Source organism: Cupriavidus sp. BIS7 (assembly GCF_000292345.1).
In the GTDB taxonomy this organism is placed as follows: Bacteria; Pseudomonadota; Gammaproteobacteria; order Burkholderiales; family Burkholderiaceae; genus Cupriavidus.
This window is the reverse complement of the sequence record NZ_ALOU01000058.1, coordinates 1-56973: the sequence shown is the minus strand read 5'-3', so window position 1 is coordinate 56973 and position 56973 is coordinate 1. Positions and strand designations below refer to the sequence as shown.

The window sequence follows — 56973 nt, the reverse complement described above, 5'->3', positions numbered from 1 at the left end:
GCCAGGTTGGCCAGCTCGTTCATGAACGAGATACGCGTGGCCAGCATCGAGTTGGCGGCGTACTTCGTGAACTCCGCCGAGCGGACGTCCATGTAGAACGTGCGCTCGTGGTTGCGGTTGAACGGCGAATAGAGCTGACGCATGATCGCCTGCGCGTGGCGGCCCGCGGCGTCGGGCGCACAGCCCAGCACGATGCGGTCCGGACGCATGAAGTCTTCGACAGCGGCGCCTTCCTTGAGGAACTCGGGGTTCGAGACCACCGAAAACTGGAGGTCCTCGAGGCCGCGCGCGGCCAGTTCCTCGCGGATCGCGGCGGCGACGCGATCGCCGGTGCCCACCGGCACGGTCGACTTGTCGACTACGACCTTGAACCCGGTCATATGGCGGCCGATATTGCGCGCGGCAGCCAGCACGTACTTCAGATCGGCAGAGCCGTCTTCGTCAGGCGGGGTGCCCACGGCGATGAACTGCACGTCGGCGTGCTCGACGCTGGCGGCCACGTCGGTGGAGAACGTCAGGCGGCCCGCGGCGCGGTTGCGGTCGATCAGCTCTTTCAGGCCCGGCTCGTAAATCGGCACGCCGCCAGCGTTCAGCAGCGCGATCTTCTTTTCGTCGACATCGAGGCAGAACACGGAATTGCCGAGTTCGGCCAGGCAGGCGCCGGTCACCAGACCGACATAGCCGCTACCGATAATCGTGACTTTCATTGCGGAAGCTCCAGAATGGTAATGATCTTGATCGCCCGGGGCGTTGCGTGATGCGGCTTAGCCCAGCGCTTCGGAGCGGCGCGGCGCATACGTTTCCCAGCGGTTGCAGCCGGGGCATTGCCAGTAGAACAGGCGGGCGCGGAAGCCGCATTCGCGGCACGTATAGCGCGCCAGATTCCGCGTGCGGACCTGCAGCAGATCGCGGATGGCGGCGGTTTCCTGCGCCTGCGCATCGACCACCGCATCGCCGCCGACATCGGCGGTTTCGCCAGACGGATTGCCCGCAGCCTGGTTCTCCTCGGCCTGCGCCTCGAAATACTTGGTCAGGGCCAGCAGCGTCGGCTGGCGTCGCAGCTGTTCGCGCATCAGCGCGGCAGCGGCCACCGGTCCGTTCACTTCCAGTTCGGTACGGTACGCGGTGTCGAGCAGTTCGGCGGCGAGGCTGCCCTTGAGCAGGCCGCGCAGCCATTGCAGCGCCTTGCCCTGCTCGCCCAGCGCACCATATGCCTTGACCACCTTGTCGGCCACGAGCGGCACGTACGCGGCGTCCTGCGTTTCAATCGCAAGCCATTGCCTGAGCGCCCCTTGCATGTCGCCGGCCGCGGCGGCCACGTCGCCCAGCAGAATCGGGGCGCGTACGTTGGCGGAGTTCTCCTGCGTGGCGCGGCGCAGCCACTCGACGGCGTCTTCGGGGCGCTTCTTCTGCAGCGCATCCTGAGCCAGTTCGCAGCAGAACTGGGCGATCTGTACGCGATAGTCCTTCTGCTCAAGCGTCTGCAGCTCACGCGCGGCGTCGATCGCCTTCTGCCATTCCTTTTCGACCTCGTACAGTTCCAGCAGTACGCGCTTGGCCGATGCGGCATAAGGGCCGGACATCAGCCGCCGCAGCGACTCCTCGGCCCGATCGAGCAAGCCGGCACGCAGGAAGTCCTGCCCGAGTTCGTAGAGCGCATGCTCGCGCTCGGGCTCGGGAAGATCTGGACGCGTGGCAAGATTCTGGTGCACGCGGATCGCGCGCTCCGTTTCGCCGCGGCGGCGGAACAGCGCGCCGAGCGCGAAGTGAAGCTCGGTGGTTTCCGGATCAAGGCGTGCGACCTCGACAAAGGCGTCGATGGCCTGGTCCGGCTGTTCATTGAGCAGGAAATTGAGGCCTTTGAAGTACGAGCGCGGCAGGGCGCCCTGCTCGCTGATGAGCTGGCGCAAATCGAAGCGCGCCGCCATCCAGCCAAGGCCAAAGACAAGTGGCAGCGCCAGCAGCCACCAGGTTTCAAACATCATGGGTCAGACTTTCGGACCGACTACGTTATAGGGGACGCCAGGCTTGGCTTCCGGCGGAGGCTCCGCACCCGAGGGCATGGTGCTCCGTGCTTCGCCCAGTGCCCGACGCAACCGCGCGGCCTCCATGCGCTGCCGCATCAACCCCGGTGCAACTGCAGCCAGCGCGGCCAGAATGCCCAGGCCGAACGCCGCCAGCAGGATCAGGATCAGCGGTGCATGCCACACGGCACCAAAAAACAGTTCCAGTGATGCATCGCCAGTGTTGCGCAAGGCCAGCACGAACAACAGGACGAACAGGACAATACGAAGAATCCAGGCGACGAGTTTCATGCGGTCAGAGCCATCGAAATTGGATCGGAATCGTCAGGATATGCGCTTGACGCATCCGGACATCTCCGGCGACGGATTCCCGGCATTGTAGCGGAATCACTTATCACAAACGGTAACCATTGGTCGCATCGCGGCAAATGGAACCGGACCGTCAACCAACGAAAAAGCGCTCCCGGAGGAGCGCTTTCCAACAGACTTGCCAGTAAGGCGAGCGAGCCTACCGGGCCGGTCAGGACCGGACCAGATTGAGCTGACCGTCCTCATGCAGCGCGCCGGCCGAGGCCGAAGGCTGCGAGGCAGGCTGCTGTGCCTGGCCGGGCTTGCCGTGCGGGGCATGACCGTTTCCGTTCATGCCACCGCCCGGCGTAACCGGACGATCAACTCGCTCGCGCAACTCCTTGCCCGCCTTGAAGTGCGGTACCCGTTTCTCGGGCACCAGCACGCGTTCGCCGGACTTGGGGTTGCGGCCCACGCGGGGCGGCCGCTTGTTCAGACCAAAGCTGCCGAAGCCACGGATCTCGATGCGATGGCCATCGGCCAGGGCTTCGGACATCGCGTCGAGAATCGTTTTCACCGAGATGTCCGCATCCCGCAGCAACAACTGCGGAAAGCGGGCAGCCAGTTTTTCGACGAGCTCGGACTTGGTCATGGGCGGTCTCGCAGTGCGGGGCGCTGCTCGATATTACTGGTTGTCCTGGCCGAGCTTGGCCTTCAGCAGTGCGCCGAGGTTGGTCGTGCCAGCCGTGCCGGTGTCAGCCTGGAACTTCTGCATGGCTTCCTGCTGCTCTGCGGAGTCCTTGGCCTTGATCGACAGGTTGATGTTGCGCGACTTGCGGTCGACGTTCACCACCAGGGCGGTGATCTGCTCGCCTTCCTTCAGCACGTTGCGGGCGTCTTCCACGCGGTCTGCGGAGATTTCCGAAGCGCGCAGGTAGCCTTCCACGTCGTCAGCCAGCTGCACCACGGCGCCCTTGGCGTCAACGGCCTTGATCGTGCCATTCACGATCGAGCCCTTGTCGTTGGCCGAGATGAAGTTGTTGAACGGATCGCCCGACAGTTGCTTGATGCCCAGCGAGATGCGTTCCTTGTCGACGTCGATGCCCAGGACGACAGCTTCCACTTCGTCGCCCTTCTTGTACTTGCGCACAGCCTCTTCGCCGGTCTCTTGCCACGACAGGTCGGACAGGTGCACCAGGCCGTCGATGCCGCCAGGCAGACCGATGAACACGCCGAAGTCGGTGATCGACTTGATCTGGCCGGCCAGCTTGTCGCCCTTCTTGTGGTTGCGGCTGAAATCGTCCCACGGATTGGCCTTGCACTGCTTCATGCCCAGGCTGATACGACGCTTGTCTTCGTCGATATCCAGGACCATGACTTCCACTTCGTCGCCCAGCTGGACAACCTTCGACGGAGCCACGTTCTTGTTGGTCCAGTCCATTTCGGACACGTGCACCAGACCTTCGATACCGGCTTCGATCTCGACGAACGCGCCGTAGTCGGTCAGGTTGGTCACCTTGCCGAACAGGCGGGTGCCTTGCGGGTAGCGGCGCGAGATGCCCACCCACGGATCTTCGCCCAGTTGCTTCACGCCCAGCGAGACGCGGTTCTTTTCCTGGTCGAACTTGAGGATCTTGGCGGTGATTTCCTGGCCAACCGACAGCACTTCGCTCGGGTGACGCACACGACGCCATGCCAGGTCGGTGATGTGCAGCAGGCCGTCGATGCCACCGAGGTCCACGAACGCGCCGTAGTCGGTGATGTTCTTGACGATACCGTTGACGATCGCGCCTTCCTTCAGCGTTTCCATCAGCTTCTGACGCTCTTCGCCCAGCGTGGCTTCCACCACGGCGCGACGCGACAGCACGACGTTGTTACGCTTGCGGTCGAGCTTGATGACCTTGAATTCGAGGGTCTTGCCTTCGTACGGCGTGGTGTCCTTGATCGGACGCACGTCGACGAGCGAACCGGGCAGGAAGGCACGGATGCCGTTGACCATCACGGTCAGGCCGCCCTTGACCTTGCCGGTCACGGTACCCGAGATGATTTCGCCGTCTTCCAGCGCCTTCTCGAGGTTCAGCCACGATGCCAGGCGCTTGGCCTTGTCGCGGGAAAGGATGGTGTCGCCATAGCCGTTCTCGAGTGCGTCGATGGCCACGGAGACGTAGTCGCCGGCCTGCACTTCGAGTTCGCCCTGGTCGTTCAGGAACTCCTCCACCGGCACAAATGCCTCGGACTTGAGGCCGGCATTGACGACCACGAAATTGTGGTCGATGCGCACGACTTCAGCGGAGATCACTTCGCCAGCCTTCATATTGGAGCGGGCGATCGATTCCTCGAACAGTGCGGCAAAGGATTCGTTGGTTTGCAGGTCGGACATAAACGTAAATTAGCAATCCGCAGTACGCTGGCCGGGCACGCCTGTCGCGCTCAGTCTGCCAGTGCAGCGGGGTCAAGTTGAACAACCGGTACCGGACGGGTTGGGTTCCGGTACTGGCCCAGATCGGTGCCTCGTGGTTTTAATCACCGCACTGCGGCGAACCACTCCAGCACCTGCGCCACGGCCTCATCCACCGTCATTTCGGAGGTATCGAGCCGTTGCGCGTCTTCCGCGGGACGCAGTGGTGCGGCGGCACGGGTGCGATCCCGCGCGTCGCGCGCCTCAAGGTCACGCAAAAGGTCTTCGATATTAGCAGAAATTCCCTTATCAATCAATTGTTTATAGCGCCTCCGGGCGCGCGCCTCGACACTCGCGGTCAGAAACACCTTCAGGCGGGCATCGGGAAAGATCACCGTACCCATGTCGCGGCCGTCGGCCACCAAGCCCGGCAGCTTGCGAAAGCCGCGCTGAAGTGCCGTAAGCGCATCGCGCACCGACTGATGCACGGCAATGGCCGAGGCGCGGTTGCCGATCGCCTCCTGGCGGATCGCCTGACTGACTTCCTCCCCGGACAGCCAGACCCGGTCCGGGCCGAACTTCACATCTAGGCGTGCGGCCATCTTTGCAAGGGTGTCGACGTCCTGCAAGTCGACATTGGCACGGTCGCTGGCCAAGGCCACGAGGCGATACAGCGCGCCGCTGTCGAGCAGGTGAAAACCAAGGGCATCCGCCACCTTGTGCGCAACGGTGCCTTTGCCGGACGCGGTTGGTCCGTCTATTGTAATGACGTCAACGATAGTCATTGATTATTGCTTACTTAAATACTATTGATTTGGCGCGTCAATTGATAATGATTATCATCAGCTCCATGGTTGCGCGGTCGTCGGTCTTTTCCCTCTCCCGACCCCCACAAAAGCGGCCGCGCAACCTACCTGAATTCTCAAACGCGAGGCAATCTACCATGGCCAAAACCCTGACCTTCGGCATCATGCACCTGGGCATCGCTTTCAGCGTGACCTATGCGCTGACCGGCAGCCTGGCCATCAGTGGCGCAATTACGTTTATCGAACCTGCCGTGAACACGGTGGCCCACTACTTTTTCGACAAGTTCTGGGAACACCGCGAACGCCAGGCCAAAGCGCGCGCGTTAGCGCCCGAAGCAACAGCGGCGGCCCGATACGCCGCCACCTGACTTCCCGCCGCTCACGCAGAGTAATCACTTACCGCACGATTACCGCGCCACTCCGGCAAACACCGAGAAATACTCGGGGAACGTCTTTGCCACGCAACCCGGATCATTGATCCTCACCGGCAACGGGCCGAATGCGGCCAACGAGAAACACATTGCCATCCGATGGTCATCATAGGTGCCAATGCCGTCGGCGGGGGTCTGCCATGCCGACACCGACGCTGGCGGCGTCACTTTCAGGTAGTCCGCCCCCTCTTCGACATCCGCGCCGAGCTTGCGAAGCTCGGTCGCCATGGCCGTGATGCGGTCAGTTTCCTTGACCCGCCAACTGGCGATGTTGGTCAGCGTGGTCGTGCCTTCCGCAAACAGAGCAGCCACGGCAAGCGTCATTGCGGCGTCGGGAATGTGGTTGCAGTCGAGTTCGATGCCATTCAGACGGCCGTCGTCGCGCTCGGTGCCGCGCACCTCGATCCAGTTGTCGCCGGCCATCACGTTGGCGCCCATCCGGTTCAGCGCCTCCGCAAAGCGGACATCGCCCTGGATGCTCGCCATGCCTACGCCTTCCACCCGCACCGGGCCGCCACCGATTGCGCCGGCTGCCAGAAAGTACGATGCACTGGATGCATCGCCTTCGACATAGATCTCGCCCGGCGAGCGGTATTGCGCGCCGGCCGGCAGGATGAAGCGCTCCCAGCCCTGCCGCTCCACCTTGATGCCGAAGCGCGCAAGCAGGTTCAGCGTGATCTCGATATACGGCTTCGAGATCAGTTCGCCGATCACTTCGATCTCGATACGGCCCGAAGGCGCGGAGGCCATGGGGAGCGTCATCAGCAGCGCAGTCAGGAACTGGCTTGACACATCGCCGCGCACACGAATCGGCGCATCGATGCGGATCGTCGCCGGATTGATCTGCAGCGGCGGATAGCCAGGCGTGCCCAGGTAGTCAACCGATGCCCCGACCTGGCGCAGGCCATCGACCAGATCGCCAATGGGCCGTTCGTGCATGCGCGGCACACCGCTCAGCTTGTAGGTGCCGCCCTGCAGCGCCAGCGCCGCCGTCAGCGGACGAATCGCGGTACCGGCATTGCCCATGAACAGGTCTGCCGACTTGTTCGGAAAATTCCCGCCCACGCCGGACACGACGACGCAATCATCCCCCTCACGCCGCCATGCCACGCCGAGCACCTTGAGGGCTTCCAGCATGACGCGGGTATCGTCGGAATCCAGCAGATCGCGCACGCGCGTCTCGCCGGCGGCCAGCGCCGACAGCAACAGCACGCGGTTGGAGATGCTCTTCGAGCCGGGCAGGCGGACCGTGCCGGAAGCACTGGTCAGGGGCCCAAGGGTCAGATGTTCCATGGTTCTCGCAGCATGGCCGCTACGCGCCGCAGCGCGTGGGCGGCTTCAGGGTTCGACGTTGTTGGCGGCCGCGCGCGCGGCGCCCCACTTCTGACGCGTGTCACTGGCGCGCGTGAACAACCGTTCCAGCGCCGCACCATCACCGGCCTTGATCTGTGCCTTCAGGTGGGCGAGTACAGCTTCATAGGTGCTGATCTCACCCAGCAGGGCATCCTTGTTGGCGATGCAGATATCGCGCCACATTTCGGGCGATGACGCCGCGATGCGCGTGAAATCGCGGAATCCACCGCCCGCGAAATCCAGCTTCAGCGCCGCGTCTTCGGCATTGGCAACCTGGGCCACCAGCGCATACGACAGCACGTGAGGCAGGTGACTGACAGAGGCAAATACCGCGTCATGCTGCACGGCAGACATCACGTGGCAATCGGCACCGGCGGCCTCCCACATGGCACGTACCGCCGCCACATCGGCTCGCGCGTTTTCCTGCAGCGGGCACAGCACCACCTTCTTGCCGACATAGAGATCGCCGAGCGCCGCTTCCACGCCATTCAGCTCACGGCCAGCGATAGGATGCGCCGGCACGAACTGGGCTACCTTGTCGCCGAGCGCGGTTTTCGCGGCCATGATGACATCGGACTTGGTGCTGCCGGCGTCGGTCACGATCGTGCCCGGCTGCAGGTGCGGCTCCAGCGCATGCAGCAGTGCGAAGTTCTGCGCGACGGGCGCGCACAGCACCACCAGGCTTGCACCACGCAGGGCATCCTCGAGCGAGGCTGCCTCGTCGATGACGCCAAGCGCCCTGGCCTTCTCCAGCGAGGCCGCCGAGCGGCCTACGCCCACCACCGTCCCCACCACGCCTGCGCGCTTGAGCGACAACGCCAGCGATCCGCCAATCAGGCCGACGCCAACAATCACGACTTTTGAAAAATGCAATGCGCTCACGGTTTCAGACATGCTTGAGGTTCACTTCAGGGCCTGTTCGAGCGCCACGACAAACGCGTCGTTCTCTTCCGGCAGGCCGATCGTCACGCGGAGCCACTGCGGCAAACCGTAGTTGGCCACGGGACGCACGATCACGCCCTGCTCGAGCAGCGCCAGGTTGACGCGTGCGCCGGCACCATCGTCGTTACCGACGCGGACCATGACGAAGTTGCCCGACGACTTGACGTATTCCAGCCCCAGACGCTCGAACGCCGTCACAAGCTGCGCCTTGCCCTGACGATTCAGTTCGGCGCTGCGCTGCAGGAAGCCGGCATCGTCGAGCGCCGCTACCGCAGCCGCCTGCGCAAGGCTGTTGACATTGAACGGCTGGCGCACGCGGTTCAGCAGGTCGGTAAGCGGGGGCTGCGCCACGCCATAGCCAACGCGCAAGCCCGCCAGCCCATACGCCTTCGAGAACGTGCGCGACACCATCAGGTTCGGATACTTGCGCACCCAGGCGATCGACTCGTACTGCTGGTCGGCATCGAGATATTCGTTGTAGGCCTCGTCAAGGACCACCACCACATGGGACGGCACCTTGGCCAGGAATGCCTCGATCTCTGCGGCGGACACGAACGTACCGGTCGGGTTGTTCGGGTTGGCGATGAATACAAGCTTGGTGTCGGGAGCGATCGCCGCGGCCATCGCTTCCAGATCATGGCCGTAATTGCGCGCCTTCACCTCGATCGCGCGTGCGCCCACTTCCTGCGTGGCGAGTGCGTAGACCGCAAACGAGTACTCGGCGTAGACAATCGACTCGCCATTGCGCACCAGCGCATGCGCGGCCAGCTCGAGGATGTCGTTGCTCCCGTTGCCAAGCGTCAGCCATTCGGCGGGTACGTCAAACTTTTCCGACAGCTTTGCCTTCAGTTCGAAGCCATTGCTGTCCGGATAGCGGCCCAGTTCCTCCATCGCGGCGGCAATGGCCGCCTTCGCCGATGCCGGCATGCCGAGCGGATTCTCGTTCGACGCCAGCTTGACGATGCGCGATTCATCGAGGCCGAACTCGCGCGCAACCTCGGAAATCGGCTTGCCTGCGATATACGGCGAAATCTTGCGCACGTAGGACGGACCAAAAAAGTCAGCCGCGTTGCCCTGCTCTGCCATGTTTGTCTCCTCGCTGACGTTATTTGCTGGACGGGTACGAGCCAAGCACCTTCAGGTATGCGGCGTTGCGGCGCAGCTCTTCGATTGCGCGCGCGACCGCCGGCTCGTGCTGGTGGCCTTCCACATCCACGTAGAAGTAGTACTCCCACGCACCACTGCGCGCGGGACGCGACTCAAACCGGCACATCGATACGCCATTCTCGGCCAGCGGGGCCAGCAGCTGATACACGGCGCCTGCCTTGTTCGGCACGGACAGGATCAGTGACGTTTGATCGCTGCCGGACGGCTCGGTCTCGTAGCGGCCAATCACGGCAAAGCGCGTGCGATTGTGCGGATCGTCCTGGATATGCGAGCGGATGATATGCAGGTGGTAGCGGTTGGCTGCGGATTCACCTGCAATCGCGGCGACGGTAGGGTCCTCGCTGGCCATGCGTGCCGCTTCGGCGTTGCTGGACACCGCCTGGCGCTCCAGGTGCGGATAGTTCGCGGCAAGCCAGTGCTGGCACTGCGCGAGCGCCTGCGCGTGGGCGCGCACCACGGTCACGCCGGTCATGTCCGGCTTCGATGCCATCAGGTTGTGATGAACCTTCAGCGCGATCTCGCCGCTGATCTTGAGCGACGTCTGCAGGAATAGATCGAGCGTGCGCGAAACGGCGCCCTCGGTCGAATTCTCGACCGGCACCACGCCGTACTCCACGGTGCCCGCTTCCACGGCGCGGAAGACTTCGTCGATGGTCGTGCACGGCACGCCGGTCACTTCGTGTCCGAAGTGCGCGTAGAGCGCCTGCTCGGAGAACGTTCCGGCCGGGCCGAGGAAGGCGATTTCCAGCGGCTTCTCCAGGCCCCGGCAGGCAGACATCACCTCACGCCAGATCGACGCAACGCTTTCACCGAGCAGCGGCCCCGGATTGGCGCCCTGCACCTTGCGAATCACCTGCAGCTCGCGCTCGGGACGAAACACGGGTGCGCCGTACTTCTTCTTCACCTCGCCCACGTCCAGCGCGAGCTGGGCACGACGGTTGAGCAGCGCCAGCAGCTCACGGTCCACCGCGTCGATCTGGTTGCGCAGGGGCGCCAGGTCGGCGGACAGCGCCTGCTCCTGCGCACTGGGTCCGGAAGTGTCGTTGCGCTCCGCATCCGGTTCGGGTGCATTGGCGCGAGACTTGTCTTGCTCTGTCATATCAAGGCCTGGCGGACCGCGTGTTCGGCGGCCGCGGAAAGTCTGGGGCGAAGCCACACCGCTCGCTTGCCTGCGTGGCGGTGCGGCGCTAGTCCGCCGTCAGGCGGCGGTGCGCTCGAATTCGCGCATGAATTCGATCAGCGCGGTAACACCCTCGAGTGGCATCGCGTTATAGATACTGGCGCGCATGCCGCCCACGGACTTGTGGCCCTTGAGCTGTACCAGGCCGTTCGCGCGCGCCTGGGTCAGGAACGCTTCGTTGCGCGATTCATCGCGCAGGAAGAACGGTACGTTCATGCGCGAGCGGCAGCTGTGGTCGATTTCGTTGCGGTAATAATCGCTCTGGTCCAGGAAGTCATACAGCGCGCGCGCCTTGGCGATGTTGCGCTGTTCGATAGCGGCAACGCCGCCCTGGGCCTTGAGCCACTTGAACACGAGCCCCGCGATATAGATCGCGTAGGTGGGCGGCGTGTTGTACATCGAATCATGTTCGTCCACGAGGCGCCAGTTGAACGCCGACGGGCACAGCGGATGCGCGAAGCCGATCAGGTCTTCGCGCACGATGACGATCGTCACGCCGGCCGGGCCGATGTTCTTCTGGGCACCGCCATAGACCACCTGCACGCGCGACCAGTCGATCGGGCGCGACAGGATGTGGCTTGACGCATCGGCCACCACAATGCGGCCCTTGTCGTGCGTGCCGGTCTGGCCGATGTCGGGAATTTCCTGGAATTCCGTGCCGACGATCGTCTCGTTGGTGCAAAGGTGCACGTACGCGGCGTCATGCGACAGCTTCCACGAATTCACATCCGGGATCTTGTGCCACTTCTCGTCCTTGCTCGAAGCGGCGATGTTGACTTCGCTGTAGCGGCGCGCTTCCTGCTCGGTCTTGACTGACCAGGTGCCGGTGACGACGAAATCGGTCTTCGGCTTCTCGGCATTGACGCGATTGGCCAGGTTCAGCGGAACGATGCCGTTCTCGCCAATTGCACCGCCCTGCATGAACAGGATGCGGAAGTTCTTCGGCACCTGCAGCAGTTCGCGCAGGTCGGCCAGCGCTTCGTTATGAATGCCTTCGAACTCGCGGCTGCGATGGCTCATCTCCATCACCGACACACCCGTACCTCGCCATGACAGCATTTCCTCGGCGGCCTGCTGCAGGACTTCGGTCGGCAATGCGGCCGGGCCAGGCGAGAAATTGAACACGCGCTCGGCCAGGGATCGTTGCAGGCCGGCGAGGGCGGGATTCTGGGGATCGTTCATGGAGGGAAGATGGAAAAATGGCTGCCGTTTGAACCAGGCAGCCATTATCCCTCAAACCCGCGCCGCTTGGGGCGGCATGGCCGTGCCGTGGGTGTTGGCAGGCGCGGCGGGAAAAGCAAACTGGCCCGGTGGTCTTACCGGGCCAGTCGTCGATCACTTGCCGATCACTTGCCGATTACTTCGCAGCAGCGGCGATTTCCTTCTCGGCGGCGTCGCGCATCGACTTGCCAACCTGCGGGCCGTACTTCTGCATCATCGAACCCCAGATTTCCTGGGTGGCCTTGCCCTGGTTGGCCATGAACTTCTGACCGGTCGGCGACTTCAGGAACGTCGTCAGGTCCTTGATTTCCTGGGTCGAGTAGTACTTGCCGAAGGCGTCGTAGTGAGCCTTGATCGCATCCTGCTTGAACCCGTCAGTCGTGAACGCCGTGCCGGCGCCGTCGACCATGCGCTGCACTGCGCCGTTCTTCTTGAGCTTCTCGACGGCGGCCTGCTTCTGCTTGTCGTTCAGCGTCTTGTTCTCGACCAGCACCTGCTCCAGCACCAGCGGCGCTTCCTGCTTCGCGCCCTGCTGCCAGTTGTCGGCCTGACCCTTGACAGCCTGGTCGGCCTGCATGACGGTCAGCAGTTCCTTGATGGCCGCAGTCTTGTCCTTGTCGTCCGCTTGTGCGTGCGCACCTTGCGCCAGCATCATCATCGGAGCAACAGCAGCCAGAACAGCGATACGTCGATAGGTTTTGAGCATTATGACTCCCTGGAAAATACGTCCGGATTAGTCCGCGCGGCCGTCTGGCGAGTTCCGGCCACCGTCCTGTTGTTGCAACTAATTACGAATTCGCATCCGCGTCTGTAGCACCGGCATCGGTAGCGCCAGCGGCATCGTCTGCCACTTCGCCATCTTCCGAACCTGCGCCGTTGTCCGCATCGCTCTCAACGATGCGCTGCAGACCCGACAGCTTGGTGCCTTCGTCGACGTTGATCAGCGTCACACCCTGCGTGGCGCGTCCCATCTCGCGGATTTCGGCCACACGGGTGCGGATCAGCACGCCGCCGGTCGTGATCAGCATGATCTCGTCTTCGGGCGAGACCAGCGCCGCAGCCACCACGCGGCCATTGCGCTCGCTCGTCTGGATCGCAATCATGCCCTTGGTGCCACGGCCGTGTCGAGTGTATTCGGAAATCGGCGTGCGCTTGCCGTAACCGTTCTCGGTAGCCGTCAGCACGCTGCCAACCGGAGCGGCGCTGCCTTCGGCAGATTCCGCATCGGCAGATTCGGCCGGTGCAACCAGCATGGCGATCACTGCCTGCCCCTCGTCGAGGTTCATGCCGCGCACGCCACGCGCCTGACGCCCCATCGGACGCACATCGTTCTCGTCAAAGCGCACCGCCTTGCCGGCATCGGAGAAGAGCATCACATCGTGCTGGCCATCCGTGACGGCCGCGCCGATCAGGAAGTCGCCTTCATCAAGGTCCACGGCGATGATGCCGGCCTTGCGCGGGTTCGAGAACTCGGTCAGCGCGGTCTTCTTGACCGTACCGCGTGCGGTGGTCATGAAGATGAAATGCTCGGCGTCGAACTGGCGTACCGGCAGGATCACGTTGATCTTCTCGCCATCGGCCAGCGGGAACATGTTCACGATCGGTCGGCCGCGCGAGGTGCGCGAGCCCTGCGGCACTTCATACACCTTCAGCCAGTAGAGCCGGCCGCGGTTCGAGAAGCACAGGATGTAGTCGTGGGTGTTGGCCACGAACAGCGTGTCGATCCAGTCGTCTTCCTTCGTGGCCGTGGCCTGCTTTCCACGACCGCCGCGCTTCTGGGCGCGGTATTCGGAAATCGGCTGGCTCTTCATATAGCCCGAGTGCGACAGCGTCACGACCATATCCTGCGGCGTGATCAGGTCCTCGGTATCGAGTTCGGTCGCGTTCAGTTCGATCTGCGAGCGGCGCTCATCGCCGAATTCGGCGCGAATCGCACCAAGTTCCTCGGTAATGATCGTCGTGATGCGTTCCGGCCGGGCCAGGATGTCCAGCAGGTCGGCGATCAGGCCCATCACCTCGCGATACTCCTGGACGATCTTGTCCTGCTCGAGACCCGTGAGGCGTTGCAGTCGCATCTGCAGGATTTCCTGCGCCTGGCTATCGGACAGGCGATACAGGCCATCGGGCTGCATGCCGAACACCGCCGGCAGCCCATCGGGGCGATACGATGCGCGGCCGCCCGCCGTGTCGCTTTCGGCACGTGCGAGCATTTCGCGCACCAGGCCCGAGTCCCAGGCCTTGGTCATCAATTCCTGCTTGGCGATCGGCGGCGTCGGCGCGGCCTTGATGATCGCGATGAACTCGTCGATATTGGCCAGCGCCACGGCCAGGCCTTCCAGCACATGGCCGCGCTCGCGCGCCTTGCGCAGTTCGAACACGGTGCGGCGGGTGACGACCTCGCGCCGGTGCGACAGGAACGCGTCCAGCATCTGGCGCAGGTTCAGCAGGCGCGGCTGGCCGTCGACCAGCGCCACCATGTTCATGCCGAACGTGTCCTGAAGCTGGGTGTTCTTATATAGGTTGTTCAGAACGACCTCGGGCACCTCGTTGCGCTTGAGCTCGATCACCACGCGCATGCCTGACTTGTCAGATTCGTCGCGGATGTCCGAAATGCCTTCGATCTTCTTTTCAGTCACCAGCTCGGCAATGCGCTCGAGCAGGGTGCGCTTGTTCACCTGGTACGGCAGTTCATCGACGATGATCGCCTGGCGCTGGCCACGGTCGATATCCTCGAAGTGCGTACGGGCGCGCATGACAACGCGGCCGCGCCCGGTGCGATAGCCTTCGCGCACGCCCTGGATGCCATAGATAATGCCGGCGGTCGGAAAATCGGGCGCCGGAACCAGTTCGATAAGGTCGTCGACCGTGGCATCCGGATTACGCAGCAGATGCAGGCAGGCGTCGACAACTTCGTTCAGGTTATGCGGCGGGATATTCGTGGCCATACCGACCGCAATACCCGACGAACCATTGATCAGCAAATTCGGAATACGTGCCGGCAAAATACCGGGCTCTTTCTCCGAACCGTCATAGTTGGGATCGAAATCGACAGTTTCCTTGTCGATATCGTGGAGCATTTCATGGGCGATCTTCGCCAGGCGGATTTCGGTATAACGCATTGCCGCGGCGTTATCACCGTCCACCGAGCCGAAGTTGCCCTGGCCGTCCACCAGCATGTAACGCAGGGAAAAATTCTGCGCCATACGGACGATCGTGTCATAGACCGCGGTATCGCCGTGCGGGTGATATTTACCAATCACATCGCCGACAATACGGGCCGATTTCTTGTAGGGCCGGTTCCAGTCGTTATTGAGCTCATGCATCGCAAAGAGCACGCGCCGGTGTACCGGCTTCAGGCCGTCCCGGACATCGGGTAGCGCGCGCCCTACGATTACGCTCATCGCGTAATCCAGGTATGAGCGGCGCATTTCCTCTTCCAGCGAGACCGGAAGGGTTTCTTTGGCGAATTGATCCATTGCGGCGTGGTTTATGCGGCGGGTTTAAGCAAATGAAGCCCGGATTCCTGGCATGCGGAAGTCGGCGTACCGGCATCGGGCGAACATGGCATTCTATCATGCGCGGAACCCCTTCCCGCCCCCGCCGGAACCCCTCTTCCACAGCCTCCGGTGACGCTCCCCGTTACCACCCCCTGCACCCGGCAACCCATACAGGACAAGGCTTTGCGGGCGCCGCAAGACTGATGTTGCACAAACACCACAGGCCTAAAAGCACGTGGTTGAATCGAATATATTTACTTCTTAGGAAACGAGCCTTGTGGCACAATTCCCCAGCGAAGAGCCAGACATTGTTCGAAGTGGAGCATACTCCACGTCGAGAATGTTATACTCCGAAGAATGTATGTCTTGTTTTCGTCCATTTGCTCGCAGTAACCCTGCGGTGATCTCATCCTGAGAGGAGAAATATGAAAAAATTTGCCAAGCTCGCGCTCGTTGCAGCTACCGCAGTAATGGCTGCATCCGCTCAAGCCCAGTCCGTCCCCTATGAAAAGAAGGCAGTGAACGACAACTGGGGCAACGGTACGAGCGAGTACGTGTGGAAGAATGGCACGAACGAGCTCTGCTGGCGCGACAGCTCCTGGACCCCGGCAACGGCCAATGCCCTGTGCGACGGCGCACTGGCTCCGGCTGCTGCTGCAGTGCCGCCGACCCCGGTGGCTCCGCCGGTTGTGTCGAGCGAGAAGGTCACTTTCGCTGCTGACACCCTGTTCGACTTCGACAAGGCCGTTCTGAAGCCCGAAGGCAAGTCCAAGCTGGACGACCTGGTCTCGAAGCTGCAAGGCATCACCCTGGAAGTCATCATTGCCGTTGGTCACACCGACTCGTTCGGTTCGGACAAGTACAACGATCGCCTGTCGATCCGTCGTGCTGAATCGGTCAAGGCTTACCTGGTGAGCAAGGGCGTTGAAGCCAACCGCGTGTACACCGAAGGCAAGGGCAAGCGTCAGCTGAAGGTTGATCCGAAGTCGTGCAAGGGCAACCGCACCGCTCAGATCGCCTGCCAGCAGCCGAACCGTCGCGTGGAAGTCGAAGTGGTCGGCACCCGCAGCGCACGTTAATCGGATCCTCTCCGATGAAGAAAAGCCCAGCGCAAGCTGGGCTTTTTTTTTGGTAAAGTTGCCGCAGACTTCTCACCAGATTTGCCGCTCGCCGGCACCCATGATGTCGCAATCGACTACCCTGCACTCCTCCCCCGATACCCCAAGCCGCAATGCCGATCCAAAGGAGATCGACAAGTTCAGCGAACTGGCTCACCGATGGTGGGACCCAAACAGCGAATTCAAGCCACTGCATGACCTTAACCCGCTGCGCCTGGGCTGGATTGACGGCATCGCGCGCCTGTCGGGCAAGCAGGTGGTCGACGTTGGCTGCGGCGGCGGCATCCTTTCCGAAAGCATGGCCCGCGCAGGCGCCACGGTGCGCGGCATCGACCTTTCCACCAAGGCGCTCAAGGTAGCCGACCTCCACAGCCTTGAGTCCGGGGTGGCAGTGACCTATGAGGAAATTGCCGTCGAAGACCTGGCAGCGCGCGCGCCGTCCAGCGTCGATGTGGTCACCTGCATGGAGATGCTCGAGCATGTGCCAGATCCCCAGTCGATCGTCCGCGCGTGCATGACGCTGGCCAAACCCGGCGGTTATCTCTTTTTCTCGACGATCAACCGCAACCTCAAGGCCTATCTGCTGGCGATCGTCGGCGCCGAGTACGTACTGAACATGCTGCCCCGCGGCACGCATGATTACGAGAAATTCATCACGCCGTCCGAGCTGGCCCGCTTTGCGCGCAATGTGGGACTGGATCTGATCGAGATGCGCGGGATGACCTATAACCCGTTGACGCAGATCTATTCGCTCGGCCGCGACACGGACGTGAACTACATGATGGCCTTCCGCAAGGCAGCCTGAGCCATGACGATGTTCGACGCAATCTTCTTCGATTTAGACGGCACGCTGGCCGATACCGCCCCCGATCTTGCCGCAGCCGCCAACCGCCTCGTCACCGAGCGCGGCATGCCGCCAGTCGCCTATGAAAAACTTCGCCCGGTGGCATCGCACGGTGCGCGTGGGCTCATTGGCGCAGCCTTTGGCAAGCGCCCCGAGGACCCCGAGTTCCCGGCCCTGCGCGACACGTTCCTCGATTACTACGAGGCGGATATCGCCGTGCACACGCGTCTGTTCGACGGCATGGACGAAGTACTGGAAAGGCTCGATGCCGAAGGGATTCTTTGGGGCATCGTGACCAACAAGATTGCACGATTCACGGTGCCGCTGGTCAACGCCATCGGCCTCACGCCACGCGCCTCCGCCGTGGTCAGCGGAGATACCACGCCGCACGCCAAGCCCCATCCCGCCCCGCTGCTCCGCGCCGCCGAACTAAGCGGCGTGGCGCCGGCCCGCTGCGTCTATGTTGGCGATGACCTGCGCGACATCCAGGCCGGCCGGGCCGCTGGCATGAAGACCGTCGCAGCAGCTTATGGCTACTGCGGCGAGGACGATCCTCCGGAAAGCTGGGGGGCCGACTACCTGATCCGCCAGCCGGCCGAACTGATCGCTCTGTTCGCCTGACCGAGGGAACCGAACCCGCGCAGTGTGCGTCGAAAGCGAGTACAATCCGTTTTCTTTCGCGTTTTCGACGCACATTGGGGCCGACCTGGTTTCGACGTGGGTTACGAAGCAGTGGAGGGCATACCGAGGACCCGTCACCTCGTTAATCAATGGGAACGCAATAACTGCTAACGACGAACGTTACGCACTGGCAGCCTAAGGGCCGCCGTCCTCGCACTGGCTCGCTGACGGGCTAGGGTCGCAAGACCACGCGAGGTCATTTACGTCAGATAAGCTTCGGGAGTGTCACGGGCCCGAGGACGAAAACCTAGTGACTCGCCGTCGTAGAGCGTGTTCGTCCGCGATGCGGCGGTTAAATCAAATGACAGAACTAAGTATGTAGAACTCTCTGTGGAGGGCTTGCGGACGCGGGTTCGATTCCCGCCGGCTCCACCAAACACAAAAAAACCCAACCGGCTCCGGTTGGGTTTTTTATTTCCCTCACGCGCAATCGCGCAGACCGCCGCGCCGCGGCGGGATATGCATCAGTGCACGGACGCCCCGTCGATCGGCATGTTTGCCAGCCGCGCCGCGTGAAACCGCTCCATGCCCACCGTTACGCCCAGGTCGGAATACAACCGCACGGCCTGATCCGGCGACGTCAGCACGCCAGGCATCCACAGCCGCTGCAGCCGCTGCGTGGATTCTCCCGAGCGCGCGGCAAATGCCTCGATGCCGAATTCCTGAATCGCCTTGAACAGCACCAGGCCCACGAGGTACATATCGCCGGTTTCCAAGGCTACCGTCGCCTGTGCCGTCCAGCGCGCCTGGCGATCCGCAAGTTTCTCCGCCTCGGCAAAGCGTTCAGTCACGGTGGACACAAACCCGTCGCCCGCCTGTTGAAACATTTGGCTCATTACACCCCTCCAATCCCGTCTCAAATCAATGACGCAATGACGGCAGAAATCGCCGGAAACTGTAGCCAGATTTGAATTTTTGGCGAACTTGTCACATTTCCGGCACACCGTCAGATACGCACACTTCACATCTTTACCACCACCGCATCCATAGGATGCAGGCGGGTGGGCGGATACAATAGGTGACCACTGCTTCCCCGCCCTGCCCTCATGTCCGACCAACCACGCTTCACCGTCAATCGTTCCGTGTTCATGCTGATCCCGGAGCAACCTTTCCTTGACTGGGTCAAGGCGGTCGATCCAGAGCCCGTGCCGGCCATGACCCTGGAGACGATCCGCGACGACGCCAGCGTGTTCCTGTTGCCGGAAGTCGCTGACACGCCGGAGAACGCACTTCGCTGGGTAGAAAAGCGCTGGCGCACATTCTTCGAGTTCATGCTTGGCGAATGGTTTGACGATTCACTCTGGCCCGAGCAGATCTCGCTGGACATGTTCCGCCAGTGGTTCACACCGCGCTTTCATTCGATGGTGTGGGACATGGCGCCCGATACGCCGATCGAGCACGAAGACTGGGACGATGAGGACGACGACGTGTCGTCGATGCTCCACTGAGCACACCCGAATCTTCGCGACGACCAAATAAATACGGCACGCAAGCGCGTGCCGTTTTCATTCATGCTGCGGGTACCGGCAGCGTCAAAGAGTATCAGAGAAAACGGTCCAGAATCTTGCGACTTGGTTTGTCTAGGGCGAGCAGGTCACGTATCAGATAGTGGATGCCGTGGCTGTCGGAAATCAACAACGTGTTGCCGGCCAGACGGCGAATATCCTCTTCGCCGCGCAGCACCAGATCGGTCCTGCCGCGATCGGTTTGCACGGTCCACACGCTCGGCGTTGCATACGTGGAGACCCCCAGGATCTTGCGAATCTCCGGCATGAATTCGCGCCCCGCCAGTTCTGTCTCGATCAATTCACGCGTCGATGCCGGAAGGCCGTCGAGGCGCGGAATCCACACAAGCTCACGGCCATCGGTGCTCATCATGCCAACGCCGTCGTCCGCCGCCGAGATCGGGAACGCGCGCACCGGCACCACGCCTTCATGCGACGTGCCATCGGCAAGCGTCAGCACCAGCTTGCCGAAATTGTTACGGGTCAGGTTGAAACCGGGCGTCTGATCGGGCGTCTGCATGGACGTATCTTCGGGAAATTGATTACTGAGCACTGACCGTCTCCGCAGCGTCGGTGCGCTCGCCTTCGCTCGTCACATCGCCTTCGGCATCAACGTTGCGCGCCTGCGCCTGGTACAGCTTGTAGTACGCACCTTCGCGCGCCAGCAGTTCGTCATGGCTGCCCACTTCGACGATCTGGCCGCGATCCATCACCACCAGACGGTCAGCCTTGCGCAGCGTGGACAGACGGTGCGCAATGGCAATCGTTGTGCGGCCCTGCACGAGGTTGTCGAGCGCCTTCTGAATCTCCTTCTCGGTCGTGGTGTCCACTGACGACGTGGCTTCATCCAGGATCAGGATGCGCGGATTGATCAGCAACGCGCGGGCAATCGATATGCGCTGACGCTCGCCGCCGGACAGCGCCTGGCCACGTTCGCCCACCAGCGAGTCATAGCCATGCGGCAGGCGCAGAATGAACTCGTGCGCATGCGCGGCGCGTGCTGCGGCGATGATCTCATCGCGCGTGGCATCGGGCTTGCCGTAAGCGATGTTGTCGGCGATCGTGCCGAAGAACAGGAACGGCTCCTGCAGCACCAGGCCGATATTGCGACGGAACTCCGATACCGGCAGCGAGCGGATATCGACACCGTCAACCCGGATCGCGCCTTCCGACACATCGTAGAAGCGGCAAATCAGGTTGACCATGGTGCTCTTGCCCGAGCCGCTGTGGCCCACCAGGCCGATCATCTCGCCGGGCTGGATCGACAGGTTCAATCCGCGGATCACCGCACGGTTGCCATAGCGGAAGCCGAGGTCGCGCAGTTCGATCGCGCCCTGCACGTTGTCGATATGTACAGGCTTCTGAGGCTCCGGCACGCTGGACACGTGATCGAGAATGTCGAAGATCCGCTTGGCGCCGGCCGCGGCCTTCTGCGTCACCGATACGATACGGCTCATCGAATCGAGTCGCGTGTAGAAGCGGCTGATATACGTCAGGAACGCCACCAGCACACCGACCGTGATCGCATTGTGGCTGACCTGCCAGATGCCGAAGATCCACACCACCAGCAGACCCACCTCGGTCAGGAACGTCACCGTCGGCGTGAACAGCGACCACACCGCATTGACGCGATCGTTGATAGCCAGGTTGTGCTTGTTCGCTTCACGGAAGCGCGCCACTTCTCGCTTCTCCTGCGCAAACGCCTTCACCACGCGGATGCCGGGAATCGTATCGGCCAGCACGTTGGTGATTTCCGACCAGATCCGGTCGATCTTCTCGAAGCCATGGCGCAAGCGGTCGCGCACGAGGTGGATCATCCATGCGATGAACGGCAGCGGCACCAGCGTGACCAGCGCCAGCCATGGATTGATCGACACGAGGATGATGGCGGTCATCGCGATCATCAGCACGTCGGTGGCGAAGTCGAGCAGGTGCAGTGACAGGAACACGCTGATCCGGTCGCTCTCCGAGCCGATGCGCGCCATCAGGTCTCCGGTGCGCTTGCCGCCGAAGTATTCGAGCGACAGCTTGAGCAGGTGCTCGTACGTGGTGGTGCGCAGGTCGGCACTGATGCGTTCCGATACGCGCGCCAGCAGGTAGGTTCGTGCCCAGCCCAGCAACCACGCCACCAGCGCGGCCCCAAGCAGGCCGGACAGGTAGAGCTTGACCAGGCCGACGTCGATCGGCACGCCGTTCTGATAGGGAATCAGCACCTTGTCCATCAGCGGCATGGTCAGGTATGGCGGCACCAGCGTGGCAGCGGTACCCAGCAGCAGCAGGACGAATCCGCCGAGCAGTTCCCAGCGATACGGCCGCGCGAAGCGCCACAGGCGCAGCAGCGCCCAGGTCGACGGCGGCGTCTCCAGCTCGCGGCTGCATTGCGGGCACTGTTCCTCGCCCGGGGGCAGCGGCGCCTTGCAGGTCGGGCAGACTTCCGTATCGGCCGGCGCCGGCGTCCGGCCCGTGGTCAGTTCGTCGCGGCGCGCGTCGAACTGGTCGGCCAGCCGCAATGCGTCGGGATTGTAACCAAGCGTATAGCGCCAGCTTGCCAGCCGGCGCTGGCCGTCGGCCAATTCCAGCATGCCGACCCCGGCGTGGTCGCCGTGGGTCAGGGTCAGGCCCGGGGCAATTTCCCAGTTCTGGACGACTTTTTCACCGGGCGGGAGCGCGATCAGACGACGATCCGTCACAACCAGCCACCCTTGGGTAAAATGCAGCCTTGCGTCCAGGTCCAGCGTCAGTCCGGCCAGGACGATTTCCCCGGGCAAAAGGATGGTGCCGAGTTCGGCGCCCCAGGGGCCTTGCAGACCGGGGTTGGAAGGGACGGACGGGGAAGACTGGGTCATTGTTGGCGCGTAAGGCGAAAAGCGTAAAGCGAAAGAAAAGCGCGTCCGCAATGGGTCCCGAAGGGATCAAAAACGGACATAACTTGAAACAATTTAGGCGTGCCGCCGGCTGGCGGCGCGCAATTTTGCCCGCAAGTATACATAACGCAAACAAGCCGGGTGCCTGGTGCGCTGCACAAAACGTTCCGATCCTGAAAGGGGGCCAAAGGGTCAACCCTGAAGCCGTAGTAACGTTAACGAAAGGTTAGGCTTCCATTTCTCGGGTATTCAGCCCACTGCCTCAAAGCTAAATCAATGAAAAAGAAGGACATTGAGATTTTCGATGTCATGTCGCTGCGCGGCCCGAATATGTGGACATATCGGCCGGTGCTGGAGGCATGGGTCGACATCGGCGAACTGGAGGATTTCCCCTCCAACACGATTCCGGGGTTCTACGAGCGACTTTCGACCTGGCTGCCGACGCTGATCGAACACCGCTGCAGCCCCGGCGTGCGCGGCGGCTTCCTGCAGCGCCTGAAGGAAGGCACCTGGCCAGGCCACATCCTGGAACACGTCACGCTTGAGCTGCAGAACCTGGCAGGCATGCCGGGCGGCTTCGGCAAAGCCCGCGAGACCCCGGTCCGCGGCGTCTACAAGGTGATCGTGCGCGCCTGGCACGAGGAAGTGACCCGTGCCGCGCTATTCACGGCCCGCGACCTGGTGATGGCCGCCATCGAGGACCGTCCGTTCGACGTCCCCGCCGCGGTGGACAACCTGCGCCGCCTGGTCGACGACCACTGCCTGGGTCCGAGCACCGCATGCATCGTCGATGCCGCCGACGACCGTGACATCCCGTCGATCCGCCTGTCGGACGGCAATCTCGTGCAGCTTGGCTACGGTGCCCGCCAGCGCCGCATCTGGACGGCCGAGACCGATCGCACCAGCGCCATCGGCGAGTCGATCTCGCGCGACAAGGACCTGACCAAGAGCCTGCTGCAATCGTGCGGCGTGCCCGTGCCGGAAGGCCGCATGGTCGAAAGCGCCGAGGACGCCTGGGACGCCGCCGAGGACATCGGCGTGCCCGTGGTGGTCAAGCCGTACGACGGCAACCATGGCCGTGGCGTATTCACCAACCTGATGACGCGCGAGGAAGTGGAAACGGCCTACGCCGTGGCCATCGAAGAAGGCAACGGCGTGATCGTCGAGCGCTTCATCCCCGGCAACGAACACCGTCTGCTGGTGGTGGGCGGCCGCGTGGTGGCCGCCGCGATGGGCGAGACCGCCTCGGTTGTCGGCGACGGCAAGTCGACCATCGACGAGCTGATCGAATCGCAGATCAACTCCGATCCGCGCCGCGGGGCCACCGAGGACCATCCGCTGAACCGCGTACGCCTGGATTCCGCCGCGCGCCTGGAGCTGAAGCGTCAGGGCTATGCCGACGGCAGCGCCGTGCCGCCGGAAGGCCGCACCGTGCTGATCCAGCGCAACGGCAACGTCGCGTTCGATGTCACCGACCGCGTGCATCCGAGCGTGGCCGCGCATGCTGCGCTGGCTGCACGCATCGTGGGCCTGGACATCGCCGGCGTGGACCTCGTCGCAACGGACATCTCGCGTCCGCTGGGCGAGCAGCGCGGCGCCATCGTGGAAGTCAACGCCGGCCCTGGCCTGCTGATGCACATCAAGCCCGCCGAAGGCGAGCCGCGCCCGGTGGGCCGTGCAATCGTCGATCACCTGTTCCCGAGCCGGAACGGCGTGGAAGACGATGGCCGCATCCCCGTGGTGGGCATTACCGGCACCAACGGCAAGACCGTGGTGGCCAAGCTCGTGGCGCGCCTGCTGCAGTTGTCGGGCAAGCACACGGGGCTGGCGTGCAGCGACGGCCTGTTCCTGGACCGCCGCCAGGTGGAAAAAGGCGGCCGTGGCGACCGCGCGAGCTGGGATGCCGGTCATCGCATCCTGATGAACCGCGCGGTGGAAGCTGCCGTGTTCGAGAACGACAGCGGCATGATCCTGTCGCAGGGCCTGCCCTATGACCGCTGCCAGGTGGGCGTGGTCACGAACTTCGGCAAGCCCGATCACATCGGCGACTTCTACGTCGAAGATGAAGACCGCATGTACAACGTGCTGCGCACGCAGGTCGACGTGGTGCTCAAGGAAGGCGTGGGGGTGCTGAACGCCGCCGACGAGCGCCTGGTCGAGATGGCCGAGCTGTGCGATGGCGACGTGATCTTCTTTGGCCTGTCGGCCGACCTGCCGGCCATCGCCACGCATCGCGCGGCAGGCAAGCGTGCTGTGTTCGTGCGCGACGGCAAGGTGGTGCTGGCCACCGGCAGCAGCGAAACGGCGCTGACCGATGTCTCGGCGATTCCGTTGACCTACGCCGGCCGCGTTGCGTTCCAGATCGAGAACGTGCTGGCCGCCGTGGCCACGGGCTGGGCACTCGGCATTTCGAACGACCTGATCCGCGCCGGCATCGTCACGTTCGACGTGGGCCAGGTGGATGTGCCGGGCCGCTTCACGCTGTTCGAGCACCATGGCGCCACGGTCATCGTGGACGACGCGCACAACGCGCCCGCACTCGAGGCGCTGGCCGCCGCGCTGGACCGCTTCCCGTCGGAACGACGCATGATCGTGTTTGGCGCGGGCGTACAGCGCCGCGAAGAGGACCTGATCGATCAAGGCAAGGTGATTGGCGCCACGTTCGACCGCGTGTTCCTGTGCGAGGACCACAGCGTCAAGCGCGATCTGCCCGAGACCGAGGCGCGCGCGCTGCTCAAGAAGGGCCTGTACGAAGGCCGCCGCGTGACCAAGATCATCGACGAAGGCGCGCGCCGCGCAGCGGTGGAAGCCGCGCTGTCGCAGCTTGCAGCGGGCGACCTGCTGGTCCTGCAATGCGACGAGGGCTCGACCGAAAGCACGGTGGAGCAGGTGCACCAGTGGATGGGCCGCGCCGGACGCCGCGCGTGATGCGCGAGCCGCGAAGAAAAACGGAAGACTGATTCTATGGAAGTTTCTCGCATCCGGGCCCTGCGTGGCCCGAATCTCTGGTGCCGTCACACGGCCATCGAAGCCATCGTGGCGTGCTCGGACAAGTCCCATCTTCTGGCCGAACTGCCCGGCTTCGAAGACCGTCTGCGCGGGCGCTTTCCGGCCATCGGCCCGCTGCGCCCCGACGAAGATGCCGGTTCACCATCAATGGCCCACGTGCTCGAAGTGGCCGCGCTTGGGCTGCAGGCCTCGGCCGGCTGCCCGGTCACGTTCAGCAATACGTCCCCCACGCTCGAGCCGGGCACCTACCAGGTGGTGGTGCAGTACAGCGAAGAGGAAGTGGGCCGCCTGGCGTTCGAACTGGCCGAGCAGCTTTGCATCGCCGCACGTGACGACCTGCCGTTCGATCTCGACGATGCACTGCACCGCCTGCGCGAACTCGACGAAGACGTACGCCTGGGCCCGAGCACGGGCTCGATCGTCTACGCAGCCGTGGCGCGCGGCATTCCGTATCGCCGCCTGACGCAGGGCTCAATGGTCCAGTTCGGCTGGGGCAGCAAGCAGCGCCGCATCCAGGCCGCCGAAACCGACATGACCAGCGCCGTGTCCGAATCGATCGCGCAGGACAAAGATCTGACCAAGAGCTTGCTGCACGCGGCCGGCGTGCCGGTGCCGATGGGCCGCTCGGTCTCCAGCGCCGAAGAGGCATGGGCCGCCGCGCAGGAAATCAACGGCCCGGTGGTGGTCAAGCCGCGTGACGGCAACCAGGGCAAGGGCGTAGCCGTGCGCATCCGTACGCGCGAGGAAGTGATGACGGCCTATGAAGTGGCCTCGGACATTTCTTCCGACGTGATCGTCGAACGCTACATCCCTGGCCACGACTTCCGCCTGCTCGTGGTGGGCAAGCACCTCGTGGCAGCAGCACGCCGCGATCCGCCGCAGGTGATTGGCGATGGATCGCACACGGTGCGCCAACTCGTGGAGGAAGTGAACCGCGACCCGCGCCGTGGCGAAGGCCATGCCACGTCGCTGACCAAGATCCGCTTTGACGACATCGCGCTGGCCACGCTGGCCAAGCAGGGCCTGACCGCCGACTCCGTGCCGGCCAAGGGCACGCGCGTGGTTCTGCGCAACAACGCGAACCTGTCCACCGGCGGCAGCGCCACCGACGTCACCGACGACGTCCACCCGGACATCGCCGCACGCGCCGTGGCTGCTGCGCAGATGGTGGGCCTGGACATCTGTGGTGTGGATGCCGTCTGCGAGACGATGCTCAAGCCGTTCGAGGAACAGGCCGGCGGTATCGTGGAAGTCAACGCCGCGCCGGGCCTGCGCATGCACCTGCAGCCGTCGTACGGCAAGGGCCGTGCCGTTGGCGAAGCGATCATCTCGACGATGTTCACCGATGGCGACGACGGCCGCATCCCGGTGGTGGCGGTTTCCGGCACCAACGGCAAGACCACCACGGTGCGCCTGATCACGCATATCCTGGCATCCAACGGCCTGCGTATGGGCATGACCGGCACCGACGGCGTGTACATCCAGGGCGAACGCATCGATACCGGAGACTGCAGCGGTCCGCGCAGCGCGCGCAACGTCCTGCTGCACCCGGATGTCGACGCGGCCGTATTCGAAACCGCGCGCGGCGGCTTGCTGCGCGAGGGCCTGGCGTTCGACCGTTGCGACGTGGCCGTGGTGACCAACGTCGGCGAAGGTGACCACCTTGGCCTGTCGTACATCAGCACCGTGGAAGACCTGGCCGTGCTGAAGAGCGTGATCGTGCAGAACGTGGCGCCGCACGGCATGGCCGTGCTCAATGCGGCCGACCAGATGGTCGCGCGCATGGCCGATGCCTGCCCTGGCTCCGTCACACTCTTCGCCCACGACGCAGGCCTGCCAGCGATGGCGCTGCACCGTGCGCAGGGCAAGCGCGTGGTGTTCGTCGACGGCGACCATATCGTGGCAACCGAAGGCGAAAACTCGGTGCGCATCGCACTCGCGGATATTCCGCTCACGCGCAATGGTTCGATCGGATTCCAGGTGGAGAACGCCATGTCGTCGGTGGCCGCCGCCTGGGCGCTGGGCATCGACTGGGCAGTGATCCGCCGCGCACTGGCCACCTTCGTCAACGACGCCGCGACGGCCCCTGGCCGCTTCAACGTGTTCGACTACAAGGGTGCCACGCTGATTGCCGACTACGGCCACAACCCCGACGCGATCCAGGCGCTGTGCAATGCAGTGCAGTCCATCCCGTCGAAGCGCCGCGTGGTGGTAATCAGCGGCGCGGGCGACCGCCGCGACGAGGACATCCGCAAGCAGACGCAAATTCTCGGCGGCGTGTTCGACGAGGTGGTGCTGTACCAGGATCAGTGCCAGCGCGGCCGTGAGGATGGCGAGGTACTGGCGTTGCTGCGCGAGGGCCTGCAAGGCGCCCAGCGCACGAGCCAGGTCGAGGAAATCCGCGGCGAGTTCGTGGCCATCGACACCGCACTGAGCCATCTGCAGCCCGGCGACCTGTGCCTGATCCTGATCGACCAGGTGGAAGAAGCGCTAGACCACATCGCAAAGCGCATCGCTGAGCAGTAATTCACCCGTTGTGTGCTCCCCTCTCCCGCTGCGCCTGCGGGAAGGGGAAGAACATCGATCCCGTCTCACATGCCAGTGGGTTGCTCCCCTCTCCCGCCGCGCGGGAGAGGGCAAAGCGGCTCAAGATGCGTGTGATCGTGATTTGAACCTCAAAGCCCTCTCCCCCACCCCTCTCCCACAAGTGGGCGAGGGGAGCGCATAACAACGCGCTTCGCAGTTCCCTGTGCCGCCAGATGAGGAGAGGGCTCGATGCTGATACGCCGCTGTACAGCGCTCTGTTTTTCTGGATGCATCTACACCCTCCCCTCCCCCTACTTGTCGATCAAGTAGGAGAGACCCCCGCTTAAACTGAACTGCAAAACTGTCCTTATTGGAATGCCTTGTCGTTGGGCTCTGCAAACAATTGCTTCATATCCGGCGACAGCGGGTAGTTCATGTTGATGCCGCGCGGCGGGATCGGGGACTGGAACCACTTTGCGTAGAGCTTCTCGGCGCGGCCGCTCTTCATCGTGTCGGCCACCACGCCATCAACGAGCTTCTTGAACGACGGATCATCCTTGCGGAACATGCAGGCGTAGTTTTCGGTCTGCAGCGGCTTGCCGGCCACTACCCAGTCGGCGGCGTTCTTTGCCTTGGTGCGCTCGCCGTAGAGCAGCGGCTCGTCCATGACGAATGCAACGGCGCGTCCCGACTCCAGGATCAGGAAGGCCTGGCCATGGTCCTTGGCGCTGGTTAGGTTCATGTTCATGCCTTCGCCGTTCATCTTGACCAGCAGGCGCTCGCCAGTGGTGCCGGCCGTGGTCACCACGTTCTTGTCCTTGAGCTGCGGGAAATCCGTCACGCCCGAATCCTTCTTCGTCAGCATGCGAATGCCGTAGATGAACAGGCTGTTGGAGAACGCCACCTGCTTCTGGCGCTCAAGGTTGTTCGTGGTGCTGCCGCACTCGATATCGATCGTGCCGTTCTGCATCAGCGGAATGCGGTTCTGCGACGTGATCGGGATCATCTTGACCTGCAGGTTCGGCATGTTCAGCGTCGACTTCACCTTGTCGACGATCGACAGCAGGTAATCGTGGGAGTAGCCCATGACTTCCTTGCCGTCCGAGTACGAAAACGGGATCGACGATTCGCGGTAGCCGAGCGAGATCACGCCGCTGTCCTTGATCTTCTTGAGCGTATCGCCATCCGCGGCATGCGCGCCGGCAGCGGCGCAGACCAGCGCGGCGGCAGCCAGCAGGCGGGTGATGGTGGTCGGACGGACAGACAGTGACTTCATGGTTCGGCTCCTTGATGGGGCTTGGTTTAATGGCACGGCTAATGTCACAACTCGAGGCAATCTCAATCTACGTACTACGACTTCCAGCACAACCCGTGTGCGTCGGCCTCAAAAGCTAGGCAGACGCTGCACTGAAATCTCCGGCATCGATGGCCGGCTCGCGGCCAGCCAGCCTGTCGGCCAGCAGCCCGGCGCTGCCCATGGCCAACGTAAAGCCGAGTGCGCCGTGGCCAAGGTTCAACCACAGGCCGCGAACGCGCGATTCGCCGATCATGGGCATCCCTGTCGGCGTAGCCGGGCGCAATCCTGCCCATGGCTGCAGCGCGTCAAGGCCGGCACCGCTGGCCACGTCGCCAAACACGGCGCGTGTCTGCGTGACCAGCGTCTGCGCACGCTCCCGGTCGATCACGGCGCCGCCGCGCACAATATCCGCCACCCCCGCCACGCGCAGCGTGTCGCCAATGCGCGCGTAGACGATCTTGTTGGCGAAGTCCGTCACGCTGATGCGCGGCGCCAGCACGCCTTCGGCAATCCGCACCGTGATGCTGTAGCCCTTGAGCGGCCACAACATCGGCCTAACGCCGAGCGGCTTGAGCAGCGGCACGCTACCGATCCCGCCTGACACGATCACCACATCGGCGCGAATCTCCCCCGTATCGGTACGCAGGCCGGTGACGCGGTCGCCGGTGCGCACCAGTTCGGTCACACGCGTACCGAAGCGCAGCGTGACACCGGGCCTGCCTTGCAACAGATGGGCCAGCGACACGCAGAAGCGGTGACAGTCCCCCACTTCTTCGCTCGGCGTGTAGATTGCACCGGCGATGTCCTGTCTGATGCCGGCCAGCGCCGGCTCCAGCGCGACGGTTGCATCGCGGTCCAGCGCCTGCTGCTCGCAGCCAAGGCTCGCCTGGTAATCCAGCAGTCGACACGCCGACTCGTACGCCGCAGCATCGCGATGCACGATCAGCTTGCCGCGCCGCGCAAAGTCAAAACCTCCGCCCTCCTCCCGTGCATCCGGCCGGCTGACGAACGCCTGCATCAGATCTCGCGAATAAAAGGCCAGGCGCAGCAGCTTCCGAGTGGTGGCCTCGCTCGTCGATGCATTGCACGCGCCAACGAAGGCCAGCAGCCAGCGCCATTGCGCGGGGTCCATCGACGGACGGAAGCGCATGGGCGAGTCGCGGTCCAGCAGCCAGCCCGGCACCTTCGACAGCACGCCCGGCCCGGCCAGCGGCGCCACGTAGCTGTAGCTGAGCTGCCCGCCATTGGCGAAGCTGGTTTCCTCTCCCGGCCCGTCATGGCGTTCCACCACTGTCACTTCATGACCATCGTTGACCAACCGCCAGGCGGTGGTCATGCCAACCACGCCCGCACCCACGATCGCTACGCGCATCGACTAGCCTTGCATCCCGTTCAAACAATGGGCCAGAGCGTAGATCACCCTGCGCGGCTTGCCCAATGCCAATACGTGCCAGAATATGTCCTCAAGCTATAGATGCCCGCCACCCGGGTCTACCCGTAGTGCAAAGCACCATTTCCCCGCACCACGCCGAATACTCCATCGCACCTGAACGATGCGCCTACGCCAGATCGAAGTCTTCCGCGCCGTCATGCTGACCGGCACTGTCAGCGAGGCAGCGCGCCTGCTCCATGTCTCCCAGCCCGTGGTTTCCCGCGTGCTGCAGCATGCAGAGTCCTCGCTCGGCTTCCGCCTGTTCGATCGGCAGCGAGGCCGGCTGCAGCCAACGCCCGAGGCCATGGCGCTCTATGGGGATGTCGAAAGGCTATATGGGGAGATCGAGCGCGTGCGGCGCGTTTCGGAGAGCCTGCGCCACAAGGGGGCCGGGCGCCTGCGCGTAGCCGCCACGCCAAGCCTGGCCAATCCACTGCTGGTGCCTGCGGTTCGCCGGTTCTGTGCGCGACATCCGGAAACGCAGGTCCAGGTGCTGACGCACCATACCAGCGAGATCGTCGAGGCACTGCTGGCCAACCAGATCGACGTGGGCTTCGCCTTCGCGCCGCCGCGGCATGAAGCGATCACCAGCAAACCCGTGGCCGCGGGACGCATGCTGCTGGCCGTGCCTCGCCCCCAGCCGCTCCCGTCCGGCGGCAAGCGTGGCATCGTGGCAATCCGCAAGCTGATGGATCGCCCGTTTATCGGCTATGACGACGACAGCTCTCTTGGGCTACTTGTTCGGCAAACGCTGGCGCGCCACGCCCTGGAGCCCCACTCGACGCTAGAGGTGCAAACCTACTCGCTGGCGCTGGCCCTGGTCGATGCAGGGCTCGGCGTGACGCTGCTCGATCAATACACAGCGTTGAGCGCCAACCCGGCCAACGTCGCGCTGCACGATGTGCAACCCGAATTGCCGTTCGAGATCCAGATGCTGCGCGCCACCCATCGCGGCGCATCGAGTCTGGTCGACGACATGCAGGAACAGTTCGCGGCGTCCGCCACGGCGTTGGCCGCCACGTTGGGCGACCGTCTGGAAGCACCTATCGTGCAATTCGACCCGGCCACCCGCTAGCGACTAGATAGGGATGACAAGGACGACCGGAACAGGCCGAAGCAGGCAGGAGCAGACATTGACCAGACAATTGACAGCGCCACACGCGGTGCACCATCATCAACACGCACCGATCGGCGCGTAACCCCTATGTTCGTCCTTACCCTGATCCTCCTCGTGCTGGCGAGCGCGTTTTTCTCGATCTCCGAGATCGCCCTGACCGCTGCCCGGCGCACCAAGCTCCAAGTCCTGTCCGAGCGTGGCGACCGACGCGCAACCAAGGTATTGCTGCTCAAGGAAGAGCCCGGCAACTTCTTTACCGTGGTGCAGATCGGCGTCAACAGCGTGGCCATCCTGGCCGGTATTCTTGGCGAGAAGCATGTGTCCGACCTTGTCTACGGACTTCTGCTGCCGTATGTGGACGCCAGCCTTGCGCAGCGCGTGGCCAACATCGGCTCATTCCTGATCGTTACGCTGCTGTTCATCCAGTTCGCAGACCTGATTCCCAAGCGCATCGCCATGACCTTCCCGGAGACATGCGCCGTGCACGTGATCGGCCCGATGCTCACGCTGCTCAGGATCTTCAAGCCGGTGGTCTGGGTGTTCAATACGGCGGCCGATGCCACGCTCAAGCTGTTTGGCATCCCCACCAAGCCGGTCGATCAGATCACCACCGAAGACATCGCCGCGATGGTCGATGCGGGCGCCGAAGCCGGCGTGCTGCACAAGCACGAGCTGCATCTGATCGAAAACGTGTTCGAACTCGACTCGAAGCCAATCACGGCCATCATGACCCCGCGCGACGACGTGGTGTTCCTGACGCTGGACGAGACCGCCGACAGCGTGCGCCGCAAACTCGTCAAGCAACCGCACGCGCAGTACCCGGTGTGCGGCAAGAGCATCGACGATGTGCTCGGCTATATCGATTCGAAAGACATCCTGCAACTGCTGCTGGCCGACGAATCCGGCGCGGCGCTGGACAGCATCGGCAAGCACTACGACAAGAACGTGCTGGTGGTACCGGATACGCTGACGCTGTCCGAATCGCTGACCCGCTTCCGCGAGATGCACGAGAACTTTGCGGTGGTGATGAACGAGTACGGCCTGGTTGTCGGCATCGTCACGCTCGACGACATCGTCGGCGCGCTGATGGGCGACATCCTGTACTCGAACGAAGACGAACAGATCGTGCGCCGCGACGATTCGTCATGGCTGGTAGACGGCCTGACCCCGCTGGTGGACCTGAAAAAAGCGCTCGACCTCGACATGCTGCCCGGCGAGGACTATGTCGACACCGCCGCCGGGCTGGTCATCTACTCGCTAAAACGTATCCCGAAGAAGTCGGAATCGATCACCGTGGCAGGCTTCCGCTTCGAGGTGGTCGACATCGACCATCACAAGATCGACCAGTTGCTGGTGTCGCGGTTGCCGACGGCGGCTACGCAGACGGCGCTTGCTGGGGAAGACAGCTAGGGCCGGATGACAATTTCCGTCAGTGCAGAGTGACACAATTTGTCACACTTCTCATATAGCCAAACCATCACTGACAGAATTTGTCATTCCGCACGCCATGAATTGCCAGATTTTGTCACAATTTGTGCCTTATAAGCACCTAAAAGGTATGGCACAAGGATTGCTCACATCTCCCCCGCAGCACTTACGCTGCCTTTGAAAAATCTCTTCGAGGGGTCAAATCATGCAACGGGTACAACAATTGAAGAACCTGGGCCGTCGCGCTCAAAAGGGTTTCACGCTGATCGAACTGATGATCGTCGTCGCGATCATCGGTATTCTGGCCGCTATCGCAATTCCGCAGTATCAGGACTACACTCGCCGTGCTCGCGTGTCGGAAGGTCTGGGACTCGCGGATCCGGTTAAGACGGCAATCGGCGAAACCTTTCAAACTCGCGGTCCGATCAGCATGGCAACCGCGATCGCCGACAATGGTGCCAACAACATTGGCTATGCATTCCCCGGCGCGACGCAAAACGTGACCGGCATTGCTGTCAGTGCAGCTGGAGTTATCACGATCACCTATACTGCTGCGGCTGTTGGCGCGGCCGGCACCCTGACGCTGACCCCGACGAGCGCGGCTGGCGGCGCTCTTGATCTCTCCGCTGCTGGCACGGTCTGGCCGGGCCAATGGACTTGCGGTATTGCTGGCGACATTCCGAACAACCTGCGTCCTGCAAACTGCCGTACGTAATAGTTAGCTAGATGCTGGTCAGGGCGCCTTCGGGCGCCCTTTTTCGTTATGAAGACCCCAATTGCCAAATTCGACGTCGCTTGCTGAATCGGTTGAGGGCGGGATATTGAGCGAACACTATGGCCAGCTTCCATGCCATCCAGTGCCAGCACAGCAGCAATCGTTGCCGATGCAATCCGCCAGAATTGCACGCCGAAAAAACAAAACCGACACGTGCTTTCGCAGGTGTCGGTTCTTAGCTTAACTACGCTGTTTTTGTCTGCCGGTGGTCGAATCCGTCGGCAGCTTTTTGTTTGGCGGAGAGGGTGGGATTCGAACCCACGGTACCGTCGCCGGTACGCCTGATTTCGAGTCAGGTACATTCGACCACTCTGCCACCTCTCCGGTAACTCTTGCTTGTGGCCACATCACGTCGCTGCGTTAGCGGCGAAACCAAGATTATAGGGACATTGCTATGTTCTGTGCAAGTCCCTGCGGCAACTATTTTTACGCTTCCGGTTCCAGGCGCGTGATGCCGCCCATATACGGCTGCAGCGCCTTCGGCACGGTCAGCGAGCCATCGGCGTTCTGGTAGTTCTCGAGGATTGCCACCAGCGTGCGGCCCACGGCCAGGCCCGAGCCGTTCAGCGTGTGCACCAGTTCCGGCTTGCCCTGCCCCGCGCGCAGGCGGGCCTGCATGCGGCGCGCCTGGAAGTCGCCCATGTTCGAGCACGAGCTGATTTCGCGGTACGTGTTCTGCGCCGGGATCCACACTTCGATGTCGTAGGTCTTGGTGCTGCCAAAGCCCATGTCGCCCGTGCACAGCACCACGGTGCGGAACGGAAGTTCCAGCTTCTTCAGGATCGTTTCGGCGTGGCCGGTCATCTGCTCGAGCGCGTCCATCGACTGCTCGGGCTGCACCACCTGGACCATTTCGACCTTGTCGAACTGATGCTGGCGGATCATGCCGCGCGTGTCCTTGCCGTACGAACCCGCTTCCGAGCGGAAGCAAGGCGTATGGGCCACGAAGCGCAGCGGCAGCTTTTCCGCGGCGACGATCGCGTCGCGGACCATGTTGGTCAGCGGCACTTCGGCGGTGGGGATCAGGTAGAAGTTCTCGATGGCATCCTGGCCATCTTCACCGCCAACCTTGCGCGGTACCTTGAACAGGTCGTCCTCGAACTTCGGCAACTGGCCGGTGCCACGCATCGACGCAGCATTGACGATGTACGGCACATACATCTCGGTGTAGCCGTGTTCGAGCGTATGCGTGTCCACCATCAATTGGACCAGTGCGCGGTGCATGCGCGCCACGCCGCCACGCAGGAACGCAAAGCGCGAGCCGGTGACCTTCGATGCGGTTTCGAAGTCGAGGCCGAGCTTGGCGCCGACGTCGACGTGATCTTTGACCTCGAAGTCGAACGTGCGCGGCGTGCCTACGCGACGGACTTCGACGTTGTCGGTTTCGTCCTTGCCCGTCGGCACGCTTTCGTGCGGCAGGTTCGGGATCGACAGCATTGCGTCGCTGATCTGGTCCTGGATCTCGGCCAGGCGCTGGGCGGAGGCCTTCAGCGTATCGCCGATACCGGCGACTTCGGCCATCGGGCCAGAGGCGTCCTCGCCCTTGCCCTTGAGCATGCCGATCTGCTTCGACAGGCTGTTGCGGCGCGCCTGCAGATCCTCAGTCTGGGTCTGCAGTTGCTTGCGTTCGGCTTCGAGGCCCTGGAACAGGGCCACGTCTAGTTGGAAGCCGCGCGTGGCAAGGCGCTTGGCCACGGCGTCGATGTCTTTGCGGAGCAGCTGGATGTCGAGCATGTTGCTTGGTCGATGTGCAGTGCCGGCAACATGCCGGCGAACGCGACATTTTACTGCACTGGCATGACCTGCCCGGTACGAATCTGAAAGGAAATCCGTCTCTGTTCGGACTTTGCCGGACTTTGCCGGACTTTGGCCCCGATCAGTCCTTGCCGGACTTGCCGCGCTGGTCGCGACGCCAGGCTTCGTCAAGCTCGCGCAGATGCCGCAGCTTGTCGCCGATCTTGCCTTCCAGCCCGCGTGGCGTCGGCTGGTACCAGTCCTGGCGGCGCAGATCGTCGGGCAAATAGTGTTCGCCTGCCGCGTACGCCTCGGGCTCGTCATGGGCGTAGCGGTACGCGTGTCCGTAGCCGAGTTCCTTCATCAGCTTCGTCGGCGCATTGCGCAGGTGCACGGGCACGGGCCGCGACTTGTCCTTCGATACAAAGGCTCGCGCCGCGTTGTAGGCGTTGTAGCCGGCGTTCGACTTGGGCGCCACGGCCAGGTACAGCAGCGCCTGCGCCAGTGCCAGTTCGCCTTCAGGCGAGCCAAGCCGTTCGTAGGTCTCCGACGCATCGAGCGTGATGCGTGCCGCACGGGGATCGGCCAGGCCGATGTCTTCCCATGCCATGCGCACGATGCGGCGCGCCAGGTAACGCGGGTCCGCGCCGCCGTCGAGCATGCGGCAGAACCAGTACAACGCACCGTCCGGGTCCGATCCGCGCACGGACTTGTGCAGCGCGCTGATCTGGTCGTAGAACGCATCGCCGCCCTTGTCGAAGCGGCGCAGGTTTTCGGAAAGCGCGCTGCCCAGCAGCGCCGTGTCGATCAAGTCCGCACCGGCGTTGCGCGCGGCACGTACCACGATCTCGATGTTGTTGAGCAGCTTGCGGCCATCGCCATCGGCCGAGCCGATGATCAGGCCCATCGACTCATCGTCCCATCGGATGCCGCCAAGCTCCTCGCTGGCGCGCAGCACGAGCTGCTTCAACTCGCCCTCGTCCAGGCTCTTGAGCACGTAGACGGCCGCGCGGGACAGCAATGCGCCATTGACCTCGAACGACGGGTTCTCGGTCGTGGCGCCGATAAACGTGAACAGGCCGCTTTCCACATGCGGCAGGAACGCGTCCTGCTGGCTCTTGTTGAAGCGATGCACCTCGTCGACGAACACCAGCGTGCTCCGGCCATGCGCGCGGAACTGCTCGGCACGCTCGACTGCCTCGCGGATGTCCTTGACGCCCGACAGCACTGCCGACAGCGCGATGAACTCGGCATCGAACGCATCCGCCATCAGCCGCGCCAGCGTGGTCTTGCCCACGCCTGGCGGGCCCCACAGGATCATCGAATGCGGCTCGCCCGACTCGAACGCCACACGCAGCGGCTTGCCCTGGCCCAGCAGGTGCTGCTGGCCGATGACTTCGTCTATGTTGCGCGGGCGCAGGCGCTCGGCCAGCGGCATGCGGGAACGGTCAGGGGGATCGGAGAACAGCGAATCCGCCACGGTGCTTGAGCCTCTCAAAGTGGTGCAGCCGCAAGCGCGGCCCGCAAACGCCACAGTGTAGACCATCGGCACCGCGTGCCATCGGCGTCACCCTCGCCGTCACCATCGACATCAGGAGGCGACGACGGACTCCCAGGGCGACCGGATATCGGACAGGAAGCGTTGCGCGCGCGGATGCTCGGGCTTCTGGAAGAAGCGTTCCGGCGTGGCGCGCTCGAGGATTTCGCCCTGATCCATGAACAGCACGCGGTCCGCCACTTCCCGAGCGAAGCCCATTTCGTGCGTAACACAGACCATGGTCATGCCGTCGCGCGCCAGCCCCTTCATCACCTGCAGCACTTCGTTGACCATTTCCGGGTCGAGCGCCGAGGTCGGTTCGTCGAACAGCATGACCGGCGGCTTCATCGCCAGCGCACGGGCAATTGCCACGCGCTGCTGCTGGCCGCCCGACAACTGCCCCGGATAGGCCGATGCCTTGTGCGGCAGGCCCACGCGTTCAAGCAGGCTCATCGCAAAGGCCCTGGCCTCCTGCAGCGACATCCGCTTGAGCCGCACCGGCGCAAGCGTGCAGTTCTCGATCACCGTCAGGTGCGGAAACAGGTTGAACTGCTGGAACACGAAGCCGATGCCACTGCGCAGCGCATTGACGTCCACGTTGTGCGCATGGACATCCTGCCCGTTGACGATGATCCGCCCCTTCTGGATGGCCTCAAGCCGGTTCAGCGTGCGAATCAGCGTGGACTTGCCAGAGCCCGATGGTCCGCACACGACCACCACTTCGCCCTTTGCCACGGATTCATTGACGTCGACCAGCGCCTGGTAGTCGCCATACCACTTGCTGACATGTTCGATGCTGATCATGATTTACACCTTCACTGCGGAACGTGATGCAAGCCGGCGCTCAAGCAGATACGCACAGCGCGTCAGCCCGAAGCACATCACGAAATAGCTGAATGCCAGCAGCAGATAGACCTGCGCCGCCTGGGTCAGCATCTGGGTGCTGATCTGACCGGCGATAAACGACACTTCCGGCAGGCTGATGATATAACCGAGTGACGTTTCCTTGATCGTCGAGACAAGCTGGTTGACCAGCGACGGCAGCATGTTGCGCAGCGCCTGCGGCAGTATGACCAGCGCCATTGCCTGCGCGTACGACAACCCGAGCGACCGCGCGCTTTCCATCTGGCCGCGCGGCAGCCCCTGGATGCCAGCCCGCACGATTTCCGCCAGGTACGCACCGTCGAAGACCACCAGCGCAACCAGCATCGTCGCGAACTGCGGCGTGCGAAGCCCCGTCACCGAGGGCAGCAGGAAGTACGCCCAGAACACCACCATCAGCAGCGGCGTGCCGCGCACGATGTAGATCAGGGCCGTGGCGGGCCAGCGCAACGCGCTGAACGGGCTCACACGGCACAGCCCCAGCACGATGCCGACCGGCAGCGCCAGCACCAGGCCGGCCGATGCGAGCATCACGGTCAGCACCAGCCCGCCAAGCGGGCCATTCGGATACTGGCCGATAAGGAAGTAGAGACCGTAGTTCTGGATGACGTCGAGCATGGCTAGATGGTCCGTACCGGGTACCGGTGCTGGTACCACAACGAGAACAGCGTGATCGACATCGATATGGTGAGGTAGGCCAGCGTGGCAAACGCGAATGACTCGAAGCCGCGGAACGTGGCGCTTTCCACCTGCTGCGCCTGGTACATCAATTCGGCCACGCCGATCACCATGGCGATGCTGGAGTTCTTCCAGAGGTTAAGCGTCTGGTTCACCAGCGGCGGCACGGTGACGCGCAGCGATTGCGGCAGGACCACCAGCCGCATCGAAGCCAGGAAACTGAAACCGAGCGCGCGGCTGGCTTCCAGTTGCTCCTTCGGAATGGAGCGAATGCCGCTGCGGATGTCCTCCGCCATATAGGCGACCGTGTACAGCACCAGCGCGATCAGTGCGCTGACCGCTTCATAGTTGTGCTCGTACAGCCAGCTCTTGAGTGCGAACGGCAGCAACTGCGGCGCGCCGAAATACCAGAACAGCATGTGGGCCAGCAGCGGAACGTTACGGATGGCTTCCACATAGGCTTGCCCGATGGCCCGCAGCGGGGCCACTGGCGCGAGCCGCAACAGGGCGATCACGATAGCCAGCGGCAGCGATATCACAAACGCGAGGACCGACAGCTTGACGGACATCACGAAGCCGCTGACCAGCCATTCGTGATACTGCCCGGACAGCAACATCGACAGGTTGAAGGTGGGCATGGCATGCGGCTGTCCGGCGTGGTGCCGGACAGCGCCAGGGAGGTTTATCTAGCCTCAGTCGATCTTGTCAGTGGAGATCTTGAACGAGCGCGGCGGGAACTTCATCTTCGTGTTCGGCCCGAACCACTTGTCAAAGAGCTTCTGCGCGTCGCCATCGGCTTCCATCTTGGTCAGCACCTGGTTGACCTGGTTGCGGAACCCGGTCTCGCCCTTCCGGATGCCCAGCGCAAGGTGCTCGCTGGACAGGTACTGCGGCACAAGCGTGTAGTCCTTGGCCGCCGGCCCAAGTTTCACCAGGTTGCTCACCAGCGAGGTCTCGTCGTTGACGTAGGCCACGCCCTTGCCCTGCTCCAGCGCCAGCAGCGCCTGCGGGCTGTTGTCGAACGACACCACGGAGGCATTCTTGATCTTCGCGGCAATGTTGGTTTCCATCGTGGAACCCTTGACCGTCAGGATCTTCTTGCCGTCCAGCTGCGCCAGCGTGGTGATGCCGCTGTCCTTCCTGACCATCGCCTTCTGACCGGTGATGAAGGTGGACAGCGAGAAGTCGATCTGCGATTCGCGCTCCTTGTTGTGCGTCAGCGATGCCGCCAGCAGGTCCACATGCCCCTGCTGGAGTTCCGGCAGGCGGGCCGCCACGGAAATCTGCTTGAGCACGGTTTTCACGCCGAGGCTCTTGGCCACCGCGTTGCACAGGTCGACGTCATACCCGACGATCTCGCGGCTGCCCGGATCGACATAGCTGAACGGCTCGTCCGTGCCAAGCACGCCGCACACCAGTTCGCCCTTGGCCTTGATGTCCGCCAACTGGTCGGCACTGGCCGGTAATGCGGTCAGCGCAAGCGCCGACAACGTTGCCACGCCTGCGAGTCGGCGGAGTGTCCGCCCGAAGTCTGCTTGCATGTTCTCTCCTCTGTAGAAGGTCTTGTTGGGTGCGGCTGGACCATAGTCTATTTGTGACGCTTCCGGTTCGATGTACGGGGGAACCCTATCTTCGCCACACCATGCCCCGATCCGGCCCGGCTCACGCCGGACGCCTAGATCCGCCCCGGCTCACCCCTAAAGTCCGCTGCGACAGCGCCGATAACACCCAATGGCCCGCGTCTCGACCGATGCGGCACGCATCGCGCGGGTGCGGCTGCCGGCCACGAAGACCCTGGCGGACTTTTGTCGCTATATCGATATTCGGGGATTTGTATGCTGCGTTACCGCATGCTGATGTTCAAGTTGAACCGGCTGGTGAGCAAGAACAAGCTCAGCGGCGTGGAAGAGATTTCTCTGGCGGGACAGTTTGCCGAGCTGGTCGAATCGCAGGAGGAAGCCGACCGCATCATCGCGGACCTGGTCGATCATGTGAATCCGCAGGTACGCCGCATCGGCCTTGCCGCCATCCGGCGTACACGCCGCTTTGGCGGCCGGATGCTGATGTCGGCGCTGCTGCGCCGCCTGGCCGACGTGGAAGGCTGGCTGCGCCACGATGCAGTGTGGATCGTGCAGGAAGGCGCGCTCGATGGCGCCGAACTGCGGGCCGCACTGCGCCGCGTGGCGGGCAACGTGCGCCTGCCGCAGGATGCGGTCCGGGCCCGCGCCAATCCGGCCGACGGCCCGCTTCACGCAGCCGTTCGCGCGCGCCAGGCACTGGACGTACTGATCGAAAAATCGGCAGCCGCGCACAATGCGGCACTCGCAGCGGGCGGCGGCCTGGCCGGCGCCACGGACGGCAAGCCTTATGCGCAGGACTCCGTCGGCCATATCCGCGCCGTGCATCGCCAGTTGCAGCGCAAGCTGGCAGGCCGCAAGCTAAAGAGCAGCACAAAGCTCAAGTTCAAGAAGGTGGAGCCGCGCTTCGCCGAGAACGACAATCGGCGCTTCCTGCTCTGAGCGCAAACTCTGAGCACAATGCGGCGGCGCAACGCGGCATCGCGAGAGTCATGCGTCATATGCTGCTTCGCAGCATTGAGCAGGTTTGCGATCCGATCTGAATTATTTCGATATCGGGGACCGGGGCGGCCGGGGCTGACCTACCATGACCAAGTCCGGCACTGGTGCCGGCATTTCAGGAGGAAGCCGCTGCCATGGCCATCACGACCCGCGTCCGCAAGAAGAAGAAATACCGCAAAGCCGTGCTGAATTTGCGCGCGGCAATCAAGCGTGGCGATGCCGAGGCGATCCGCGTCCGGCGCGAGCAGTTACAAGCTCTGCCGAAACCGCGCCAGCGCTACGCGCGCGAAGGGCACAGCCAAACCTAGAGGCTGTTTAAGAATGATTCTGGCGTCGTTGCGCGGCCTTGCCGTACCACTTGTACTGTCTGCGGCCGCGCGCCTAGCCAGAACCGCTTCGCTTCATTCTGAAACAGCCTCTTAGCCTTTGGCCCGTTCAGTGAGCTTTTTCATCGCATCGGCGGGCAGCGGGCCATGGCAATTGCGCTCGCCGCCGGCCTCGCCCACCACCAGCCAGACCTTGTCCGGCGTAGCGCTCGGATGGAACAGCCATGCCGGGCCGCGCGCCGTATTGCTGGCCGGCAGATCTTCCAGCGTGCCGTTGTAGGGCGATTGCAGCATCGTTGCGCAGTCGGTCTGCGAAATGCGCGTGGCCTTGAGGAAGTCCGGGTTGCCGAGCACTTCCGGTAGCGCCGTATCCGAACCGCGCAGGAACGCATCGACGTCAAAGTGACTGGCCTGGGAGGCCGCGCAGGCGGACAACACCAGCGCCGCAGCCAGCGTGGCGCCCGGCATTGCCAGGCGTCGAAGGGGGATGAATGCGGGGGCGTCCTTCATGTCGATCCTCACTGCTTCATGACATCAGCGCCCTTCGGCACCGTGAAACGGAAAGTGTCCGCCGGCAGCGACGGGTTCTTCTGGATCGCCGAGAACGTCAGCATGGTGGTATTGCCGAACGCGTCGCGCAACTCCATCGCCTCAAGGTTGCCGCCCTTGAAGCCGATGCCGATCCGCTCGAATTGAGTGTCCTTCGCCTTCGGCGTCAGCTCCAGCCATTCCACGCCATCGCGCGTCTCGCCGTTCTTCACGTCGAAATTCTTTGTCAGGTCATTGCTGCCGAACAGGATCGCCGCCGGGCTCGAACCCAGCGCACCATCGAGCTTGCGCTCGGTCACCTGGTTCAAGTCCTTGTCGTAGATATAGAGGGTCTGGCCGTCCGCCTGCAACAACTGGTCGTAAGGCTTGATGTAGCGCCACGTGAACTTGCCCGGGCGCGCAAAAGCGAACGTACCGCTGGACGTGCCCGCCACCTTGGCATCGGCGCCCTTGCCCTTCATTTGCTGCTGCGTGAACTCGCCGCGTGCGGACTTCACGCTGGTGACAAAGCTCTGCAACTGGTCGGTGGCCGCCGCCTGGGCGGCAGGCACGGCACCAAGCAGTGCCAGTGCGGCGCACAGTGGCGCGAGAATGCGGTATCGCATGGATCGAATCCCTTCCTGAGTCACTGATGTCCGGTTGGAGCGTTGCACGGAATCGGGAATTCCGCGCAACGTGTGTGACGGGCGTAACGGTATGTTACCCGTCACATCGGCGGCCCGGAACCGCCTGGGACTGATGTGGCCGCTTCACTCGTCGTGCACAGCGCTGCCGGCCGGCACGAGGATGTCGCGGTTGCCGTTGCCCGACATTGCCGAGACGAGCCCGGCCTTCTCCATGTCTTCGAGCAGGCGAGCTGCGCGGTTGTAGCCGATACGCAGGTGGCGCTGCACCAGCGAGATCGATGCGCGGCGGTTCTTGATCACCACTTCCACGGCCTGGTCGTAGAGCGGATCGGCTTCGCCGCCGCCACCGCCAATACCGGCACCGCCGCCCAGGCTGTCGCCCGCGCCGTCGCCTTCGGCCAGACCGCCTTCGAGAATGCCTTCGATATAGTTGGCCTCGCCGCCTTCCTTGAGCTTCTCGACCACGCGGTGCACTTCGTCATCGGACACGAATGCCCCGTGCACACGCACAGGCATGCCGGTGCCCGGTGCCAGGTAGAGCATGTCGCCCATGCCAAGGAGCGCTTCCGCGCCCTGCTGGTCCAGGATCGTGCGCGAGTCGATCTTGCTGCTCACCTGGAATGCGATGCGCGTGGGCACGTTGGCCTTGATCAGGCCCGTAATCACATCCACGGACGGGCGCTGCGTGGCCAGCACCAGATGCAGGCCCGCCGCACGCGCCTTCTGGGCGATCCGTGCGATCAACTCTTCGACCTTCTTGCCCACCACCATCATCAGGTCGGCCAGTTCGTCGATCACGATCACGATCGTCGGCAGCTTTTCCAGCGGTTCCGGCGCGTCCGGCGTCAGGCTGAACGGATTCGGAATCTTCTCTTCCTTGGCCGCCGCTTCCTCGATCTTCTTGTTGTAGCCGGCCAGGTTGCGCACGCCGAGCTTGCTCATGAGCTTGTAGCGGCGCTCCATCTCGCCGACCGCCCAGTTCAGCGCGTTGCCGGCCTGGCGCATGTCCGTCACCACCGGGCACAGCAGGTGCGGGATTCCCTCGTAGACGCTCATTTCCAGCATCTTCGGATCGATCAGAATCAGGCGGACCTGCTCCGGCTTGGCCTTGTAGAGCAGCGACAGGATCATCGCGTTGATGCCGACGGACTTGCCCGAGCCAGTGGTGCCGGCCACCATGCAGTGCGGCATCTTGGCGAGGTCGGCCACCATCGGCTTGCCGGCAATGTCCTTGCCAAGCGCCATGGTCAGGTTCGACGCGCTTTCGTTGTAGATCTGCGAGCCAAGGATCTCCGACAGGCGCACGGTCTGGCGCTTCGGATTCGGCAGTTCCAGGCCCATGTAGTTCTTGCCCGGAATCGTCTCTACCACGCGGATCGACACCAGCGACAGGCTGCGGGCCAGATCCCGTGCGAGGTTGACCACCTGGCTGCCCTTGACGCCGGTGGCAGGCTCGATTTCATAGCGCGTAATAACCGGGCCCGGATAGGCGGCCACCACCTTGACGTCGACGCCGAAGTCCTTGAGCTTCTTCTCGATCAGGCGCGAGGTGTATTCGAGCGTCTCGGCGCTGACCGTCTCCAGGTGCGTGGGCATCGGATCGAGCAGCGACAGCGGCGGCAGGTCCGAATCCTGGATGTCCGCAAACAGTGGCTGCTGCTTCTCGCGCTCCACCCGCTCGTGCTTCGGCACCGCCTGCGGCCGCACAATTTGCACCGGCGTGGCCTCTTCCTGCTTCACGCGCTGCACTTCCACGGTCTCGGTGCGTTCGACCTTGGCCGCGGCGCCGATGATGCGGTCCTGCTTGTTCTCGCGGCGCGCCTTGAAGCCCATGAACAGCGTCTCGACGAAGGCCCCGACGTGCTCCGCCACCGACAGCCACGAGAAGTGGAAGAACAGCGACAGCCCGATCGCAAACATCAGCAGCAACAGCAACGTTGCGCCGGAGAAGCCGAGCGCCAGTTGCAGCCAGCCGCCAAGCAGGTCGCCCAGCACGCCGCCCGGCGCGCGCGGCAGCGCCGAACGCAGCGGATACATGCGGATGGCCTCCAGACCCATGCTGGAGACCAGTGTCAACGCGAATCCGATCCAGCTGATGGCCACGCTGTGTTGCGCTTCGGCCACGCGCTCGGGCAGTTCGGCCGTCAGTTCGCGCCAGCCGCGCCAGCAGCGGCGGATCAGCAGCACGCTCCACCAGTAGGCAGAGAAACCGAAGATGAAGAACAGGACGTCGGCCAGCCAGGCACCCACGCGGCCGCCAAGGTTATGGATTTCGGCGACCTGGCTGGCGTGCGACCAGCCTGGATCAGCCTTGCTGTAGCTGGCCAGTACGCAGAGGAAGCCAAGCGTGACGGCGAGCAGCAGGAACCAGCGCACCTCGCCCAGCAGCTTGCCGATTCGAGAGGGAAGTGCCGACGGGTCGGTCCGGGTAGTCGTGGTAGCGCGCGCCATGCGTCAGGGTCGGTTCGTGGGTACGAAGTGGACGATGGCGGCCATTTTAACCTTGGCCGGCACTATCGCCCCCATTGGAATTTGCAACAGTCGACAAAACGCCATGCCACATATAATGGCGGTTTCGAGTGACACCGGCGCAACCGCCGCGCCGGCGCACTCGCTGCCTACAGGAATGCATCATGTCCGCAAAACACGCAAAAGTGCTGATTCTCGGGTCCGGTCCGGCCGGCTACACCGCCGCCGTCTACGCTGCCCGCGCCAACCTGAACCCGGTGCTGATCACCGGCCTGGCCCAGGGCGGCCAGCTCATGACCACGACCGACGTGGAAAACTGGCCCGCAGATGCTAACGGCGTGCAGGGCCCGGACTTGATGCAGCGTTTCCTGGCGCATGCCGAGCGTTTCAACACCGAAATCATCTTCGATCACATTCACACGGCGAAGCTGACGGAAAAGCCGATCCGCCTGATCGGCGACTCGGGCGAGTACACCTGTGACGCACTGATCATCGCCACCGGCGCATCGGCCCAGTACCTTGGCCTGCCGTCCGAAGAAACTTTCATGGGCCGCGGCGTTTCGGCCTGCGCCACCTGCGACGGTTTCTTCTACAAGAACCAGGAAGTGGCCGTGATCGGCGGCGGCAACACGGCCGTGGAAGAAGCGCTCTACCTGTCGCATATCGCCAGCAAGGTCACGCTGATCCACCGCCGCGACAAGTTCCGCGCCGAGCCGATCCTGGTGGACCGCCTGATGCAGCGCGTGGAAGAAGGCCGCATCGCACTGCGCTATGACAGCACGCTTGACGAAGTGCTCGGCGACGAATCGGGCGTGACCGGCCTGCGCATCCGCAGCACCAAGGACGCCGCCCAGACCGAGGAACTGAAGCTGGCGGGCGTGTTCGTGGCCATCGGCCACAAGCCGAACACGGACCTGTTCGAAGGCCAGCTCGAGATGAAGAACGGCTATATCGTGACCAAGAGCGGCCTGTCGGGCGACGCCACGGCCACCAACATCCCGGGCGTGTTCGCCGCTGGCGACGTGCAGGACCACGTCTACCGCCAGGCCATCACCAGCGCCGGCACGGGCTGCATGGCCGCGCTGGACGCCCAGCGCTTCGTGGAAGCCCTGAAGTAATCCTCGGGATTTGCCGAATAGGCATCCCCACTGAATCGGGCCGGTTTTTGACCGGCCCGATTCTTTATAATCGACGCCGAGCCCCCTGCCCTCCTAGAGAAATCCTCCATGTCGCACGGCGCCAAACCCACATCCAAGCCCCCCACGCGAATGGGCCTGCACGATCTGGCCCGCGTGCGTGACAATCTCAAGGCCGACGCCGAACGGCGCGAGGCCGAGCGGCAAGCCGCCGAGGCCGCCGCGAAGCGCGCCGAGGAAGAAGCCAACGTTTTCCGTTCCAGCGTCGGGCAGGTCAGCAACCTGCGCGACCGCAATCGCGTCCAGCATCCATCTGCCAAGCCGGCCCCGATCCCGGTGCAGACGCAACGCAACGACAAGGCAGTGCTGGAAGCGTCGTTGTCCGATGAGTTCGATGTCGAGAACCTGCTCGATATCGACGAGACCATGTCGTTCCGCCGCCCCGGCATCGGTGAGGACATCATCAAGAAGCTGCGCCGTGGCGAGTGGGTGCCACAGGACAAGATCGACCTGCACGGCATGCGCTCCGACGAAGCGCGCGAGGCCCTGGCCAATTTCCTGCGCCGCTCGGTGCGCAATGGCGTGCGCTGCGTGCGCGTGATCCACGGCAAGGGCATCGGGTCGCCAGACAAGCTGCCGGTGCTCAAGGGCAAGGTGCGTAGCTGGCTGGTCCAGAAGGAAGAAGTCATCGCCTTCGTCCAGGCGCGCGAATCGCAGGGCGGCGCCGGCGCGCTGATGGTCCTGCTTCGCCAGCCGAAGACCTGAGGACCGGATGCATCTCCACCTGCCGTTCGATCTGCTGATGGGGCGGCTGCCCCTGATCCTGCACGTCATGGAAGTGATCGGCGTGCTCGCGTTCGCCGTCTCGGGCGTGGTCGATGCCCGCAAGCAACGGCTCGACGTGGTCGGCACGTTCGTCGTGGCATTCGCCACGGCGTTCGGCGGCGGCACCGTGCGCGACGTGCTGCTGGACCGCCGCCCGTTCTACTGGGTCGATCACGAGTACTACGTGCTGCTGATCTTCGTGATGTCGTTCGGCGCTTCGTTCGTCTTCCGCGTGGTCAGCAAGGTGGCATCGGACCGCACGATGCTCGTGGCCGACGCGATCGGACTCGGACTGTTCTCGGTCACCGGCACCTCGCTGGCGCTGGTGGCGCAGATGACGCCGACCGTGGCCGTGATGATGGGCATCATCTCCGCCGTGTTCGGCGGCGTGGTGCGCGACGTGCTCTGCAATGAAGTCCCGATGATCCTGCGTGACCGGTCACCGTACGCCACCTGTTCGTTCGTCGGCTGCTGGGTCTACGTGGGCCTGACATGGCTGCGCGCAGATCAGGAAGTGGCGCTGCTGTCCGGCGCGCTGGTGACGATGGGGATGCGGCTGCTTTCGGTGCAGCTGGGGTGGAAGCTGCCGAGTTAGCGCGACCCGACCTCGGCAAGGCTGTTGGTTGTTTGACGGCCAACGCCGCGAGCCACGCCCAAGTGGTGTCAGGAGGTAGCGTCTTGGCTCTCTCTCCCCTCATGGGGAGAGAGTGGGAGAGAGGGGTGGGCTAGCCAAGGAACCACAAGGAGCAAAGCTGTCGGTTTGCTCCAGCACGACAGCGTTTTGAACCGCCGGCCCTCTCCCCCAGCCCCTCTCCCGCCTTGCGGGAGAGGGGAGCAAACCCCAAAAACAAAAAGACCGGCGTTTGCCGGTCTTTCCTCAATCGCTATCCCGCTTAGATCGCCGCTTCGTCCTGCTCGCCGGTACGAATGCGGATCACGCGTTCGATTTCGGTGACGAAAATCTTGCCATCGCCGATCTTGCCGGTGTGGGCAGCCTTGACGATCGAGTCGAGCACCGTGTCGAGCTGGTTCTCGGCCACCACCACCTCGATCTTGATCTTCGGGAGGAAGTCGACCACGTACTCGGCGCCGCGGTAGAGCTCGGTGTGGCCCTTCTGGCGACCGAAACCCTTGACCTCGGTCACCGTCAGCCCCGTCACGCCGACGTCGGCAAGTGCCTCACGCACTTCGTCGAGCTTGAACGGTTTGATGATGGCGGTAATCTGCTTCATGGCTGGCCTCTGTCTCTCATGGTTTCGGAAGATGACAGATTCTAGCCCGAAACACCACATGGCGATTGCGGGCATGCCCACACAACCGCAATCCACCCCAGATCACGCCCCCGTCACACACCCATCACACCCGTCTCAGGGTTGATCCAGGGGCCGGCCGCTCAGTCGGGAATCCGGTCCAGATCGCGCACCCAGACCGCCGATTCCCCGTCGCTAGGCGCGCGCCAGTCGCCGCGCGGCGACAGCGACCCGCCCGAGCCCACCTTGGGCGCGTTAGGCACACAGGACCGCTTGAACTGGCTCGTGCGGAAGAAGCGGTCAACAAAAATGCCAAGAATGCGCTTGATTTCCGGCAGTTGATAGGCGTTTCGGGTCACATGCGGGCCGTTCGGCCAGGTTCCGCGCTCGACGTCACCCCAGGCGTGGAGTGCCAGGAAGGCGACCTTCGACGGCGCAAACCCGAAGCGCAGCGTGTAGTACAGGTTGAAATCCTGCAATTCGTACGGCCCAATGATCTGCTCGGTCTTCTGCTCCGGTGCCTTGTCCTGCCCTGCGCCGGATGCGCTGCTCGGCACCAGTTCCGGGCTGATGTCTGTGGCCAGCACAGCCATCAGCACATCCTGCCCGGCGCTGGCTACCTGCCCGGTTTCGGCCACCCAGCGCACCAGGTGGCTGATCAGCGTCTTGGGCACGCTGGCGTTGACGTTGTAGTGCGACATGTGATCACCCACGCCATAGGTGCACCAGCCCAGCGCCAGTTCGCTGAGATCGCCCGTGCCGATCACGATCGCATGGTTGTGATTGGCCAGCCGGAACAGGTGGTTGGTGCGTTCGCCGGCCTGCACGTTCTCGAACGTGACGTCGTAGACCGGCTCGCCGCGCGAGTACGGATGATCGAGATCCTTGAGCATGGCCAGGCAGCTTGGGCGAATATCGATCTCACGCGCGGTGCAGCCCACCAGCTTCATCAGTTCCCGGGCCTGCTGCAGCGTGCGGTCGCTCGTGGCGAAGCCGGGCATCGTATAGGCCAGGATGTTCGAACGCGGCAGGCCCAGGCGATCCATCGCCTTCGCGCAGACCAGCAGCGCATGCGTGGAATCAAGCCCGCCCGAAACGCCAATGACCACCTTGGAGATCTTGCTGGACGACAGCCGCTGCACCAGCGCCTGCACCTGGATGTTGTAGACCTCCATGCAGCGCTCGTCGCGCTGGCGCGGGTCGGACGGCACATACGGGAAGCGCGCGACCTTGCGCTGCAGCGGCATTGCCTGCGTGGACGGCACCTCCACGCTGAACGACACCGTATCGAATCGCTCCACCTCCTCGCGATGGCGGCGCACCGACTGGCCAAACGACGTCTGGTGCATGCGCTCGCGCGACAGCCGCTCCAGGTCGACGTCGGCAAACACCAGGTGCGAATCGTCGGCAAACCGCTCCGATTCACCGAGCAACTCGCCGTTCTCGTAGATCAGCGCCTGGCCGTCCCAGGCCAGGTCAGTGGTGGACTCGCCCTTGCCCGCCGACGTGTACAGGTAGGCCGCCAGGCAGCGCGCCGATTGCTGCGATACGAGCTGATGGCGGTAGCCGGACTTGCCAATTACGATGTTCGACGCCGACAGGTTCACAAGCACCGTGGCCCCGGCCAGCGCCGCGAACGACGAAGGGGGGATCGGCACCCATACGTCTTCGCAAATTTCCGCATGGAAGCGGAAGAACGGGATGTTCTCGATCTCGAACAGCAGATCGGCGCCGAACGGCACCTCCGCGCCGAGCAGCGTGACCAGCGGCGTGGCCGCGCAGTCCGCCGAGCTGAACTGGCGCGCCTCATAGAACTCCCAGTAGTTCGGCAGGTATGTCTTGGGCACCACACCCTGCACCTTGCCGCCCGCCACCACCACCGCGCAGTTGAACAACTGGTGCTCCACCAGCACCGGCATGCCAACAACCATCGCCGCGTTGATGCCCGCCGACGCCTCCACGATCCGCTGCAGCGCCAATTCGCATTCGCGCAGCAGCGCACGCTGGTGGAACAGGTCATCGCACGTATAGGCCGGCAGGCCCAGTTCAGGGAACGCCACCAGCACGGCGCCGCCGTCGGCAGCCTTGCGCGCCAGCGCGATCGTCTGCTCGGCGTTGAAGGCAGGATCGGCCACGCGGCACTCGGGCACGCCCACGGCCACGCGCGCAAAGCCGTGGGAATAGAGGTTGAAGAACGGGTGAGTCATGGATGGCCCAGGATGGAGGGGGCTGAGGATGCCTGCATTCTACGACGCACACGCGGCGCGTGCTGCCCCCGCACCCTGCACCGCAGCATCGTTTCCGGTAGACTCGGCCAGCATCTGGCCGTGGACAACCTGCCCTTCCCCGCATTCATGAGCGAATCGCGCCTCAGCCCCAACTACCGCACGGAAATCGTGCAGGACCTCGCCGAAATCGACGCCGCCGACTGGGATGCGCTGCTTGCCGCGCAGGATGAACCCACGCCGTTCCTGCGCCATGCGTTCCTCCAAGCGCTGCACGCCAGCGGCAGCGCCACTGACGATACGGGTTGGTCCCCACGCTTCGTGACGCTGTGGGTGCCAGACGGCAAGGGCCCCGGGCGCGATCGGCTGGCTGCGGCGATGCCGCTCTACGCCAAATCCCACTCCTACGGCGAATACGTGTTCGACTGGGCCTGGGCCGATGCCTACCGTCAGCACGGCCTGCCCTACTACCCGAAATGGCTCGCCGCGATCCCTTTCACGCCGGTACGCGGCGCACGCCTGCTGGCCGAGGACGAACTCTCGCGCCGCGTGCTGCTGCGCTTTGCGCTGGGACTGGCCAAGGAAAGCCAGTTGTCGTCACTGCACGTGCTGTTTCCGTCGGACCATGAGGCCGATCTGATGGACGAAGCCGGCATGATGATGCGCCACGGCGTGCAGTTCCACTGGACCAATCCCGGCTACGAGAGCTTTGAGGCGTTCCTGGCCACGCTATCGCAGAAGAAGCGCAAGAACATCCGCGCCGAACGCCGCCACGTGGCTGAAGCCGGCATCACGTTCCGCCATCTGCGCGGGGCGGAGATTGACGACAACGCATGGAAGTTCTTCAACCGCTGCTATCGCCAGACCTACCGCGAGCACCACTCCTCGCCCTATCTGAACCTTGATTTCTTCCGACGCATCGGCGCGGCGATGCCCGAGCACCTGCTGCTGGTGGTGGCCGAGCGCGAAGGCCGCGACATCGCCAGTTCGCTGCTGGTCTACGATGCCGATCCGGCGGTCAGCACGCTGTATGGCCGTTACTGGGGCGCGCTCGAATACCACGCGTGCCTGCATTTCGAGACCGCGTACTACCAGCCGCTGGAGTTCTGCATCAGTGAGGGCATCGGCACGTTCGAAGGCGGCGCGCAGGGCGAGCACAAGATGGCACGCGGCTTCCTGCCCGTGGCCACGCGTTCTGCGCACTGGCTGGCACACCCGTCGTTCGCGGATGCGGTGGAACGCTTTCTGGTGCGCGAGCGCGAGGGGATCGACGCCTATCTGGATGAGCTGAACGAAAGGAATCCGTTTGCGGGGGGACGTGAGTAGCCGCCCAGAAACAAGAAACCCCGCCGATTCGGCGGGGTTTCTTCAACTACGCAACAGCCAGCGAATTACTTCTTGAAGTTCGCCACGCCGTCGGTGATTTCCTTGTGGGCTTCCTCGATGCCAGCCCAGCCTTCCACCTTGACCCACTTGCCGGCTTCGAGTGCCTTGTAGTTCTCGAAGAAGTGCTTGATCTGGTCGAGCGTGTTTTGCGGCACATCCGACAGGCCCTTCATGTGGGCGGTGGCCGGGCTCAGCTTGTCCACGGGAACGGCCACGAGCTTGGCATCCACGCCCGACTCGTCGGTCATCTTCAGCATGCCCAGTGCACGGCAGCGCACTACGGCACCGGCCAGGATCGGGAACGGGGTGATGACCAGCACGTCCACCGGGTCGCCGTCGCCCGACAGCGTCTGCGGGATGAAGCCGTAGTTGGCCGGATAGCGCATGCCCGTGCCGATGAAACGGTCCACGAACAGCAGGCCGGTTTCCTTGTCGGCCTCGTACTTCACGGGATCGCTCTGGGCCGAGATCTCGATGATGACGTTGAAATCGTTGGGAAGGTCCTTGCCCGGGGAGACGAGGTTGAAGCTCATGAGAGTTCTCCGAATGCCTGTGTGATGGGATGGCCGGCATTATAGCGGTTTGCTTCTTACCGCTGGCTGACATCGGGGTGCCTTGCACGCCGCGCGCGGTGCGCGATAATGCGGCATTCCCGAATTCAGCAATGGCTCCATAACAGAGCCGTGGAGACCTGCATGCATGCCCAGCATTTCGTCGCCAACCGCCTGATCGCCCCGGATTCGGGCCTGCGCATCAAGGTATTCGATCCGTCCAGCGGCCAGCCGTTCGCCGAGATCGCACGCGGCAACGCCACCGATATCAGCGTGGCCGTGCACGCGGCCCGCAGGGCCGCCGATGGCGCCTGGGGCACGATGTCCCCGGCCGATCGCGTGCGCCTGCTGAACCGCGTGGCGCTCAAGCTGATCGATCACGAGGATGAACTGGCCGCGCTGGAAGCGCGCGACACCGGCAAGCCGCTGCGCCAGGCCCGTGCCGACGCGCGCGCGGTGGCCCGCTACTTCGAGTTCTACGCGGGCGCCGTGGACAAGCTGCACGGCCAGACCATCCCGTATCAGCCCGGATATACGGTGCTGACCGTGCGCGAGCCGCACGGCGTGACCGCCCACATCATCCCGTGGAACTACCCGCTGCAAATCTTCGGCCGCAGCGTGGGCGCGGCGCTGGCCGCCGGCAACGCCTGCGTGGTCAAGCCGGCCGAGGATGCCTGCCTGTCGCTGCTGCGCGTGGCTGAACTGGCTGCCGAGGCCGGCCTGCCCGAAGGCGCGCTGAACATCGTCACCGGCTACGGCCATGAAGCGGGCGCGGCGCTGGCCCGGCACCCCGGCATCAACCATATCTCGTTCACCGGCTCACCGGAGACAGGCAAGCTCGTGGCGCAGCTTGCGGCAGAGAACCATGTGCCCGTGACGCTGGAGCTTGGTGGCAAGTCGCCGCAGATCGTCTTTGCCGATGCGGACCTCGATGCGCTGCTGCCCGTAGTGGTCAACGGCATCGTGCAGAATGCAGGCCAGACCTGTTCGGCCGGCAGCCGCCTGCTGGTGGAGCGGCCCGTCTACGAAAACCTGCTCGACCGGCTCTCTGGCGTGTTCGAATCGCTGCGCGTGGGGCCGTCCGAACTCGATCTCGAATGCGGCCCGCTGATCAGCCGCAAGCAGCAGCAGCGTGTCTGGGATTTCGTCTCCGACGCGCAGCACGCTGGTATTGCCGTTGTGGCGCAGGGCCAGATCGTGGCCGAGGCGCCCGAGGCCGGTTACTACCAGGTGCCGATGCTGTTCCGCGACGTGCCGCCCAAGCACCGGCTGGCCCAGGAGGAAGTATTCGGCCCGCTGCTGGCGGCGATGCCGTTCGACACCGAGGACGAGGCCGTGCATCTGGCCAACGGCACCCCCTACGGCCTTGTGGCCGGACTCTGGACGCGCGACGGCGCGCGGCAGTTGCGGCTGGCCCGCAAGCTGCGCGCTGGCCAGGTATTCATCAACAACTACGGCGCCGGCGGCGGCGTAGAACTGCCGTTCGGCGGCACCGGCCAGTCAGGCTATGGCCGCGAAAAGGGCTTCGAAGCCCTGTACGGATTCACCACTCTGAAAACCATTGCAATTCAACATGGGTAACATCAATTTCCTGTCGGTCGCTTTCGCCATCTTCTTTTTCTGGATGGCCTGGCACGTGAGAAACAAGCGCGCCACGAACCCGTCCGGCATGCCGCGCCTGCAAGTGTTCCGGCGCAAATGGGGCGACACGCTCGGGGACCGCATCCACTGGTGCCTGTACGTCGCCCTGCCCTTTCTGCTGGCGATCATGATGGTCGGCAATGCATTAAAAGGCAAAGGCCCCTTTCACTAAGCATTCCCGGTAGCCGAGCGCGGCACAGACCGCGCCGGACCTCACAACAGGAGACAGACGATGACCAGGCTGGCTGGCAAGGTAGCGGTAGTCACAGGTGGCGGTTCGGGCTTTGGCGAGGGCATTGCGCATACGTTTGCGCGCGAGGGCGCCAGTGTGATGGTGGCGGACCTGAACGTCGATGCGGCCGAGCGCGTGGCCGCTGCGATTCGCGAGGCGGGCGGCATTGCCCGCGCGGTGCGTGCCGATGTCTCGCTGGGCGATGACGTTGCCGCGATGCGCGATGCCACGCTGGCCGCGTTTGGCGATGTCCACTGCGTGGTCAACAACGCGGGCACGACCCATCGCAACAAGCCGATTCTGGAAGTCACCGAGGCCGAGTTCGATCGCGTCTACGCGGTCAACGTCAAGAGCATCTACTGGTCGGCCCACCACTTCATCCCGCATTTCCGCCAGCGCGGCGGCGGCAACTTCGTCAACGTGGCCTCCACCGCAGGCATCCGGCCTCGCCCCGGGCTGGTCTGGTACAACGGCAGCAAGGGCGCGGTCATCGTCGCCAGCAAGGCCATGGCCGCCGAGCTTGGCCCCGACAATATCCGCGTGAACTGCGTCAACCCGGTGATCGGCGCCACGGGCCTGCTCGAACAGTTCATGGGTCTGCCCGATACGCCCGAGAACCGCGCGAAATTCCTGGCAACGATTCCGATGGGACGCATGTCAACGCCGCAGGACGTGGCCAACGCCTGCCTGTACCTGGCGTCCGACGAAGCGGCCTTTATCACGGGCACCTGCATCGAAGTGGACGGAGGACGCTGCGTCTGAGGCCATCCCCGGCATTCATTTTTCCAACCGAGCGGTAACGTCGTAAAACAACGCAAAGACCCAAAGAGGAGACGCAATGACAACGACCGCAGTCAGTTCCGGCGCGCAAGATGCCGGCTTCGAGGACGCCACCTACCGCAAGGTGAGTTGGCGCCTGGTGCCCTTCCTGTTGCTCTGTTACGTGGTGGCCTACCTGGACCGCGTCAACGTGGGCTTCGCGAAGCTGCAGATGCTTGGCGACCTCAAGTTCAGCGAGACCATATATGGTCTGGGCGCGGGGATATTCTTCATCGGCTACTTCATTTTCGAAGTGCCGAGCAACGTGATCCTGCACAAGGTGGGCGCGCGCATCTGGATCGCGCGGATCATGATTACGTGGGGCGTGATCTCCGCCGCGATGATGTTCGTCAGCACGCCGACCATGTTCTACGTGCTGCGCTTCCTGTTGGGCGTGGCCGAGGCAGGCTTCTTCCCCGGCATCATCCTGTACCTGACGTACTGGTATCCGGCCAGCCGGCGCGGGCGCACCACCACGTATTTCATGACCGCGGTCGCGCTGGCTGGCGTGATCGGCGGCCCGCTGTCCGGCTGGGTCATGCAATCGTTCGATGGCCACAACGGCTGGGCGGGCTGGCAATGGATGTTCCTGATCGAAGGCATCCCGTCGATCCTGGTGGGCCTGTGGGTGCTGGCCTATCTCGACGACCGCATCACGCACGCCAAGTGGCTGACCGATGACGAGAAGTCGCTGCTCGAACGCAATATCGCCAGCGAGGACCAGCACAAGGAAGACCCGCCAGTGGCCAAGGTGCTATTCAGTCCGCGCGTGTGGCTGATGAGCGCGATCTACTTCAGCTTTGTGATGGGCCTGTACGGCGTGAGCTTCTGGCTGCCGACGATCATCAAGCAGACCGGTGTGAAAGGCGCGTTCGACGTGGGCCTGCTGACGGCGATTCCCTACGGCTGCGCGGTGGTCGGCATGATCCTGTTCGCACGCAGCGCGGACCGCCGTGGCGAACGCCGCTGGCATATCGCGATTCCGGCGCTGGCCGGTGCGCTGGGGCTGGTGCTGTCGGTCCAGTGGCATGGCGACACAACCCTGGCGATGCTGGCGCTGACGCTCGCCACGATCGGCATCCTGACCACGCTGCCGCTGTTCTGGAGCATGCCAACGGCCTTCCTGGCCGGCACGGGTGCCGCTGCTGGCATCGCGCTGATCAACTCGCTCGGGAATCTGGCGGGCTTCCTCAGCCCCTACGCGGTAGGCTGGCTCAAGGACATGACGCAGAGCACGGACTCAGGCATGTACCTGCTGGCCGTCTGCATGGTGATTGGCGCGGCGCTGACGCTGTCAGTGCCGGCGAAGATGGTGAACACGCGGGACAAATAAGCGGGACAAATAGCGCGATGGCGTTAGCGATGCGCTCCCCTCTCCCACCTGTGGGAGAGGGGTTGGGGGAGAGGGTGTTGAGGTTCAACTTGCCACATGTCGCAATTTGAACCGCTGGCCCTCTCCCCCTGCCCCTCTCCCGCGTGCGGGAGAGGGGAGCAAACACACCGGATAGGCGAACTGCTTAAGCTTCGCCCAGTAGCTATGCGCTCCCCTCTCCCACTTGTGGGAGAGGGGTTGGGGGAGAGGGTGTTGAGGTTCAACTTGCCACCTTGTGGTGGTCTAATTTCCT

General features: G+C 63.5%; 50 protein-coding genes, 1 tRNA gene and 1 other RNA gene (1 of these 52 only partly in view). 21 read left to right on the top strand and 31 right to left on the bottom strand.

The window, feature by feature from the left end:
- The 6 genes from B552_RS0119440 to cmk form a co-directional block, all read right to left on the bottom strand.
- A protein-coding gene (locus tag B552_RS0119440) for a UDP-glucose/GDP-mannose dehydrogenase family protein (RefSeq protein WP_019450722.1) crosses the window boundary here: on the bottom strand, positions 1-707 show its 5' portion. It extends 667 nt beyond the left edge of the window; 707 of the gene's 1374 nt are visible here — the first part of the coding sequence; its start codon is at positions 705-707; its stop codon lies off the left edge, out of view.
- Between the two features lie 57 nt (positions 708-764).
- Positions 765-1985: a lipopolysaccharide assembly protein LapB gene (gene lapB / locus B552_RS0119435; RefSeq protein WP_019450721.1), complete on the bottom strand. Its 1221-nt coding sequence runs from the start codon at positions 1983-1985 to the stop codon at positions 765-767.
- A 3-nt stretch (positions 1986-1988) separates the two neighbouring features.
- Positions 1989-2315: a LapA family protein gene (locus B552_RS0119430; RefSeq protein WP_019450720.1), complete on the bottom strand. Its 327-nt coding sequence runs from the start codon at positions 2313-2315 to the stop codon at positions 1989-1991.
- 229 nt (positions 2316-2544) lie between these two features.
- Positions 2545-2964, bottom strand: a complete 420-nt coding sequence (locus B552_RS0119425; protein WP_019450719.1) for an integration host factor subunit beta — start codon at positions 2962-2964, stop codon at positions 2545-2547.
- A 33-nt stretch (positions 2965-2997) separates the two neighbouring features.
- Positions 2998-4692: a 30S ribosomal protein S1 gene (gene rpsA, locus B552_RS0119420; protein WP_019450718.1), complete on the bottom strand. Its 1695-nt coding sequence runs from the start codon at positions 4690-4692 to the stop codon at positions 2998-3000.
- A 143-nt stretch (positions 4693-4835) separates the two neighbouring features.
- Positions 4836-5495: a (d)CMP kinase gene (gene cmk / locus B552_RS0119415; RefSeq protein ID WP_019450717.1), complete on the bottom strand. Its 660-nt coding sequence runs from the start codon at positions 5493-5495 to the stop codon at positions 4836-4838.
- A 158-nt stretch (positions 5496-5653) separates the two neighbouring features.
- On the opposite strand from cmk, the gene B552_RS0119410 reads away from it, so the two are divergent.
- On the top strand, positions 5654-5884 hold the full coding sequence (locus tag B552_RS0119410; RefSeq protein WP_019450716.1) for a DUF2061 domain-containing protein: 231 nt from the start codon (positions 5654-5656) through the stop codon (positions 5882-5884).
- A gap of 39 nt (positions 5885-5923) precedes the next feature.
- Here the strand turns inward: B552_RS0119410 and aroA are convergent, their stop codons facing one another.
- The 7 genes from aroA to gyrA all read right to left on the bottom strand — a co-directional run bounded on the left by aroA (position 5924) and on the right by gyrA (position 15286).
- Positions 5924-7240, bottom strand: coding sequence for a 3-phosphoshikimate 1-carboxyvinyltransferase (aroA, locus tag B552_RS0119405; protein WP_019450715.1), 1317 nt, complete (start codon positions 7238-7240; stop codon positions 5924-5926).
- 45 nt (positions 7241-7285) lie between these two features.
- Complete coding sequence (locus B552_RS0119400) at positions 7286-8194, bottom strand: prephenate dehydrogenase/arogenate dehydrogenase family protein (RefSeq protein WP_019450714.1); 909 nt, start codon at positions 8192-8194, stop codon at positions 7286-7288.
- Between the two features lie 9 nt (positions 8195-8203).
- Positions 8204-9328 carry a histidinol-phosphate transaminase gene (hisC, locus tag B552_RS0119395; protein ID WP_019450713.1) on the bottom strand — a complete coding sequence of 375 codons (1125 nt, stop codon included), beginning with the start codon at positions 9326-9328 and terminating at the stop codon, positions 8204-8206.
- A 19-nt stretch (positions 9329-9347) separates the two neighbouring features.
- The gene (pheA, locus tag B552_RS0119390; RefSeq protein ID WP_019450712.1) at positions 9348-10508 is read right to left on the bottom strand and encodes a prephenate dehydratase; all 1161 of its coding nucleotides are present in this window, start codon (positions 10506-10508) and stop codon (positions 9348-9350) included.
- A 99-nt stretch (positions 10509-10607) separates the two neighbouring features.
- A complete protein-coding gene (serC, locus tag B552_RS0119385) occupies positions 10608-11771 on the bottom strand; it encodes a 3-phosphoserine/phosphohydroxythreonine transaminase (protein WP_019450711.1) in 1164 nt (387 codons plus the stop codon).
- A gap of 175 nt (positions 11772-11946) precedes the next feature.
- The gene (locus tag B552_RS0119380; RefSeq protein WP_019450710.1) at positions 11947-12516 is read right to left on the bottom strand and encodes a DUF2059 domain-containing protein; all 570 of its coding nucleotides are present in this window, start codon (positions 12514-12516) and stop codon (positions 11947-11949) included.
- Between the two features lie 82 nt (positions 12517-12598).
- Positions 12599-15286, bottom strand: a complete 2688-nt coding sequence (gene gyrA / locus B552_RS0119375) for a DNA gyrase subunit A (protein WP_019450709.1) — start codon at positions 15284-15286, stop codon at positions 12599-12601.
- A 446-nt stretch (positions 15287-15732) separates the two neighbouring features.
- Here gyrA and ompA point away from each other — a divergent pair, with 446 nt between their 5' ends.
- The 4 genes from ompA to ssrA all read left to right on the top strand — a co-directional run bounded on the left by ompA (position 15733) and on the right by ssrA (position 18325).
- Positions 15733-16386, top strand: coding sequence for an outer membrane protein OmpA (gene ompA, locus B552_RS0119370; RefSeq protein WP_019450708.1), 654 nt, complete (start codon positions 15733-15735; stop codon positions 16384-16386).
- A gap of 100 nt (positions 16387-16486) precedes the next feature.
- Positions 16487-17230, top strand: a complete 744-nt coding sequence (ubiG, locus tag B552_RS0119365) for a bifunctional 2-polyprenyl-6-hydroxyphenol methylase/3-demethylubiquinol 3-O-methyltransferase UbiG (RefSeq protein WP_019450707.1) — start codon at positions 16487-16489, stop codon at positions 17228-17230.
- Between the two features lie 3 nt (positions 17231-17233).
- On the top strand, positions 17234-17890 hold the full coding sequence (gene gph, locus B552_RS0119360; protein WP_019450706.1) for a phosphoglycolate phosphatase: 657 nt from the start codon (positions 17234-17236) through the stop codon (positions 17888-17890).
- Between the two features lie 76 nt (positions 17891-17966).
- Positions 17967-18325, top strand: a transfer-messenger RNA (tmRNA) gene (gene ssrA / locus B552_RS28565).
- An 89-nt stretch (positions 18326-18414) separates the two neighbouring features.
- On the opposite strand, the gene B552_RS0119355 is transcribed toward ssrA, so the two are convergent.
- Complete coding sequence (locus tag B552_RS0119355; protein WP_237718281.1) at positions 18415-18786, bottom strand: hypothetical protein; 372 nt, start codon at positions 18784-18786, stop codon at positions 18415-18417.
- Positions 18787-18996: 210 nt separating this feature from the next.
- On the opposite strand from B552_RS0119355, the gene B552_RS0119350 reads away from it, so the two are divergent.
- The gene (locus B552_RS0119350) at positions 18997-19398 is read left to right on the top strand and encodes a hypothetical protein (RefSeq protein WP_019450704.1); all 402 of its coding nucleotides are present in this window, start codon (positions 18997-18999) and stop codon (positions 19396-19398) included.
- 94 nt (positions 19399-19492) lie between these two features.
- Here B552_RS0119350 and B552_RS0119345 read toward each other — a convergent pair whose 3' ends face one another.
- Both B552_RS0119345 and B552_RS0119340 read right to left on the bottom strand, forming a co-directional pair.
- Entirely contained in the window at positions 19493-19975 is a 483-nt protein-coding gene (locus B552_RS0119345; RefSeq protein WP_026035829.1) for a DUF1854 domain-containing protein, read from the bottom strand.
- A 22-nt stretch (positions 19976-19997) separates the two neighbouring features.
- Positions 19998-22301, bottom strand: coding sequence for an ABC transporter ATP-binding protein (locus B552_RS0119340; protein WP_026035828.1), 2304 nt, complete (start codon positions 22299-22301; stop codon positions 19998-20000).
- A 294-nt stretch (positions 22302-22595) separates the two neighbouring features.
- Between B552_RS0119340 and cphA (B552_RS0119335) the strand changes: the two genes are divergently transcribed.
- Together cphA (B552_RS0119335) and cphA (B552_RS0119330) are read left to right on the top strand one after the other, a co-directional pair.
- Positions 22596-25247 carry a cyanophycin synthetase gene (gene cphA, locus B552_RS0119335; RefSeq protein WP_019450701.1) on the top strand — a complete coding sequence of 884 codons (2652 nt, stop codon included), beginning with the start codon at positions 22596-22598 and terminating at the stop codon, positions 25245-25247.
- 36 nt (positions 25248-25283) lie between these two features.
- Positions 25284-27854, top strand: coding sequence for a cyanophycin synthetase (cphA, locus tag B552_RS0119330; protein WP_019450700.1), 2571 nt, complete (start codon positions 25284-25286; stop codon positions 27852-27854).
- Between the two features lie 367 nt (positions 27855-28221).
- Here the strand turns inward: cphA (B552_RS0119330) and B552_RS0119325 are convergent, their stop codons facing one another.
- Together B552_RS0119325 and B552_RS0119320 are read right to left on the bottom strand one after the other, a co-directional pair.
- A complete protein-coding gene (locus tag B552_RS0119325) occupies positions 28222-29130 on the bottom strand; it encodes a glutamate/aspartate ABC transporter substrate-binding protein (protein ID WP_019450699.1) in 909 nt (302 codons plus the stop codon).
- Between the two features lie 115 nt (positions 29131-29245).
- Positions 29246-30523, bottom strand: coding sequence for a D-amino acid dehydrogenase (locus tag B552_RS0119320; protein ID WP_019450698.1), 1278 nt, complete (start codon positions 30521-30523; stop codon positions 29246-29248).
- Between the two features lie 181 nt (positions 30524-30704).
- Between B552_RS0119320 and B552_RS0119315 the strand changes: the two genes are divergently transcribed.
- The 3 genes from B552_RS0119315 (at position 30705) to B552_RS29390 (ending at position 33843) form a co-directional block, all read left to right on the top strand.
- Complete coding sequence (locus B552_RS0119315) at positions 30705-31658, top strand: LysR family transcriptional regulator (protein ID WP_019450697.1); 954 nt, start codon at positions 30705-30707, stop codon at positions 31656-31658.
- A gap of 129 nt (positions 31659-31787) precedes the next feature.
- Entirely contained in the window at positions 31788-33110 is a 1323-nt protein-coding gene (locus tag B552_RS0119310) for a hemolysin family protein (protein ID WP_019450696.1), read from the top strand.
- Positions 33111-33333: 223 nt separating this feature from the next.
- The gene (locus B552_RS29390) at positions 33334-33843 is read left to right on the top strand and encodes a pilin (protein WP_019450695.1); all 510 of its coding nucleotides are present in this window, start codon (positions 33334-33336) and stop codon (positions 33841-33843) included.
- 294 nt (positions 33844-34137) lie between these two features.
- On the opposite strand, the gene B552_RS0119300 is transcribed toward B552_RS29390, so the two are convergent.
- From B552_RS0119300 to B552_RS0119270, 7 genes are all read right to left on the bottom strand, one after another.
- Positions 34138-34227: transfer RNA gene (locus B552_RS0119300), tRNA-Ser, on the bottom strand.
- A 102-nt stretch (positions 34228-34329) separates the two neighbouring features.
- Positions 34330-35637 (bottom strand): serine--tRNA ligase, encoded by a 1308-nt coding sequence (gene serS / locus B552_RS0119295; protein WP_019450694.1) that lies wholly within the window; start codon positions 35635-35637, stop codon positions 34330-34332.
- A gap of 142 nt (positions 35638-35779) precedes the next feature.
- On the bottom strand, positions 35780-37117 hold the full coding sequence (locus B552_RS0119290; RefSeq protein ID WP_026035827.1) for a replication-associated recombination protein A: 1338 nt from the start codon (positions 37115-37117) through the stop codon (positions 35780-35782).
- A gap of 111 nt (positions 37118-37228) precedes the next feature.
- Positions 37229-37978: an amino acid ABC transporter ATP-binding protein gene (locus B552_RS0119285; RefSeq protein ID WP_019450692.1), complete on the bottom strand. Its 750-nt coding sequence runs from the start codon at positions 37976-37978 to the stop codon at positions 37229-37231.
- Between the two features lie 3 nt (positions 37979-37981).
- A complete protein-coding gene (locus B552_RS0119280; protein ID WP_019450691.1) occupies positions 37982-38674 on the bottom strand; it encodes an amino acid ABC transporter permease in 693 nt (230 codons plus the stop codon).
- A gap of 2 nt (positions 38675-38676) precedes the next feature.
- Positions 38677-39372 (bottom strand): amino acid ABC transporter permease, encoded by a 696-nt coding sequence (locus B552_RS0119275; RefSeq protein ID WP_019450690.1) that lies wholly within the window; start codon positions 39370-39372, stop codon positions 38677-38679.
- 54 nt (positions 39373-39426) lie between these two features.
- Positions 39427-40275 carry an ABC transporter substrate-binding protein gene (locus B552_RS0119270; RefSeq protein WP_019450689.1) on the bottom strand — a complete coding sequence of 283 codons (849 nt, stop codon included), beginning with the start codon at positions 40273-40275 and terminating at the stop codon, positions 39427-39429.
- Positions 40276-40569: 294 nt separating this feature from the next.
- Between B552_RS0119270 and B552_RS0119265 the strand changes: the two genes are divergently transcribed.
- Entirely contained in the window at positions 40570-41253 is a 684-nt protein-coding gene (locus B552_RS0119265) for a hypothetical protein (protein WP_019450688.1), read from the top strand.
- Between the two features lie 194 nt (positions 41254-41447).
- Positions 41448-41621 carry a hypothetical protein gene (locus B552_RS29115; protein ID WP_019450687.1) on the top strand — a complete coding sequence of 58 codons (174 nt, stop codon included), beginning with the start codon at positions 41448-41450 and terminating at the stop codon, positions 41619-41621.
- A gap of 111 nt (positions 41622-41732) precedes the next feature.
- Here the strand turns inward: B552_RS29115 and B552_RS0119255 are convergent, their stop codons facing one another.
- The 3 genes from B552_RS0119255 to B552_RS0119245 form a co-directional block, all read right to left on the bottom strand.
- On the bottom strand, positions 41733-42149 hold the full coding sequence (locus B552_RS0119255; RefSeq protein WP_019450686.1) for a hypothetical protein: 417 nt from the start codon (positions 42147-42149) through the stop codon (positions 41733-41735).
- An 8-nt stretch (positions 42150-42157) separates the two neighbouring features.
- A complete protein-coding gene (lolA, locus tag B552_RS0119250) occupies positions 42158-42793 on the bottom strand; it encodes an outer membrane lipoprotein chaperone LolA (protein ID WP_019450685.1) in 636 nt (211 codons plus the stop codon).
- 144 nt (positions 42794-42937) lie between these two features.
- Positions 42938-45265, bottom strand: a complete 2328-nt coding sequence (locus tag B552_RS0119245; protein ID WP_019450684.1) for a DNA translocase FtsK — start codon at positions 45263-45265, stop codon at positions 42938-42940.
- A 182-nt stretch (positions 45266-45447) separates the two neighbouring features.
- Between B552_RS0119245 and trxB the strand changes: the two genes are divergently transcribed.
- The 3 genes from trxB to B552_RS0119230 all read left to right on the top strand — a co-directional run bounded on the left by trxB (position 45448) and on the right by B552_RS0119230 (position 47839).
- Positions 45448-46401 carry a thioredoxin-disulfide reductase gene (gene trxB / locus B552_RS0119240; RefSeq protein WP_019450683.1) on the top strand — a complete coding sequence of 318 codons (954 nt, stop codon included), beginning with the start codon at positions 45448-45450 and terminating at the stop codon, positions 46399-46401.
- A 108-nt stretch (positions 46402-46509) separates the two neighbouring features.
- Complete coding sequence (locus tag B552_RS0119235; protein ID WP_026035826.1) at positions 46510-47184, top strand: Smr/MutS family protein; 675 nt, start codon at positions 46510-46512, stop codon at positions 47182-47184.
- Positions 47185-47191: 7 nt separating this feature from the next.
- Positions 47192-47839 (top strand): trimeric intracellular cation channel family protein, encoded by a 648-nt coding sequence (locus B552_RS0119230; RefSeq protein WP_019450681.1) that lies wholly within the window; start codon positions 47192-47194, stop codon positions 47837-47839.
- Positions 47840-48137: 298 nt separating this feature from the next.
- Here B552_RS0119230 and glnK read toward each other — a convergent pair whose 3' ends face one another.
- Both glnK and B552_RS0119220 read right to left on the bottom strand, forming a co-directional pair.
- A complete protein-coding gene (gene glnK, locus B552_RS0119225) occupies positions 48138-48476 on the bottom strand; it encodes a P-II family nitrogen regulator (protein WP_019450680.1) in 339 nt (112 codons plus the stop codon).
- A 161-nt stretch (positions 48477-48637) separates the two neighbouring features.
- Positions 48638-50701, bottom strand: a complete 2064-nt coding sequence (locus B552_RS0119220) for an NAD(+) synthase (protein WP_019450679.1) — start codon at positions 50699-50701, stop codon at positions 48638-48640.
- A 147-nt stretch (positions 50702-50848) separates the two neighbouring features.
- Between B552_RS0119220 and B552_RS0119215 the strand changes: the two genes are divergently transcribed.
- Complete coding sequence (locus tag B552_RS0119215; protein ID WP_035880098.1) at positions 50849-52045, top strand: GNAT family N-acetyltransferase; 1197 nt, start codon at positions 50849-50851, stop codon at positions 52043-52045.
- Between the two features lie 65 nt (positions 52046-52110).
- Here the strand turns inward: B552_RS0119215 and ppa are convergent, their stop codons facing one another.
- Positions 52111-52638: an inorganic diphosphatase gene (ppa, locus tag B552_RS0119210; RefSeq protein WP_019450677.1), complete on the bottom strand. Its 528-nt coding sequence runs from the start codon at positions 52636-52638 to the stop codon at positions 52111-52113.
- Positions 52639-52800: 162 nt separating this feature from the next.
- Between ppa and B552_RS0119205 the strand changes: the two genes are divergently transcribed.
- The 4 genes from B552_RS0119205 (at position 52801) to B552_RS0119190 (ending at position 56681) form a co-directional block, all read left to right on the top strand.
- Entirely contained in the window at positions 52801-54237 is a 1437-nt protein-coding gene (locus B552_RS0119205; RefSeq protein WP_019450676.1) for an aldehyde dehydrogenase family protein, read from the top strand.
- A complete protein-coding gene (locus B552_RS0119200; RefSeq protein WP_019450675.1) occupies positions 54230-54469 on the top strand; it encodes a hypothetical protein in 240 nt (79 codons plus the stop codon). Before B552_RS0119205 ends, B552_RS0119200 begins: the two co-directional genes overlap by 8 nt.
- A 60-nt stretch (positions 54470-54529) precedes the next feature.
- Positions 54530-55291: an SDR family oxidoreductase gene (locus B552_RS0119195; RefSeq protein ID WP_019450674.1), complete on the top strand. Its 762-nt coding sequence runs from the start codon at positions 54530-54532 to the stop codon at positions 55289-55291.
- A gap of 76 nt (positions 55292-55367) precedes the next feature.
- Positions 55368-56681 (top strand): MFS transporter, encoded by a 1314-nt coding sequence (locus B552_RS0119190; RefSeq protein ID WP_019450673.1) that lies wholly within the window; start codon positions 55368-55370, stop codon positions 56679-56681.
- The last annotated feature ends 292 nt before the right edge of the window (positions 56682-56973 follow it).

What these genes read in the sequence shown, in the direction of transcription:
- lapB (WP_019450721.1), bottom strand. Translation starts at nt 1,985, where the DNA reads ATGATGTTTGAAACCTGGTGGCTGCTGGCGCTGCCACTTGTCTTTGGC.
- B552_RS0119430 (WP_019450720.1), bottom strand. Translation starts at nt 2,315, where the DNA reads ATGAAACTCGTCGCCTGGATTCTTCGTATTGTCCTGTTCGTCCTGTTG.
- B552_RS0119425 (WP_019450719.1), bottom strand. Translation starts at nt 2,964, where the DNA reads ATGACCAAGTCCGAGCTCGTCGAAAAACTGGCTGCCCGCTTTCCGCAG.
- rpsA (WP_019450718.1), bottom strand. Translation starts at nt 4,692, where the DNA reads ATGTCCGACCTGCAAACCAACGAATCCTTTGCCGCACTGTTCGAGGAA.
- cmk (WP_019450717.1), bottom strand. Translation starts at nt 5,495, where the DNA reads ATGACTATCGTTGACGTCATTACAATAGACGGACCAACCGCGTCCGGC.
- B552_RS0119410 (WP_019450716.1), top strand. Translation starts at nt 5,654, where the DNA reads ATGGCCAAAACCCTGACCTTCGGCATCATGCACCTGGGCATCGCTTTC.
- aroA (WP_019450715.1), bottom strand. Translation starts at nt 7,240, where the DNA reads ATGGAACATCTGACCCTTGGGCCCCTGACCAGTGCTTCCGGCACGGTC.
- B552_RS0119400 (WP_019450714.1), bottom strand. Translation starts at nt 8,194, where the DNA reads ATGTCTGAAACCGTGAGCGCATTGCATTTTTCAAAAGTCGTGATTGTT.
- hisC (WP_019450713.1), bottom strand. Translation starts at nt 9,328, where the DNA reads ATGGCAGAGCAGGGCAACGCGGCTGACTTTTTTGGTCCGTCCTACGTG.
- pheA (WP_019450712.1), bottom strand. Translation starts at nt 10,508, where the DNA reads ATGACAGAGCAAGACAAGTCTCGCGCCAATGCACCCGAACCGGATGCG.
- serC (WP_019450711.1), bottom strand. Translation starts at nt 11,771, where the DNA reads ATGAACGATCCCCAGAATCCCGCCCTCGCCGGCCTGCAACGATCCCTG.
- B552_RS0119380 (WP_019450710.1), bottom strand. Translation starts at nt 12,516, where the DNA reads ATGCTCAAAACCTATCGACGTATCGCTGTTCTGGCTGCTGTTGCTCCG.
- gyrA (WP_019450709.1), bottom strand. Translation starts at nt 15,286, where the DNA reads ATGGATCAATTCGCCAAAGAAACCCTTCCGGTCTCGCTGGAAGAGGAA.
- ompA (WP_019450708.1), top strand. Translation starts at nt 15,733, where the DNA reads ATGAAAAAATTTGCCAAGCTCGCGCTCGTTGCAGCTACCGCAGTAATG.
- ubiG (WP_019450707.1), top strand. Translation starts at nt 16,487, where the DNA reads ATGATGTCGCAATCGACTACCCTGCACTCCTCCCCCGATACCCCAAGC.
- gph (WP_019450706.1), top strand. Translation starts at nt 17,234, where the DNA reads ATGACGATGTTCGACGCAATCTTCTTCGATTTAGACGGCACGCTGGCC.
- B552_RS0119355 (WP_237718281.1), bottom strand. Translation starts at nt 18,786, where the DNA reads ATGAGCCAAATGTTTCAACAGGCGGGCGACGGGTTTGTGTCCACCGTG.
- B552_RS0119350 (WP_019450704.1), top strand. Translation starts at nt 18,997, where the DNA reads ATGTCCGACCAACCACGCTTCACCGTCAATCGTTCCGTGTTCATGCTG.
- B552_RS0119345 (WP_026035829.1), bottom strand. Translation starts at nt 19,975, where the DNA reads ATGCAGACGCCCGATCAGACGCCCGGTTTCAACCTGACCCGTAACAAT.
- B552_RS0119340 (WP_026035828.1), bottom strand. Translation starts at nt 22,301, where the DNA reads ATGACCCAGTCTTCCCCGTCCGTCCCTTCCAACCCCGGTCTGCAAGGC.
- cphA (WP_019450701.1), top strand. Translation starts at nt 22,596, where the DNA reads ATGAAAAAGAAGGACATTGAGATTTTCGATGTCATGTCGCTGCGCGGC.
- cphA (WP_019450700.1), top strand. Translation starts at nt 25,284, where the DNA reads ATGGAAGTTTCTCGCATCCGGGCCCTGCGTGGCCCGAATCTCTGGTGC.
- B552_RS0119325 (WP_019450699.1), bottom strand. Translation starts at nt 29,130, where the DNA reads ATGAAGTCACTGTCTGTCCGTCCGACCACCATCACCCGCCTGCTGGCT.
- B552_RS0119320 (WP_019450698.1), bottom strand. Translation starts at nt 30,523, where the DNA reads ATGCGCGTAGCGATCGTGGGTGCGGGCGTGGTTGGCATGACCACCGCC.
- B552_RS0119315 (WP_019450697.1), top strand. Translation starts at nt 30,705, where the DNA reads ATGCGCCTACGCCAGATCGAAGTCTTCCGCGCCGTCATGCTGACCGGC.
- B552_RS0119310 (WP_019450696.1), top strand. Translation starts at nt 31,788, where the DNA reads ATGTTCGTCCTTACCCTGATCCTCCTCGTGCTGGCGAGCGCGTTTTTC.
- B552_RS29390 (WP_019450695.1), top strand. Translation starts at nt 33,334, where the DNA reads ATGCAACGGGTACAACAATTGAAGAACCTGGGCCGTCGCGCTCAAAAG.
- serS (WP_019450694.1), bottom strand. Translation starts at nt 35,637, where the DNA reads ATGCTCGACATCCAGCTGCTCCGCAAAGACATCGACGCCGTGGCCAAG.
- B552_RS0119285 (WP_019450692.1), bottom strand. Translation starts at nt 37,978, where the DNA reads ATGATCAGCATCGAACATGTCAGCAAGTGGTATGGCGACTACCAGGCG.
- B552_RS0119280 (WP_019450691.1), bottom strand. Translation starts at nt 38,674, where the DNA reads ATGCTCGACGTCATCCAGAACTACGGTCTCTACTTCCTTATCGGCCAG.
- B552_RS0119275 (WP_019450690.1), bottom strand. Translation starts at nt 39,372, where the DNA reads ATGCCCACCTTCAACCTGTCGATGTTGCTGTCCGGGCAGTATCACGAA.
- B552_RS0119270 (WP_019450689.1), bottom strand. Translation starts at nt 40,275, where the DNA reads ATGCAAGCAGACTTCGGGCGGACACTCCGCCGACTCGCAGGCGTGGCA.
- B552_RS0119265 (WP_019450688.1), top strand. Translation starts at nt 40,570, where the DNA reads ATGCTGCGTTACCGCATGCTGATGTTCAAGTTGAACCGGCTGGTGAGC.
- B552_RS29115 (WP_019450687.1), top strand. Translation starts at nt 41,448, where the DNA reads ATGGCCATCACGACCCGCGTCCGCAAGAAGAAGAAATACCGCAAAGCC.
- B552_RS0119255 (WP_019450686.1), bottom strand. Translation starts at nt 42,149, where the DNA reads ATGAAGGACGCCCCCGCATTCATCCCCCTTCGACGCCTGGCAATGCCG.
- lolA (WP_019450685.1), bottom strand. Translation starts at nt 42,793, where the DNA reads ATGCGATACCGCATTCTCGCGCCACTGTGCGCCGCACTGGCACTGCTT.
- B552_RS0119245 (WP_019450684.1), bottom strand. Translation starts at nt 45,265, where the DNA reads ATGGCGCGCGCTACCACGACTACCCGGACCGACCCGTCGGCACTTCCC.
- trxB (WP_019450683.1), top strand. Translation starts at nt 45,448, where the DNA reads ATGTCCGCAAAACACGCAAAAGTGCTGATTCTCGGGTCCGGTCCGGCC.
- B552_RS0119235 (WP_026035826.1), top strand. Translation starts at nt 46,510, where the DNA reads ATGTCGCACGGCGCCAAACCCACATCCAAGCCCCCCACGCGAATGGGC.
- B552_RS0119230 (WP_019450681.1), top strand. Translation starts at nt 47,192, where the DNA reads ATGCATCTCCACCTGCCGTTCGATCTGCTGATGGGGCGGCTGCCCCTG.
- glnK (WP_019450680.1), bottom strand. Translation starts at nt 48,476, where the DNA reads ATGAAGCAGATTACCGCCATCATCAAACCGTTCAAGCTCGACGAAGTG.
- B552_RS0119220 (WP_019450679.1), bottom strand. Translation starts at nt 50,701, where the DNA reads ATGACTCACCCGTTCTTCAACCTCTATTCCCACGGCTTTGCGCGCGTG.
- B552_RS0119215 (WP_035880098.1), top strand. Translation starts at nt 50,849, where the DNA reads ATGAGCGAATCGCGCCTCAGCCCCAACTACCGCACGGAAATCGTGCAG.
- ppa (WP_019450677.1), bottom strand. Translation starts at nt 52,638, where the DNA reads ATGAGCTTCAACCTCGTCTCCCCGGGCAAGGACCTTCCCAACGATTTC.
- B552_RS0119205 (WP_019450676.1), top strand. Translation starts at nt 52,801, where the DNA reads ATGCATGCCCAGCATTTCGTCGCCAACCGCCTGATCGCCCCGGATTCG.
- B552_RS0119200 (WP_019450675.1), top strand. Translation starts at nt 54,230, where the DNA reads ATGGGTAACATCAATTTCCTGTCGGTCGCTTTCGCCATCTTCTTTTTC.
- B552_RS0119195 (WP_019450674.1), top strand. Translation starts at nt 54,530, where the DNA reads ATGACCAGGCTGGCTGGCAAGGTAGCGGTAGTCACAGGTGGCGGTTCG.
- B552_RS0119190 (WP_019450673.1), top strand. Translation starts at nt 55,368, where the DNA reads ATGACAACGACCGCAGTCAGTTCCGGCGCGCAAGATGCCGGCTTCGAG.